The 57348-nt window shown below is 74.0% G+C and carries 55 protein-coding genes (2 of these 55 cut by a window edge); 45 read left to right on the forward strand and 10 right to left on the reverse strand.

Annotation, left to right across the window (positions count from 1 at the left end):
- From QRT03_RS05035 to QRT03_RS05045, 3 genes are all read right to left on the reverse strand, one after another.
- Positions 1–18, reverse strand: the 5' end (the start) of a protein-coding gene (locus QRT03_RS05035; RefSeq protein ID WP_286051411.1) for an HAD family hydrolase. It extends 867 nt beyond the left edge of the window; 18 of the gene's 885 nt are visible here — the first part of the coding sequence; it begins with the start codon at positions 16–18; the stop codon falls past the left edge of the window.
- Positions 19–155: 137 nt separating this feature from the next.
- Complete coding sequence (locus tag QRT03_RS05040; RefSeq protein ID WP_286051412.1) at positions 156–1325, reverse strand: DUF5667 domain-containing protein; 1170 nt, start codon at positions 1323–1325, stop codon at positions 156–158.
- 292 nt (positions 1326–1617) lie between these two features.
- A complete protein-coding gene (locus QRT03_RS05045; protein ID WP_425604798.1) occupies positions 1618–2220 on the reverse strand; it encodes a sigma-70 family RNA polymerase sigma factor in 603 nt (200 codons plus the stop codon).
- A gap of 906 nt (positions 2221–3126) precedes the next feature.
- On the opposite strand from QRT03_RS05045, the gene QRT03_RS05050 reads away from it, so the two are divergent.
- The 19 genes from QRT03_RS05050 (at position 3127) to QRT03_RS05140 (ending at position 20696) form a co-directional block, all read left to right on the forward strand.
- Positions 3127–3357: a glutaredoxin family protein gene (locus tag QRT03_RS05050; RefSeq protein ID WP_425604776.1), complete on the forward strand. Its 231-nt coding sequence runs from the start codon at positions 3127–3129 to the stop codon at positions 3355–3357.
- On the forward strand, positions 3354–3956 hold the full coding sequence (locus QRT03_RS05055; protein ID WP_286051413.1) for a hypothetical protein: 603 nt from the start codon (positions 3354–3356) through the stop codon (positions 3954–3956). Before QRT03_RS05050 ends, QRT03_RS05055 begins: the two co-directional genes overlap by 4 nt.
- Before the next feature lie 2 nt (positions 3957–3958).
- Positions 3959–4621, forward strand: coding sequence for a ferritin-like domain-containing protein (locus tag QRT03_RS05060; protein ID WP_286051414.1), 663 nt, complete (start codon positions 3959–3961; stop codon positions 4619–4621).
- A 32-nt stretch (positions 4622–4653) separates the two neighbouring features.
- A complete protein-coding gene (locus tag QRT03_RS05065; RefSeq protein WP_286051415.1) occupies positions 4654–6174 on the forward strand; it encodes a molybdopterin-dependent oxidoreductase in 1521 nt (506 codons plus the stop codon).
- A gap of 63 nt (positions 6175–6237) precedes the next feature.
- Positions 6238–7005: a redox-sensing transcriptional repressor Rex gene (locus tag QRT03_RS05070; protein ID WP_286051416.1), complete on the forward strand. Its 768-nt coding sequence runs from the start codon at positions 6238–6240 to the stop codon at positions 7003–7005.
- Entirely contained in the window at positions 7002–8438 is a 1437-nt protein-coding gene (locus tag QRT03_RS05075; protein ID WP_286051418.1) for a glutamyl-tRNA reductase, read from the forward strand. The genes QRT03_RS05070 and QRT03_RS05075 overlap by 4 nt, the downstream gene beginning before the upstream one ends.
- The gene (gene hemC, locus QRT03_RS05080; protein ID WP_286051419.1) at positions 8435–9391 is read left to right on the forward strand and encodes a hydroxymethylbilane synthase; all 957 of its coding nucleotides are present in this window, start codon (positions 8435–8437) and stop codon (positions 9389–9391) included. Before QRT03_RS05075 ends, hemC begins: the two co-directional genes overlap by 4 nt.
- A 42-nt stretch (positions 9392–9433) precedes the next feature.
- A complete protein-coding gene (locus QRT03_RS05085; RefSeq protein WP_286051420.1) occupies positions 9434–11053 on the forward strand; it encodes a bifunctional uroporphyrinogen-III C-methyltransferase/uroporphyrinogen-III synthase in 1620 nt (539 codons plus the stop codon).
- Positions 11054–11055: 2 nt separating this feature from the next.
- Positions 11056–12030 (forward strand): porphobilinogen synthase, encoded by a 975-nt coding sequence (gene hemB / locus QRT03_RS05090; RefSeq protein ID WP_286051421.1) that lies wholly within the window; start codon positions 11056–11058, stop codon positions 12028–12030.
- 7 nt (positions 12031–12037) lie between these two features.
- Positions 12038–12451, forward strand: a complete 414-nt coding sequence (locus QRT03_RS05095; protein ID WP_286051422.1) for a hypothetical protein — start codon at positions 12038–12040, stop codon at positions 12449–12451.
- Entirely contained in the window at positions 12451–12909 is a 459-nt protein-coding gene (locus QRT03_RS05100; protein ID WP_286051423.1) for a hypothetical protein, read from the forward strand. Before QRT03_RS05095 ends, QRT03_RS05100 begins: the two co-directional genes overlap by 1 nt.
- On the forward strand, positions 12906–13154 hold the full coding sequence (locus QRT03_RS05105; RefSeq protein ID WP_286051424.1) for a hypothetical protein: 249 nt from the start codon (positions 12906–12908) through the stop codon (positions 13152–13154). Before QRT03_RS05100 ends, QRT03_RS05105 begins: the two co-directional genes overlap by 4 nt.
- Positions 13155–13279: 125 nt before the next feature.
- Complete coding sequence (gene hemL / locus QRT03_RS05110) at positions 13280–14572, forward strand: glutamate-1-semialdehyde 2,1-aminomutase (protein ID WP_286052066.1); 1293 nt, start codon at positions 13280–13282, stop codon at positions 14570–14572.
- Entirely contained in the window at positions 14572–15192 is a 621-nt protein-coding gene (locus tag QRT03_RS05115; protein WP_286051425.1) for a histidine phosphatase family protein, read from the forward strand. Before hemL ends, QRT03_RS05115 begins: the two co-directional genes overlap by 1 nt.
- Entirely contained in the window at positions 15189–15776 is a 588-nt protein-coding gene (locus QRT03_RS05120) for a TlpA family protein disulfide reductase (protein ID WP_286051426.1), read from the forward strand. Before QRT03_RS05115 ends, QRT03_RS05120 begins: the two co-directional genes overlap by 4 nt.
- A 235-nt stretch (positions 15777–16011) precedes the next feature.
- Complete coding sequence (locus QRT03_RS05125; protein ID WP_286051428.1) at positions 16012–16857, forward strand: cytochrome c biogenesis CcdA family protein; 846 nt, start codon at positions 16012–16014, stop codon at positions 16855–16857.
- The gene (locus QRT03_RS05130; protein WP_286051429.1) at positions 16854–18488 is read left to right on the forward strand and encodes a cytochrome c biogenesis protein ResB; all 1635 of its coding nucleotides are present in this window, start codon (positions 16854–16856) and stop codon (positions 18486–18488) included. The genes QRT03_RS05125 and QRT03_RS05130 overlap by 4 nt, the downstream gene beginning before the upstream one ends.
- On the forward strand, positions 18488–19462 hold the full coding sequence (gene ccsB / locus QRT03_RS05135) for a c-type cytochrome biogenesis protein CcsB (protein ID WP_286051431.1): 975 nt from the start codon (positions 18488–18490) through the stop codon (positions 19460–19462). Before QRT03_RS05130 ends, ccsB begins: the two co-directional genes overlap by 1 nt.
- Positions 19463–19556: 94 nt before the next feature.
- The gene (locus QRT03_RS05140; protein WP_286051432.1) at positions 19557–20696 is read left to right on the forward strand and encodes a MinD/ParA family ATP-binding protein; all 1140 of its coding nucleotides are present in this window, start codon (positions 19557–19559) and stop codon (positions 20694–20696) included.
- A gap of 24 nt (positions 20697–20720) precedes the next feature.
- On the opposite strand, the gene QRT03_RS05145 is transcribed toward QRT03_RS05140, so the two are convergent.
- The gene (locus QRT03_RS05145; RefSeq protein WP_286051434.1) at positions 20721–20972 is read right to left on the reverse strand and encodes a hypothetical protein; all 252 of its coding nucleotides are present in this window, start codon (positions 20970–20972) and stop codon (positions 20721–20723) included.
- A gap of 242 nt (positions 20973–21214) precedes the next feature.
- Complete coding sequence (locus QRT03_RS05150) at positions 21215–21418, reverse strand: BldC family transcriptional regulator (RefSeq protein WP_286051435.1); 204 nt, start codon at positions 21416–21418, stop codon at positions 21215–21217.
- Positions 21419–21637: 219 nt separating this feature from the next.
- Here QRT03_RS05150 and QRT03_RS05155 point away from each other — a divergent pair, with 219 nt between their 5' ends.
- Positions 21638–21937, forward strand: a complete 300-nt coding sequence (locus QRT03_RS05155) for a DUF4229 domain-containing protein (RefSeq protein WP_286051436.1) — start codon at positions 21638–21640, stop codon at positions 21935–21937.
- An 82-nt stretch (positions 21938–22019) separates the two neighbouring features.
- Here QRT03_RS05155 and QRT03_RS05160 read toward each other — a convergent pair whose 3' ends face one another.
- Positions 22020–22895: a 1,4-dihydroxy-2-naphthoate polyprenyltransferase gene (locus QRT03_RS05160; protein WP_286051437.1), complete on the reverse strand. Its 876-nt coding sequence runs from the start codon at positions 22893–22895 to the stop codon at positions 22020–22022.
- A 15-nt stretch (positions 22896–22910) separates the two neighbouring features.
- Positions 22911–24221, reverse strand: a complete 1311-nt coding sequence (locus QRT03_RS05165) for a hypothetical protein (protein ID WP_286051438.1) — start codon at positions 24219–24221, stop codon at positions 22911–22913.
- A 229-nt stretch (positions 24222–24450) separates the two neighbouring features.
- On the opposite strand from QRT03_RS05165, the gene menD reads away from it, so the two are divergent.
- From menD to QRT03_RS05290, 25 genes are all read left to right on the forward strand, one after another.
- Complete coding sequence (gene menD, locus QRT03_RS05170; RefSeq protein ID WP_286051439.1) at positions 24451–26214, forward strand: 2-succinyl-5-enolpyruvyl-6-hydroxy-3-cyclohexene-1-carboxylic-acid synthase; 1764 nt, start codon at positions 24451–24453, stop codon at positions 26212–26214.
- A gap of 26 nt (positions 26215–26240) precedes the next feature.
- A complete protein-coding gene (locus QRT03_RS05175; RefSeq protein ID WP_286051440.1) occupies positions 26241–29168 on the forward strand; it encodes a Na+/H+ antiporter subunit A in 2928 nt (975 codons plus the stop codon).
- Positions 29165–29641, forward strand: coding sequence for a Na(+)/H(+) antiporter subunit C (locus tag QRT03_RS05180; RefSeq protein WP_286051441.1), 477 nt, complete (start codon positions 29165–29167; stop codon positions 29639–29641). Before QRT03_RS05175 ends, QRT03_RS05180 begins: the two co-directional genes overlap by 4 nt.
- Positions 29638–31335, forward strand: coding sequence for a Na+/H+ antiporter subunit D (locus QRT03_RS05185; protein WP_286051442.1), 1698 nt, complete (start codon positions 29638–29640; stop codon positions 31333–31335). Before QRT03_RS05180 ends, QRT03_RS05185 begins: the two co-directional genes overlap by 4 nt.
- A complete protein-coding gene (locus tag QRT03_RS05190) occupies positions 31332–31985 on the forward strand; it encodes a Na+/H+ antiporter subunit E (RefSeq protein WP_286051443.1) in 654 nt (217 codons plus the stop codon). Before QRT03_RS05185 ends, QRT03_RS05190 begins: the two co-directional genes overlap by 4 nt.
- Positions 31982–32299, forward strand: a complete 318-nt coding sequence (locus tag QRT03_RS05195) for a monovalent cation/H+ antiporter complex subunit F (protein ID WP_286051444.1) — start codon at positions 31982–31984, stop codon at positions 32297–32299. Before QRT03_RS05190 ends, QRT03_RS05195 begins: the two co-directional genes overlap by 4 nt.
- Positions 32296–32643, forward strand: a complete 348-nt coding sequence (gene mnhG / locus QRT03_RS05200) for a monovalent cation/H(+) antiporter subunit G (protein WP_286051445.1) — start codon at positions 32296–32298, stop codon at positions 32641–32643. Before QRT03_RS05195 ends, mnhG begins: the two co-directional genes overlap by 4 nt.
- Before the next feature lie 691 nt (positions 32644–33334).
- Positions 33335–33910 carry a DUF3592 domain-containing protein gene (locus tag QRT03_RS05205; protein ID WP_286051446.1) on the forward strand — a complete coding sequence of 192 codons (576 nt, stop codon included), beginning with the start codon at positions 33335–33337 and terminating at the stop codon, positions 33908–33910.
- A complete protein-coding gene (locus QRT03_RS05210) occupies positions 33907–34602 on the forward strand; it encodes a demethylmenaquinone methyltransferase (RefSeq protein WP_286051447.1) in 696 nt (231 codons plus the stop codon). Before QRT03_RS05205 ends, QRT03_RS05210 begins: the two co-directional genes overlap by 4 nt.
- A gap of 148 nt (positions 34603–34750) precedes the next feature.
- Positions 34751–36133: a geranylgeranyl reductase family protein gene (locus QRT03_RS05215; RefSeq protein WP_286051448.1), complete on the forward strand. Its 1383-nt coding sequence runs from the start codon at positions 34751–34753 to the stop codon at positions 36131–36133.
- A gap of 183 nt (positions 36134–36316) precedes the next feature.
- Positions 36317–36697: an NADH-quinone oxidoreductase subunit A gene (locus QRT03_RS05220; protein WP_286051449.1), complete on the forward strand. Its 381-nt coding sequence runs from the start codon at positions 36317–36319 to the stop codon at positions 36695–36697.
- Positions 36698–36708: 11 nt separating this feature from the next.
- Positions 36709–37269, forward strand: a complete 561-nt coding sequence (locus QRT03_RS05225; RefSeq protein ID WP_286051450.1) for a NuoB/complex I 20 kDa subunit family protein — start codon at positions 36709–36711, stop codon at positions 37267–37269.
- Positions 37269–38081, forward strand: a complete 813-nt coding sequence (locus QRT03_RS05230; protein ID WP_286051451.1) for an NADH-quinone oxidoreductase subunit C — start codon at positions 37269–37271, stop codon at positions 38079–38081. Before QRT03_RS05225 ends, QRT03_RS05230 begins: the two co-directional genes overlap by 1 nt.
- A complete protein-coding gene (locus tag QRT03_RS05235; RefSeq protein ID WP_286051452.1) occupies positions 38078–39427 on the forward strand; it encodes an NADH-quinone oxidoreductase subunit D in 1350 nt (449 codons plus the stop codon). Before QRT03_RS05230 ends, QRT03_RS05235 begins: the two co-directional genes overlap by 4 nt.
- Positions 39424–40221 (forward strand): NADH-quinone oxidoreductase subunit NuoE, encoded by a 798-nt coding sequence (gene nuoE / locus QRT03_RS05240; RefSeq protein WP_286051453.1) that lies wholly within the window; start codon positions 39424–39426, stop codon positions 40219–40221. Before QRT03_RS05235 ends, nuoE begins: the two co-directional genes overlap by 4 nt.
- The gene (nuoF, locus tag QRT03_RS05245) at positions 40218–41576 is read left to right on the forward strand and encodes an NADH-quinone oxidoreductase subunit NuoF (protein WP_286051454.1); all 1359 of its coding nucleotides are present in this window, start codon (positions 40218–40220) and stop codon (positions 41574–41576) included. Before nuoE ends, nuoF begins: the two co-directional genes overlap by 4 nt.
- Position 41577: 1 nt before the next feature.
- Complete coding sequence (locus tag QRT03_RS05250; RefSeq protein ID WP_286051455.1) at positions 41578–44145, forward strand: NADH-quinone oxidoreductase subunit G; 2568 nt, start codon at positions 41578–41580, stop codon at positions 44143–44145.
- The gene (gene nuoH, locus QRT03_RS05255; RefSeq protein WP_286051456.1) at positions 44142–45479 is read left to right on the forward strand and encodes an NADH-quinone oxidoreductase subunit NuoH; all 1338 of its coding nucleotides are present in this window, start codon (positions 44142–44144) and stop codon (positions 45477–45479) included. The genes QRT03_RS05250 and nuoH overlap by 4 nt, the downstream gene beginning before the upstream one ends.
- Positions 45479–46096, forward strand: a complete 618-nt coding sequence (gene nuoI, locus QRT03_RS05260; RefSeq protein ID WP_286051457.1) for an NADH-quinone oxidoreductase subunit NuoI — start codon at positions 45479–45481, stop codon at positions 46094–46096. The genes nuoH and nuoI overlap by 1 nt, the downstream gene beginning before the upstream one ends.
- On the forward strand, positions 46093–46896 hold the full coding sequence (locus QRT03_RS05265; protein WP_286051458.1) for an NADH-quinone oxidoreductase subunit J: 804 nt from the start codon (positions 46093–46095) through the stop codon (positions 46894–46896). Before nuoI ends, QRT03_RS05265 begins: the two co-directional genes overlap by 4 nt.
- Positions 46893–47192, forward strand: coding sequence for an NADH-quinone oxidoreductase subunit NuoK (gene nuoK / locus QRT03_RS05270; protein WP_286051459.1), 300 nt, complete (start codon positions 46893–46895; stop codon positions 47190–47192). Before QRT03_RS05265 ends, nuoK begins: the two co-directional genes overlap by 4 nt.
- Positions 47193–47205: 13 nt before the next feature.
- The gene (nuoL, locus tag QRT03_RS05275) at positions 47206–49200 is read left to right on the forward strand and encodes an NADH-quinone oxidoreductase subunit L (protein ID WP_286051460.1); all 1995 of its coding nucleotides are present in this window, start codon (positions 47206–47208) and stop codon (positions 49198–49200) included.
- Complete coding sequence (locus QRT03_RS05280) at positions 49197–50843, forward strand: NADH-quinone oxidoreductase subunit M (RefSeq protein ID WP_286051461.1); 1647 nt, start codon at positions 49197–49199, stop codon at positions 50841–50843. Before nuoL ends, QRT03_RS05280 begins: the two co-directional genes overlap by 4 nt.
- Positions 50843–52483: an NADH-quinone oxidoreductase subunit NuoN gene (nuoN, locus tag QRT03_RS05285; RefSeq protein WP_286051462.1), complete on the forward strand. Its 1641-nt coding sequence runs from the start codon at positions 50843–50845 to the stop codon at positions 52481–52483. The genes QRT03_RS05280 and nuoN overlap by 1 nt, the downstream gene beginning before the upstream one ends.
- Before the next feature lie 55 nt (positions 52484–52538).
- The gene (locus tag QRT03_RS05290) at positions 52539–53549 is read left to right on the forward strand and encodes a polyprenyl synthetase family protein (protein WP_286051463.1); all 1011 of its coding nucleotides are present in this window, start codon (positions 52539–52541) and stop codon (positions 53547–53549) included.
- Here the strand turns inward: QRT03_RS05290 and rarD are convergent.
- The 3 genes from rarD to QRT03_RS05305 all read right to left on the reverse strand — a co-directional run.
- Positions 53525–54466: an EamA family transporter RarD gene (gene rarD, locus QRT03_RS05295; protein ID WP_286051464.1), complete on the reverse strand. Its 942-nt coding sequence runs from the start codon at positions 54464–54466 to the stop codon at positions 53525–53527. The two genes, QRT03_RS05290 and rarD, sit on opposite strands and share 25 nt — an antisense overlap.
- Positions 54467–54657: 191 nt before the next feature.
- Complete coding sequence (locus tag QRT03_RS05300) at positions 54658–55752, reverse strand: 2-oxoacid:ferredoxin oxidoreductase subunit beta (RefSeq protein WP_286051465.1); 1095 nt, start codon at positions 55750–55752, stop codon at positions 54658–54660.
- A protein-coding gene (locus QRT03_RS05305) for a 2-oxoacid:acceptor oxidoreductase subunit alpha (protein ID WP_286051466.1) crosses the window boundary here: on the reverse strand, positions 55749–57348 show its 3' portion. Its footprint extends 320 nt past the window's final position; the window shows 1600 of its 1920 coding nt (coding positions 321–1920); the start codon falls outside the window, past its right edge; its stop codon occupies positions 55749–55751. The genes QRT03_RS05300 and QRT03_RS05305 overlap by 4 nt, the downstream gene beginning before the upstream one ends.

Consider the following 57348-nt stretch of genomic DNA (forward strand, 5'->3'; position numbering starts at 1 on the left):
CTCCGCCGGGTCCGGCACCGACGCATCGTCCACGGGCTCCGCGTCCGAGGCCCTCGGCGTCTCCCGCCGTCGTCCCACCGCCCGTATCCCTCCCGCTCGCACACCGGCCGTTCCCGCCAACCCTAGTGGCCCGCGGGAGTGGGGGCCGCGTGCCGTCAGCCCAGGGAGAGGCCCGGCAGGCCGGGCAGCAGCGGCGGCAGCTCGACCTTCGGCAGACCGGGCACCGGCACCGGCACCTTGACCGGGTCGGGCGTGCTGGTCGGCGTGCGCTCCGAGGAGTCGGACCCGGTGCTGGTGGTGCTCGACGTGTCCGAGTCGGAGGTGGTCGTGGTCGGCTCGGTCGAGGTCGTCGTCTTCGTGGTCGACGACGGCGTCGAGGACGAGGCCTCCGGGGTGGCCGTCGAGGCCGACGAGCCCTCCCGGGCGCTGCGGCACGACGCCGACGGCAGCGGGCCGAGCTCGTCGGAGGAGGAGCCACCGCAGGTGGGGTCGGACTCGAACGTCCGGGCCCGGTCCTGCAGCTGCGTGAGCAGGCGCTGCGACGACGCGGCCTGCTGGCGACCGGAGTCGGACAGCGACGGCGACAGGCTGTCGAACATCTTCTGCTGGGTGCCCGCCCACTGCGTCAGCGTGCTCGGCGACGGCCCGGCCGGGCGGTTGACCAGACCGAGCAGCAGCTTCGAGCCGCTGCGGGCCTGCTGGTCGAACGCGCGGAGGTTGTCCGCGACGAGCGCGGCGTCGGCCTCGTCGAGGCCGGCGGCGGTCGGGCGCGGGCCGGCGGCCGTGCTCGAGTCGCGCTGGATCATCTGCTGGATCTCGTCCAGCCGGAGCGCGGCGATGTCGAGGTGCTTCTGACCCTTCGCCTCCTGGCCGGAGGTGAGCCCGACCTCGGCGGACTCCGAGGCCCGCTTGAGGCCGTAGAGCATGTCGCCGGGCAGCGAGCCCCGGGAGAGCAGCACCGTCAGCGCGCCGAGCGCGAGGATGCAGGCGACGCCCGCCACCGTCGTGGACATGAGGCGGCGCACCGCCGAGCGGCGGGGCCCGGACGAGCCGGCCGGGGCCGGGCGGCGGTCGCCGGGCCGGGTGCCGCCGCGGCGGTCCGCGCGCCGGCGGCCGTGCGAGGACCGGGTCGGGGCGTCGGCCGGCGACGTGACGAGGGTCCGGGAGGTCGACGACTCCTCGGCCGGGGCCGCCTGCTCGGTGATCGCGGCCATGACCGAGGCGCGCATCCGGGCAGAGGCGGCGGGGTCGGGGCCGGGTGTGGCGGCCGCGACGTCACGCAGGAGATCGGCGATCCGGAGATCGTCGGCGAGGTCGGTGTCCACACCACGCTCTCGTGCGGTGGACCCTGAATCGTTACCGCCGCCGAGAGGGAATCCTCGTTCGGTGAACGGCGGTGTGGTCTGCGCCGGACGGCCGGACACGCGCGTGCGTTCCTGCTCGTCCCAGGCAGCGGCGAACCGCTCGTCTGCCCCGCCGCGACCGCTCGACATGTCGTCCGTCCTCATCGTGCGCCCGTGCCCTCCGGCACGTGCCGTACCCGTCGTCTATCGGAACGACCGGATAGGCGACCGGTTACGTCCTCCACGCCGACGGGTGGAACTACATGGCTGTCACTCACCGCAAACCCTCGGGCAGCAGTTGAGCGAGCCGGCGCACCGCCCGGTGCTGGAGGGCCTTCACCGCGCCCTCGTTGCGTCCCATGATGTGCGCGGTCTCGGACACCGAGAGGCCCTGGAGGAACCGCAGGGTGATGCACTCCTGCTGGTCGTCCCCCAGCTTGGCGACGCAGCGCAGGAGCTCCTCGTGCGTGGCGCCCGCGATGACCTCGCTCTCCGGGCCGGGACGGTGCGAGTCCGGGGCGACGTCGGTGATCTCCGGGGTCGCCTGCTCGAGCCGGTAGCGGCTGGACTTCACGTGGTCGAGGACCAGGTTCCGCGCGATCGTCACGAACCAGGCGCCGATGTCCCGGCCCTGGTAGCTGACCGACGAGATCCGTCGGAAGGCCCGGACGAACGTCTCCTGCGTGAGGTCCTCGGCGACGCCGCGGTCGCCGAGCCGGTAGAAGACGAAGCGGAAGACGACGTCGTGGTACCGGTCGAACAGGGTGCCGAAGGCGTCGACGTCGCCGTCCTGGGTGGCGCGCACCAGCGCCCAGCCGTCGGCGACCGATTCGTCGGCCTCCTCCAGCCCGGCCTGCTCCAGGTCGGCGGGGTCCACCTCGTCGGCCGGGGGCTCGGGGCCGTCGCCGACGGGCGTGGGCAGCGGGGTGGTGGCGGGCGCCGCGGCGGGGACGGGCCCCGTCGGCGCACCCGGGGCCGGCGGGTGCCCGGCCGGCGGTGCGGGGGCGGGCGGTGCGCCCGGGGGCGGGAGCGGTCCGGTCCGCGGGGGCGGCGGGTGACCGGGACCCGGGCGGACCGGCCCGGGGCCCGTGGGCTGGGGGCCGGTCGGCCGGGGCGGGGCGGGCGGCGCGGGGCGTCCGGCGATGCGCGGCAGGTCGGGGTGCGAGGGGTGGTCCATCGGGTGCGGACCGGGGGCCGGTCGCCCGCCGTCGCGCCCGCGCTGCTCCGGGTAGGGCGTCGCGAAGCCCTGCTCGGGTGGGCCGGCCCCGAACGCGCCCACCGGTTCGGGCGGGGTGTCGGTCAGCGAACCGTGCCCGGACCGGCCCGATCCACCGCGGCGTGCGGGGTCGGGTTCGGGTGGGGTCCCGCCGGCGCGGGCCGTCATCGCACTCCGCCGGAGAGGAAGGGCAGCGGAGCTCGACCATCGCGGGCCGCGGGCGCGACGGCGGCCGACTCGGGCCCCGTCGTCACGCCGACGCCGACGACAGCGGACAAGGCGTTCTCCCTCGCTGGACGACCACTCGCTTCCTGCGGTGCGCGTCCGCGACTCGGCCGAGACCAACCCGTGACCACGCTGAGGACGGAGCATACGTGCGGCGCGGAGGCCCTCGTCACCGGAGCGCCACCCACCCGGGCCGGGCTCGTTGACATGCCCTTGACCTGCGGTGAGAGGTCCCGACCGCGCCGTCGGCGGTCGAACGAGGTCTGCCAGACTCCTCGGTGGGTCGAGCAGGAGGGAACCGGGTTGTCGCGAGCAGTCGGAGAGTCGTCCGACCCCGTCCGGGTGACGGTGCTCGTCCGCGCGGACTGCCGGACGTGCGACCGCATGGCGCTGGTCGTCCGCGCGGTCTGCGAGGAGGTCGGCGAGGAGTGGGCGACGGTCGACGTCGACGGCGCGGCCGATCCGGAGCTGCGCGGGGAGTACGGCGACCGGATCCCCGTGGTGCTGGTCGACGGCGAGGAGCTCGCCTCGTGGCGGGTCGAGCCGGACGCCCTGCGGCGGGCGCTCGCATGAGCCGGCCGACGGGGCTCGGGGCCCAGACGTCCACCGGCGACGTGCCCGCCCTGCGGACCGCGAGCTCGCTGGTGGTCCTCGCGCTGTCCACCTACCGGTCGCTGCAGACCCTCCCGGCCGGGGGCGGCGACAGCGGCGTCCCGGTGGTCCGGGAACTGCTGAACGCCGCGGTGGTCGAGCTGGGCGACGCGCGCAGCGTCCTGGCCACGGCGACCTCCGCGGCGGGCGGGCGGCCGCAGACCGCCCCCGACCCGTCCTACGGCCCGGTCGTCGGGACGGCGCTCCCGACGGTGCGGACGCCGGCCGACGTGGTCGGGCTGGCCCTCACGTTGGAGGACGTCCTGGCGCAGACCCTGGTGGCCGACGCCGCGGGGCTGTCGACCCCCGCGCTGCGGGCGACGGCGGTGCAGCTCGCGTCCGCGGCGGCGGCCCGGAAGGCGAACCTGCTCGTCGTCAACACCCTGCTCTCCTCCGGCCGCGCCGACCTGGTCGTCGCGCCGCCCGATCTCGCCTCGCTGCCCGCCGGGGTCGGGACCGTCGGCTTCCCGGACACCCGGTTCCCGACGTCGAAGGCGTCCCCCGTCGAGGAGGGGAACTGACCGTGTCCCGACCACTGGCCCGACGACGGGTGCTGCTCGGCTCGGCCGCGGGCGTGCTCGGGGTCGGCGCCCTCGCGGCGTGCTCCGACGCCCCGCCGGCCGGGCCCGGGCCGGCCCCGAGCGCGGCGCCGCCGCCGAGCTCGACCACACCGACCCGCGTCCCCTACGTCGGCGACCAGCGGGGCATCGCGTTGTGCGCCGCGACGTCGGCCCTCGCCGCGAGCCTGTACTCGGGGGCGGTCGTGGCCGCGGGCGACGGCCGCCTCGGCCAGGTCCCGGCCGTCGTCACCGCCTTCCTGTCCGGGGCGGGCGCCCAGCACACCGAGCACGCCGCGGCCTGGAACCAGCTGCTGACCGCCGCCGGCGTCCCGGCCGTGACCGGTGCGCCGCTGACCGTGGAGAACGACCGGCGGGCCGCGCTCGGCCGCGCCGCCGCGCCGACCGACCTGCTGTCCCTGGCCGTCGACGTCGAGGCCATGACCGGCGGCACGATCGCGGCACGGGCGGGGGAGTTCACCGACCCGGGCGCGGCCGCCCTGGCCGCCACCCTCGCGCCGGTCACCGCCATGCACGGGGCCACCGCGGCGTTCCTGCTCGGTCGGCCGACCGGCTCCGCCCCCGGATCCGCCGGCGCGCCCCTCGGGCTCGACGCCCTCACGGCCTGAACCGACGGTCACCCGGGGGCGAACCCGAGCCGGTGACGACCACCCGCCCCGTGCCCCGCAGCGGCCCGCTCGTCGTGGCGGCCCTCGTCGCGGTCGGTGCGGCGATCGGGGTCGGCGAGCTCGTCGCCGCGCTCGTGTCCCCGGCCGCGTCGCCCTTCCTCGCCGTCGGGCAGGCCGCGATCCGACTCACGCCGGAGTGGCTGAAGGAGACCGCGATCGCGTGGTTCGGCACGTTCGACAAGGTCGCGCTGCTCGTCGGGATGGTCGTGGTGATCGGCGGGCTCACGGCGCTCGCCGGCCTGGCCTCCCGCCGCGACGAGCGCCCCGGCCTGGTGCTGGTCGTCGGGATGGGGCTGCTCTCCCTGGCCGCCGTCGTCACCGCACCCACGTTCGCCCCGCTCGACCTCGTCCCGTCCGGGGTCGCGGTCGTCGTCGGCGCCGGGGTGTGGCGGTGGCTGCGCCCGGTCGCCCTGGCCCCGTCCGCGGCCGGTGGCGTGCTGTCCCGACGGCGGTTCCTGACGACGGCCGGCGGGACCGCCCTGGGGGCGGTGGCCGCGGGCACGGTGGGCCGCGTGCTCGGCGCCGGCGGCGCCTCGCCGGCCGGTGTCGACCTGCCCGCGCCCGCCACGGTGGCGGTCCCGCCCGCGGTCGGCGCGGACTTCGTGGCCGACGGCACCCCGCCGTGGCTGACCCCGGTCGCGGACTTCTACCGGATCGACACCGCCCTGTCGGTCCCGCGGATCGCCGTGGGCGACTGGTCGCTGCGCGTGCACGGGATGGTGGACCGGGAGGTGACACTGGACTTCGACCGGCTGCGCGGGATGCGGCTGATCGAGGCGCCCGTGACCCTGACCTGCGTCTCCAACGAGGTCGGCGGGTCGCTGATCTCGAACGGGATCTGGCTCGGCGTCCCGGTCGCCGACGTGCTCGCGCTCGCGGGCGTGCGGCCCGGGGCGCAGCAGATCGCGTCCACCTCGGCGGACGGCTGGACCTGCACGACCCCGCTCGGGCCGCTGACCGACGGCCGGGCCGCCATGCTCGCGATCGGGCTGGACGGGCAGGCGCTGCCGATCGAGCACGGGTTCCCGGTGCGCATGGTGGTCCCGGGGCTCTACGGCTACGTGTCGGCCTGCAAGTGGATCACCGACGTCGAGGTGACCACGTACGACGGCGTCATCTCCTACTGGGAGCAGCGGGGCTGGGGCCGGTTCGGGCCGATCAAGACGCAGTCCCGCATCGACGTGCCCCGCGACGGCGCGACGGTGCCCGCCGGGCGCGCCGTGGCCGCCGGGGTGGCGTGGGCGCAGCACACCGGCGTCGTTGCCGTGGAGCTGAGCGTGGACGGCGGCCCCTGGCGGACGGCGCAGCTCGCCGCCGAGCCGACCGTGGACGCGTGGCGGATGTGGCGCCTGCCGCTCGACCTCGCGCCGGGGCCCCACCGGCTGCAGGTGCGCGCCACGGACCGCTCGGGCGAGGTCCAGACCGCCGTCGAGGCCCTCTCCATCCCCGATGGAGCGACGGGCTGGCACACTGTCTCGGTCACCGCGGTGTGAGGACGTCCGCGCCGCCGCCGTGACCAGCGACTTTGTGCGTGCGTTCACGAGCGGTACCCTCGGATGAGGACGTTCGGTGACGATCGCGGTGAGCAGAAGCAGGGCAGGGAGGCCTCCGGCGTGACGGTGGACGGGGGCGTGTCGCGTCCTGCCGCAGGCCGCGTGGCTCCCGACCGCATCCCCCAGGCCACCGTCGCCCGCCTCGCCGTCTACCTGCGCGTGCTCACCGAGATGCTCGCCGAGGGCGTGCGCACGGTCTCGTCCGACGTGCTCGCCGCGGCGGCCGGTGTGAACGCCGCGAAGCTGCGCAAGGACCTCTCGCACATCGGCTCGTCCGGGGTGCGCGGGGTGGGGTACGACGTGTCCCGTCTCACCGAGCAGGTCGAGTCCGTGCTCGGGCTCACCCGCTCGCACGCCGTGGCCCTGGTCGGGGTGGGGAACCTCGGCCACGCGCTGGCCGGCTACGGCGGGTTCGCCCAGCGCGGCTTCGGGGTAGCGGCCCTGTTCGACGTGGATCCGGCCCTCGTCGGCACCACGATCGCCGGGGTGGAGGTGCTCGACGTGGCACGGATCCCCTCCGTGTGTGCCGCGCGAGGGGTCACCATCGGGATGGTGGCGACGCCCGCGGGTGCGGCGCAGGGAGTCTGCGACGCGCTGGTCGGCGCCGGCGTGCGCAGCATCCTGAACTTCGCGCCGGCCGTGCTGTCCGTGCCGGCGGGCGTCGAGGTGCGCAAGGTCGACCTGGCGGTGGAGATGCAGATCCTCGCGTTCCACGTCTCCCGCCGGCCCGACGGGACGGTTCCCGATGCGACGGGGAAGGTGTACGGATGAGTCTGCTGCTCGTGGGTGTGTCGCACCGCACGGCACCGGTGTCGGTGCTGGAGCGCGTCGCGATCTCCGGGGAGGACACCGCGAAGGTCCTCGACGAGCTGATCAGCGGTGAGCACGTCTCCGAGGCCGTGGTGCTCTCGACGTGCAACCGGATCGAGATCTACGCCGTCGTCGAGACGTTCCACGGGGGCCTCACCGAGGTCTCCGGGGTGCTCGCGCGGCACGCGCAGGCCGAGGTCTCGGACCTGACCGACCACCTCTACGTGCACTACGCGGGCTCGGCGGTCGAGCACCTGTTCTCCGTCGCGGCGGGCCTGGACTCGATGGTGGTCGGCGAGGCCCAGATCCTCGGCCAGCTGCGCGCCGCGTACTCGACGGCCCGCGAGCTCGGCACGGTCGGCACGGTCCTGCACGAGGTGGCCCAGCAGGCGCTGCGGGTCGGCAAGCGGGTGCAGAGCGAGACCGGCATCGACGCCGCGGGGGCCTCCGTCGTCACCGAGGCCCTCGACGACGCCGCGGCCGCCCTGGACGGGCTGGTCGGCCGCCGGGCCCTGGTCGTCGGCTCCGGGTCGATGGGCGGGCTCTCCGCCGCGGCCCTGCGTCGCCGCGGGGTCGGCGAGATCGTCGTCGCCAACCGCACGCCCGAGCGGGCCGAGCGGCTCGCGGAGATCACGGCCGCCGAGGGCACGCCCGCGCACGCCGTCGGGCTCGACGGGCTCGGCGCCGCGCTCGCGACCGCCGACGTCGTCGTGGTGTCCACCGGCGCGGTCGGCACGGTCGTCGACCTCGAGACCGTGCGGGCCGCCCGGACCCGCTCCGACCGGGTGCTCGTCGTCTGCGACCTCGGCCTGCCCCGCGACGTGGCCCCCGAGGTCGGGGAGCTGCCGGGCGTGACGCTCGTCGACCTGGCGACGCTCGGGGACCGGCTGCGCGACGCGGCCGCGGGGCACGCCGTCGACGCCACCCGCGCCCTGGTCGCCGAGGAGGTGCGCGCCTACCTGGCCGCGCAGCGCTCCGCCGAGGTCACGCCGACCGTCACCGCCCTGCGCCGGCGCGCGGCCGAGGTCGTCGACGCCGAGCTGCTCCGGCTCGACGGTCGGCTGCCGGGGCTGGAGGCCGACGTGCGCGGCGAGGTCGCGAAGACCGTGCGCCGCGTGGTCGACAAGCTGCTGCACACGCCGACGGTGCAGGTGAAGAAGCTCGCCCAGTCCCCCGGCGGGGACACCTACGCCGAGGCGCTGCGGGAGCTCTTCGAGCTGGACCCGCAGGCCCCGGCCGCCGTCGCCTCCGGGCCGGTCGGCGAGCGGGTGACCGCACCCGACGTCGTGAAGACCGAGTCCGCCGCCCACCTCGAGGGCGACGAGGTGGACCACGCGCTCGCGGCGCAGTCCGGCGACGGCGGCCCGACGATCGCGACGGGGGGCCGCCGATGACGGCCGCCGACCTGGGGACGATCCGGATCGGGACGCGCGCGAGCCTGCTCGCGCGCACCCAGACCCAGACCGTCGCCGACGCGCTGACCGCCCGGGGCGCCGAGGTCGAGATCGTGCACGTGTCCACCGACGGTGACCGCACCCAGGCCGCGAACACCCCGCTCGCGGGGTCCGGTGTGGGGGTCTTCACGTCGGCGCTGCGGGATGCGCTGCTCGACGGCCGCATCGACGTGGCCGTGCACTCCTACAAGGACCTCCCGACGGCGGGGCTCTCCGGGGTGGTGCTCGCGGCGGTGCCCGAGCGCGCCGACCCCCGGGACGTGCTCGTCGCGCGGGACCAGATGGTGCTGGGCGAACTGCCCCCCGGGTCGGTCATCGGCACCGGGTCGCCGCGGCGGGCGGCGCAGTTGAACGCACTCGGGCTCGGGCTCGAGGTGGTCGGGATCCGCGGCAACGTCGAGACCCGGATCCGCAAGGTCACCGACGGCGAGGTCGACGGCGTGGTCCTCGCCAGGGCCGGGCTCGCCCGGATCGGCCGGGCGGGGGAGGCCACCGAGGTCCTCGACCCGCTGCAGATGCTGCCCGCCCCGTCGCAGGGCGCGCTCGCCGTGGAGTGCCGGGCGGCCGACACGGAGCTCGAGTCGTTCCTGCGGTCGACGCTGCACGACGAGTCGACGTTCCTCGCGGTGACGGCCGAACGGGCGGTCCTGCAGGAGCTCGGATCACCGTGCAGCGCCCCGATCGGTGCACTCGCCGACGTCGTCGAGGATCTGGACGACGACGGACGCATCGTGGAGAGGCTGTCCCTGCGGGCGTTCGCCACCACGGCCGAGGGGGCGCTGGTGCGCAACTCGGCCACCGGAGAGACGAAGGATGCCGAGCAGATCGGGCGGTCGCTGGCCGCCGAGCTGCTCGCCGACGGGGCGGAACCGCGCAGCGTCGAGGCGCCGTGACCCCCCGTGGGACCAGAAGAGACGGATAGGACGAGACACGAGATGACCGCACCCCCCTCCACCACTGCCGGCCGCGTCGCGTTCGTCGGCAGTGGGCCCGGTGACCCCGGCCTGCTCACCGTCCGGGCCCGTGAGGCGCTGTCCTCCGCGACCTACGTCGTGGCGGACCCGGGCGTGCCGGCCGAGATCGTCGCGACCCTCGAGGACACCGTGACGGTGCGCCGCGTCGGCGCGGACGCCGAGGTGTCCCCGCTGGGCGACGACGCGGGCGGCTCGCTCTCCGAGGGCGCCGAGATCGCCGCGCCGCTGCCGCAGGACCCGGCCGAGCTCGCCGAGCACCTGGTGACCCGAGCCCGCGACGGCGAGTCCGTCGTCCGCCTGGTCACCGGCGACCCGCTGACCCGCGAGACCGTGATCGTCGAGGTCCGGGCCGTGGCGACCGCGGGCGTGCCGATCGACGTCGTGCCGGGCATGCCCGCGAGCACCGCCGTCCCCGCCTACGCGGGGGTGGCCCTCGGGTCCGCGCACACCGCGGCCGACGTCCGCGGCGGGCTGGACTGGACCACGCTCGCCGTCGCGCCCGGCCCGCTGGTGCTGACCGCGACCGCCGCCGACCTCGCCTCGACGTCAGCCTCGCTGGTGGAGAACGGGTGGAAGCCGGAGACCCCCGCGCTGGTGACCTCGCAGGGCACCGAGTCCAAGCAGCGCACCGTCACCTCGTCGCTGGAGAAGCTGGCCACCGACGGGGCCGAGCTCGAGGGGCCGCTGACCCTGACCATCGGGGACGCCGCGGGCGACCGCGCCGCGCTGTCGTGGTGGGAGTCGCGGGCGCTCTACGGCTGGCGCGTGCTCGTCCCGCGCACGAAGGACCAGGCGGGCGCGATGAGCGACCGGCTGCGCGTGCACGGGGCCGTGCCGGAGGAGGTCCCGACGATCGCGGTGGAGCCGCCGCGCTCGCCCGCGCAGATGGAGCGCGCCGTCAAGGGCCTGGTCGACGGGCGCTACCAGTGGGTGGTGTTCACCTCGCAGAACGCGGTCCGGGCGGTCTGGGAGAAGTTCCAGGAGTTCGGCCTCGACGCCCGCGCGTTCTCCGGCGTGAAGATCGCCTGCGTCGGCGAGGCCACCGCCTCGGCGATCCGCGCGTTCGGCGTGCACCCCGAGCTGGTGCCGGCCGAGCAGACCGAGCAGTCCTCCGAGGGCCTGCTCGACATCTTCCCGCCGCACGACGACGTGCTCGACCCGGTCGACCGGGTCCTGCTCCCGCGGGCCGACATCGCGACCGAGACCCTCGCCGAGGGGCTGCAGGCCCGGGGCTGGGAGATCGACGACGTCACGGCGTACCGCACGGTGCGCGCCGCGCCGCCGCCCGCCCCGACCCGCGAGGCCATCAAGACCGGCGGCTTCGACGCGGTGTGCTTCACCTCGTCCTCCACGGTGCGCAACCTCGTCGGGATCGCGGGCAAGCCGCACGCCCGCACGATCGTCGCCTGCATCGGCCCGAAGACGGCCGAGACCGCGGTGGAGTTCGGCCTGCGCGTCGACGTCAAGCCCGACGTCGCCGAGGTCCCGGCCCTCGTCGAGGCCCTGGCCGCGCACGCGAACAAGCTGCGTGCGGAGGGCGCCCTGCCGCCGCCGCGCAAGACCAAGGCCCGGCGGCGGTGACCATGTTCCCCACCGACCGCCCGCGGCGGCTGCGCACCACCCCGGCGCTACGTCGCCTGGTGTCCGAGACCGAGGTGCGGCCGCGGAACCTGGTGCTGCCGGTGTTCGTGGCCGAGGGGCTGGACGCCCCGAAGCCGATCTCGTCGATGCCGGGCGTCGTGCAGCACACCCGCGAGACCCTGCGCAAGGCGGCCGCCGAGGCCGCCGCCGCCGGGCTCGGCGGGATCATGCTGTTCGGCGTGCCGTCGACGCACGACGCGACCGGGTCCGGTGCGGTCGACCCCGACGGCATCCTCAACGTGGGCCTGCGCGAGGTCCGCGCGGAGGTCGGTGACGCCCTCCCGGTGATGGCCGACACCTGCCTCGACGAGTTCACCGACCACGGGCACTGCGGGGTCCTCGCGCCCGATGGCTCGGTGGACAACGACGCGACCCTCGAGGTCTACGCGGACATGGCGGTCGCCCAGGCCGACGCCGGCGCCCACGTCGTCGCCCCGAGCGGGATGATGGACGGCCAGGTCGGGCGGATCCGCGCCGCCCTGGACGCGGCCGGGCACGTCGACACCGCGATCCTCGCCTACTCCGCGAAGTACGCGAGCGCGTTCTACGGGCCGTTCCGCGAGGCCGTCGACTCCCAGCTGCGCGGCGACCGCCGGACCTACCAGCAGGACCCGGCGAACGCCCGCGAGGCGCTGCGGGAGACCACGCTGGACCTCGCCGAGGGCGCGGACATGGTGATGGTCAAGCCCGCGATGGCCTACCTCGACGTGCTGCGCTCGGTGGCCGAGCTCTCCGACGTCCCGGTCGCCGCCTACCAGGTGTCCGGGGAGTACGCGATGATCTCGGCCGCCGCCGAGCGGGGCTGGATCGACCTCGAGCGCACGGTCCTCGAGACGGTGACCGGCATCCGTCGCGCGGGCGCCGACATCATCCTCACCTACTGGGCGACCGAACTGGCCACCCGGCTCGATCGTTGAGTGCGTCATGAGCGAGCACGTGCGTGAGGTGACACCGCCGCGCGAGGAGCCGGGCCGCCCCACGATCGTGACGGTGGCGGTGGTGCTCTGGGCGGTCCTCGGCGTGCTGCTGATCGGTACCGCCGTGCTCTTCCTGATCGCCCTCGTCGTCGGGAACGCCGATCCCGCCACCGGGGTCGCGTCCCTCGTGGTGACGGCCGTGGTGCTCGCGGCGCTCGGGGCGGGGACGCTCTGGGCCACCCGCGGCCTGGCGGCCGGCTCCCGGCCCGCCCGCTCGACGCTCACCGCGGTCGGCGTCGTCCTCGCCGTGGCGGGGCTCGTGCAGCTGACCTTCCTCGGCGTCGGCGGCGTGTACTTCGTGGCGTTCGCGGCGGGCGCGCTGCTGCTCCACCTGCCGGCGGCGCGGGCCTGGTTCGCCTGATGGGTTCTGGTGAGGTCCACTTCGCCGAGCCGGGCGCGCCGTGGTGGCCCGTGCTGCTCGGCCCGGTGCTCGCCCTCGGCGGGATGCTCGTCGACCGCCTCGCGCCGGGCGGCGCGAACCCGCTCGCCTGGGTCGTCATCGGCCTGGTGCTGTTCGCCCCGATCACGTTGATCGTGGTCGCGCGCCGCCGGATGCTGAAGGTGCGGGTCACCGACGCCGAGCTGGTGCAGGGCGACGAGACGGTCCCCCTCGCCCGGATCGCCGGCGCCCGGGAACCGGACGGGAGCGGCCGGTACGGCATCAAGCCGTTCGGCGACCACCCGTCCGTGCTGCGCCACCTGGGCGTCGTCGTGGTGACCCTCGACGACGGGTCCCGCCGTGCGGCCTGGGCGCGGGACGCGGACGGGCTGTACGCGACGCTGGCGGCGCGGCTCGCCGCGCGCGAGCCGTCGTCGTGAACGGTCGGGCCCTGCTCACGGCCGTCGTCGCCGTGCTGCTGCTCGCCGGCGCCGGGGTGTGCCTGTCGCTGGGCGTCGACACCTCCCCGTCGACGGGCGGACTGCTCGTCACGCCCGTCCCCCTGACCCGGATCCTCGGGGGCTGGGTGGCGGCCGGGGTCGCGCTGGTCACCGCGGCGCTGCTGTGCGTGGTGGACGTCGTCGCGCGGGTCCGGCGGGAACGAACGGCACGTTCGCGCCCGTAGAGGCCGCGACGGTGCCGTTCGCTCGTCGGGTGGGTGCCGCGAGGACCCCCGGCGGACGGCGGCCCCACCCCCGCGCCTGGGAGGATGGCCCCGTGAGCAGCGCACCTGCGACAGCGACCGGACCGGTGACCCGTTCGGCCGAGCTCTTCGCCCGCGCCGAGGCGGTCGTCCCCGGCGGCGTCAACTCCCCGGTCCGCGCGTTCCGGTCCGTCGGGGGCACGCCGCGGTTCATGTCCTCCGCCGCCGGTGCCTGGCTGACCGACGCCGACGGGAACCGCTACGTCGACCTGGTCTCCTCCTGGGGACCGATGATCCTGGGGCATGCCCACCCCGCCGTCGTGGACGCCGTCCGCGAGGCGGCGATCCGCGGGCTGAGCTTCGGCACACCCACCGCGGGCGAGGTCGACCTCGCCGAGGAGCTCGTGCGGCGGGTCGAGCCGGTGGAGCAGGTGCGCCTGGTCAACTCCGGCACCGAGGCGACGATGAGCGCGATCCGGCTGGCCCGCGGCTTCACCGGGCGCAGCGTCGTCGTGAAGTTCGCCGGCTGCTACCACGGCCACGTCGACGCGCTGCTGGCCGAGGCCGGCAGCGGGCTCGCCACCTTCGGTCTGCCCTCGACGCCGGGGGTGACGGGCGCGCAGGCCACGGACACCGTCGTGCTGCCCTACAACGACCTCGACGCGGTCGCCGCGGTCTTCGCCGAGCGCGGGCCGGAGATCGCGTGCGTCATCACCGAGGCCGCCGCCGGGAACATGGGCGCGGTCGCGCCCGACGACGGGTTCAACGCCGGGCTCAAGCGCCTGTGCGCCGCGCACGGCGCGCTGCTGGTGATGGACGAGGTGATGACGGGGTTCCGGGTGTCCGCCGCCGGCTGGTACGGCGTCGAGGGCGTCGCCGGGGACCTCTACTGCTTCGGCAAGGTGATGTCCGGCGGGCTGCCCGCCGCCGCCTTCGGGGGCCGCGCCGACGTCATGGCGCACCTCGCGCCCGCCGGCCCCGTCTACCAGGCCGGGACGCTGGCCGGGAACCCCGTCGCGGTCGCGGCGGGCCTCGCGACGCTGCGCCACGCGACCGAGGACGTCTACACCGCCCTCGATGTCGGGGCCGACCGGTTGACCTCGCTGATCGACGACGCGCTGACCGAGGCCGGCGTCGAGCACACGATGCAGCGCGCGGGGTCGCTGGTCTCGGTCCGCTTCGCGGGGGAGCCCGGCCGGAACTACGACGACATGAAGGCCCAGGAGACCTGGCGCTTCCCGCCGTTCTTCCACGCGCTGCTCGACCGCGGGGTGTACTTCCCGCCCAGTGTGTTCGAGGCGTGCTTCATCTCCGCGGCCCTCGACGACGAGGCGTTCGGCGTCATCGCGGACGCCCTCCCGCACGCCGCGCGCGCGGCAGCGGCCGCGACGGAGTCCTGATGCGCACGCTGGTCCACCTCGTCCGGCACGGCGAGGTCCACAACCCGGACGGTATCCTCTACGGCCGCCTGCCCGGCTACGGGCTCTCCGAGCGCGGGCGGGAGCAGGCCCTGCGGGTCGCGGAGCATCTCTCCGGCGCCGACGCGACCGCCCTGCTCGTGTCGCCGATGCAGCGCGCGCAGGAGACCGCGGTGCCGATCGCGGAGAAACTCGGGCTGGAGGTCGTCACCGACGACCGGCTGATCGAGGCGGCGAACGCCTTCGAGGGGCGCCGCGTCGCGGTCGGCGACGGCGCCCTGCGGAAGCCGGAGTTCTGGCCGCTGCTGCGCAACCCGTTCCGGCCGTCGTGGGGCGAGCCGTACATCGAGATCGCGCACCGGATGCTCGGGGCGGCGCACCGGGCCCGGGCGCTGGCCGAGGGGCACGAGGCGGTGTGCGTGTCCCACCAGCTCCCGATCTGGACGCTGCGGCGCTACCTCGCCGGCGACCGGCTCTGGCACAACCCGTCGAAGCGCCAGTGCGCGCTGGGGTCGGTGACCTCGCTGGTGTTCGACGACGAGTCGCTCGTCGACATCGCCTACGCCGAACCGAGCGGCACGTCGACCGGGACCGGTGCATGAGACGGGCCTTCCTGACGGTGCTGGTGGCGGCGCTCGTCGTCCTGGCCGGCTGCTCGGCCGGGGAGAACCGGGACGACGGCGGGTTCACCTTCGTCGCGCCGGGCGGGCAGACGCAGATCTCCTACCCGGAGGCCGAGCGCCGGCCGCTGTCGCCGGTGGCCGGGGACTCGCTGACCGCGCCGGGCACGCCACTGTCGACCGCGCAGTTCCGCGGGCAGGTCGTGGTGCTGAACATCTGGGGTTCGTGGTGCGGGCCGTGCCGGGCGGAGGCGGGCGCCCTGGAGCAGGTCGCGGAGGCGTCGCGGCCGCGGGGCGTGCAGTTCATCGGGGTCGACGTGCGCGACGACCGGGCGGCGGCGTCGGACTTCGTCCGCGACCGCGGCGTCAGCTACCCGTCGATCTTCGACCCGCCCGGCCGCTCGTTGCTGGCGCTGCGCGGCTACCCCCGCAACGCGGTGCCGTCGACGATCGTGCTGGACCGGCAGCAGCGCGTGGCCGCCGTGTTCCTCACGGCCGTGCTGGCGAGCGACCTGCAGCCCGTCGTCGACCGGGTCGCCGCAGAGCCGGCGCCCGCGCCGGCCTGACCCGGATCGAGCGAAGGGCCCCTTCGCTCGATCTATCCGACCGATGGGGCCCATCGCTCAGCACGGCGGCGGAGGGCGGCGGATGGCGATGGGCGCCCACGGCCCGTCTACTCGACCGAAGGTGCCCTTCGCTCGAGTCGGCGCCGGGGGGCCGGGTGACCTACGACATCCGGTAGGACCGCCTCACGCAGGACGGATGCGCCCGCCCTACGCTGGGGCGCGCGATGGAGTGCACATGGACCTGACCCAGGTGGTGACGTCGGGTCCCGTCCTGCTCGCGATCGCGCTCTCGCTCGTGGCGGGCTTCGTCAGCTTCGCCTCCCCGTGCGTGGTGCCGCTCGTGCCGGGCTACCTCGCATACCTGGCCGGCCTGGTCGGGGCGAGCGCCCCCGCGGTGCACGCCGACGAGGTCGCCGCGCAGGTCGCGGAGCGCCGGGCCGCGGTCACCGGGTCGCTGCCGGTGCAGACGGTCACCCGCCGCGCCGAGACCCACCGGCTCCGCCTCGCCGGGGCCGCCGCGCTGTTCGTCGCCGGGTTCACGGTCGTGTTCGTGCTCGGCCTGGGCGCGATCGTCTGGGCCGCCGACGCGCTGATCACCAACGAACTGCTGCTCCAGCGGCTCGGCGGGGTGGTCACGGTGGCCATGGGCCTGGTGTTCGTCGGGCTGGTGCCGGCCCTGCAGCGCGACACCCGCCCGCACTGGGTGCCGCGGATGGGCCTGGCCGGGGCCCCGCTGCTCGGCGCCACGTTCGGGCTCGGCTGGACCCCGTGCCTCGGGCCCACACTCACCGGCGTCATCGCGCTCGCCTCGGGCACCGGCGCCGACGGCAGCGCGGCCCTGCGCGGCGGCGTCCTCGTCCTGGCCTACTGCCTCGGGCTCGGCGTCCCGTTCGTCGTGATCGCCCTCGGCGCCGGCCGTGCCGTGCGGGCCCAGGCGTGGTTGCGGGCGCACGTGCGGGGCATCCAGCTCGCGGGCGGTGTGCTCCTCGTCCTCGTCGGTCTCGCCCTGGCCACGGGCCTGTGGGCGGAGATCGTCACCCTGCTCCGCGGCCCGATCGCAGGATTCTCCACCCCGCTATGACGCAGACCCTCGAGAAGCGCTCCGACCCGCCGTCGGGACCCCGCTCGCCCGGACGCGACCTGCTCGCGCTGGCGCGCAACACCTGGCGCGGGCTGACGAGCATGCGCACCGCGCTGATCCTGCTGTTCCTGCTGGCGCTCGCGGCCCTGCCCGGTGCGTTCCTCCCGCAGCGCGCGCCCAGCCCGCAGGCCGTGCGGGACTTCTTCACCGAGCACCCGACGCTCGCGCCGCTGCTCGACGGCGTCGGCCTGTTCGACATCTTCGCGACGCCGTGGTTCTCGGCGATCTACCTGCTGCTGTTCGTGTCGCTCGTCGGGTGCCTCGTGCCGCGCACGTGGGAGCAGATCCGCGGGCTGCGGGCGCCCACGGTCGCCGTCCCGCGCAACCTCTCGCGCCTCCCGCACCACGCCTCCGGCGCCGACGACCGCACGCCCGACGAGGTGGTCGAGGCCGCCCGCACCCGCCTGCGTGGCTGGCAGGTCGACGTCCGTGAGGAGCCCGGCGGCACGCGCACGGTGTCGGCCGAGAAGGGCGCGCTGCGCGAGGTCGGCAACGTGGTGTTCCACATGAGCCTGCTGGCGCTGCTCGTGGGCATCGCGGTCGGCAAGCTGTTCGGATACGAGGGCAACGTCATCGTCATGGCCGACGGCTCGGAGTTCTGCAACTCCGGGATCCTCGCCTACGACACGTTCCGGCCCGGGGTGCGCGTGGACGGCACCGAGCTCGCCCCGTTCTGCCTCGACGTCGACCGCTTCACCGCCCAGTACCGGCCCGACGGCGCGGCCGACTCGTTCGCCGCCGACGTCCGGTACTCCGACTCGGACGCCCTCGCGGACGGGACCCCGCCGGTGCCGACGACGATCGCGGTCAACGACCCGCTCCGGCTCGACGGCGAGCGGGTCTACCTGCTCGGCCACGGCTACGCCCCGCAGTTCACCGTGACCTTCCCCGGCGGCGAGCAGCGGACGTTGGCCACGCAGTGGGAGCCGGTCGACCAGCGCACGTTCCTGTCCCAGGGCGCGACGAAGTTCGACCGGCCCGGGGTCACCGACGAGGTCGAGCGCCGCCGCACCCAGGTGGCGATCACCGGTCTGTTCGCGCCCACCTCGAGCGGCGGGTCGATCGTGACCTCGACCTACCCCGCGCTGACGAACCCCGAGGTGGCCGCCGACGTCTACCAGGGCGACCTCGGCCTCGACTCGGGCCGCGGGCAGTCGATCTTCGCGATCGACCAGACGATGGTCGACCAGGGCCGCCTGACCCGGATCGCCCGGGAGAACCTGGTCCCCGGGCAGACGATCGCGCTGCCCGACGGCACCCAGGTGCGCTTCGACTCGGTCAAGGAGTGGGTGAACCTGCAGGTCTCCCACGACCCGGCCCAGGACGCGGTGCTCGTCGCGGCCGTCGCCCTGCTCGTCGGCATCACGCTCTCGCTGACGATCAAGCGGCGACGGTTCTGGGTGCGGGTGCGCCCGCTCGGTGACGATCCGGGCCCCGCGTCGCCCTCTACGACGGACCGTCGTAGCCTCGTGGAGATCGGTGGGCTCGCGCGCACCGACCAGGCCGGGTACGGCGAGGAGTTCGAGCGGCTCCGCGACGACCTGCTGCGACCCCCCAACGGAGGTTCCTGATGGGCGTCGACGCCCCCCTCGGCGACTTCGGCGACGTGCTGTACTACTCGGCGCTCGCGGTCTACATCCTCGCGATGGTGCTGCACGCCGTGGAGCACGGCCTGCTGCGCCGCGCGGAGCCCGCCGCCGTCGAGGCGCCGGTCCCGGCCGCCGTCGGCGCCGGCTCCGACACGATCCCGACGACGGGTGCCGGCTCCGGGCCCCCGGCCCGAGCGCCCCGGTCGTCCTCCGAGCGCTTCGGGCGCATGGGCGTCTCGCTGACGGTGCTCGGCTTCGCGCTGCACGCCGCGATGCTGATCGTCCGCGGCGTGGCGGCGGGCCGCGCGCCGTGGGGCAACATGTACGAGTTCACGGCCGCCGTGTGCCTCGTCGGCGTCGGGGCGTGGCTGGTGGTGCTCTACCGCCGCCCCGAGCTCCGCCGGCTCGGCGTCTTCGTGCTGCTGCCGGTGATCCTGCTGATGTTCCTCGGCGGAACGGTGCTCTACACCCAGACCGCGCCGGTCGTGCCCGCGCTGCGCTCCTACTGGCTCGCGATCCACGTGACCGCGGCCGTGATCTCCTCGGGGATCCTGCTCTTCGCCGGCGTCGCGAGCGTGCTCTACCTGCTGCGCTCGGCGTACGACTCGAGCGGCCGGATGGCGTGGACCGCGAAGCTCCCCGCCGCGGCGGTGCTGGACCGGGTCGCGTACCGCGCCACCGCGGTCGCGTTCCCGATCTGGACCTTCGCCGTCATCACCGGCGCGATCTGGGCCGAGGCCGCGTGGGGCCGCTACTGGGGCTGGGACCCCAAGGAGACCACCGCGTTCATCGCGTGGGTCGTCTACGCCTGCTACCTGCACGCCCGCTCGACGGCGGGGTGGCGGGGCCGGCGTGCGGCCACCATCAACGTGGTCGGGTTCGCGGTGATGGTGTTCAACCTGTTCTTCGTCAACCTCGTCGTCACGGGCCTGCACTCGTACGCCGGCGTCGGCTGAGATCTTCCCTCGTTCGGGGTGTCCGGATCGTCCCGGGCGGATACGGTCGTGCGCCGGTACGGCCCGTGATCGCCCGGAGGGACTCGAGACGACGATGGACGCCCGACCCGACGAGAACGAGGCGGCCGGAGAGGGCCCGGCGGAGGGGGCGCCCGCCGCGGGCGAGCCCTCCGCGGAGACCACGCACCAGGTCGACACCGCGGGCGCCGCGCGGGCGGACGTGCGTCGTCCCGGTGAGCCCGAGGCCGCCCCGCCGCCGCGCCCGTCGGCCCTCGCACCCCTGCAGCCCGGCCCGACGGACCTGTCGTCCGCGCAGCTGCTGCGCCCCACCCGGCCCGCCCCGCAGACCGGGTGGCGCCGGGCCGTCTACGTCGCGAGCGGCGGCCTGGTCAACCCGGGGGAGAGCGAGGCCGACGTGGCCCGCCGGGAGCTCGTCGGGCGGGTGAACCAGCCGCTCGCGGGCTGCTACAAGATCGCGATGCTGAGCCTCAAGGGCGGCGTCGGGAAGACCACGACGACGGCGTCGCTCGGCTCCACCTTCGCCTCGCTGCGCGGCGACCGGGTGGTCGCCGTCGACGCGAACCCCGACCGCGGCACGCTCGCGGAGAAGGTGCCCGTGGAGACGACGGCCACGGTGCGGCACCTGCTGCGCGACGCCGCGCTCGTCCGGCGTTACTCCGACGTCCGGGCGTACACCTCGCAGGGACCCTCGCGGCTCGAGGTGCTCGCCAGCGACCAGGACCCGGCGGTCTCCGAGGCCTTCAGCGAGCTGGACTACCGGCGCACCGTCGACCTGCTCGAGCACTTCTACAACATCGTGCTCACCGACTGCGGCACCGGACTGATGCACTCGGCGATGCGCGGGGTGCTGGACGTGGCCGACTCGCTGGTGGTGGTCTCGTCGTCCTCGATCGACGGGGCGCTGTCCGCCTCGGCGACGCTGGACTGGCTGGACGCGCACGGCTACGGCGACCTGGTGGCCCGCTCCGTCGCGGTCATCAACTACGTGCGCCGCTCGTCCGGCGGGGTCGACCTCGACCGCGTGGCCGAGCACTTCGCCGGCCGCTGCCGGGCGGTCGCCCGGCTGCCGTTCGACCCGCACCTCGACGAGGGCGCCCAGATCCACCTCGAGCAGCTCGCGCCCCGGACGCGTACCGCCATGCTCGAGCTCGCGGCCCTCGTGGCCGACGACTTCCCGCGCGCCGGCTCCCGCATCCGCATCGGCCCGCGCTGAGGCTGCCGCGCGGGCGACGGGCGGTCAGGAGGTGCTGGGCGGGTCCTCGCGGCCGCGCCGGACCTGCTCGTCGAGGCTGCGGAGGAACTCGGGGTCGTCGTCCGGGGCGACCGGGCGCGTGCGCCGGGGCGGACCGCCGGCGGGCCGGGTCGGCCCGGTGGGCGCGTCCTCGTCGGTGGCACCGGGCCCCGTGGCGAGCGCCTGAGCGGACACGGCCTTCCAGAGCAGGACCCCGACCGCCACCAGCACCATCACCGCGACGACGAACAGCACCACGTCACGCACCTCCTCCGCGCCCCCCGACCCCGAGGGGTCGATCGATCGACGGCGACCCGTCGCGCGCAACGCTACCCGTCGTCCGGGATGTCCGGGGGTCGAGCGGACCGGGACCGTCGGGTGGACGGCTCGTGACGACGAGCGGGGTCCGGGTCACGGCGCGGTCACGCCCCCGGCACGACGAAGGCCCGGACCCACGGCCGCAGCCGTGGACCCGGGCCCTCGTCCCGACGTCGGTCGGGTCAGGCGTGCGCCTCGCTGGTGAGGCCGTCGAGCAGCGTGCGGACCTCGGACTCGCGGAAGCGGCGGTGGCCACCCGGCGTGCGGATGGAGCCGATCCGGCCGGCCGCGGCCCAGCGCGTGACGGTCTTGGGGTCGACGCGGAACATCGCGGCGACCTCGCCGGGGGTCATCAGACGCTCGGTCGCCTCGGGTGCGATGGTCATGCTGCACCTCCTCGGGCCCGCGGGCCCGACTTCCCAGGGTTCTGACGCCCGGTGCGGCCCGGAGGTGGGTCGCGGGGCGGAGCAGACGAACTGGAGCGATCGTGACATCGCACCCCCCACGTACTCGAACGCTAGTGCCGAGGTAAAAGGTTCACAAAGGCAGGAATCGGACGATCGGGCCGCGCGCTCCGTCCGGGCCGCGCGCCTACCCTGGGTCCCGTGGGAAGTGCAGAACCCGGTCGCGACGGCCGCACCGGCGCGCTCGTGCTCGCCGTCGTCGCCTACGTGGGTGCCCGGCTCGTGCTGGTGGCGGTGATCGCCGGCGTGCTGGTCCTGGTCGGCCTGCCGCTGCTCGTCGCCCTGCTGATCGCCCTGGTCCTGGCCCTGCCGCTCTCGCTCGTGCTGTTCCGGCCGCTGCGCGCCCGGCTCACCACCGAGATCGCCGCGGCCACCGCCACCCGTCGTGAGCAGCGCGAACGCCTCCGGGCGGAGCTGCGGGGCGACGCCTCGCCGGAGTAGCGGGCGCCGAGCACCCACGAACGGGCCGTTCGTCACGGAAGAAGGTGACGAACGGCCCGTTCGTACGTTCGAGAGGTGGGCGTCAGGGCACCAGCGCGAGCCCGATCGCCGTCCCGACCGCCCACACGAGCAGCGCGATCCCGGTGCTCTGCAGGACCGGGATCAGGGCCGGGCCGCGCGCCCCACCGAGCACCCGGCGCAGCGCGGGCACCAGGACGGCGAGGGCCAGCAGGCCCAGCAACGCCCACGGCGCGCGCAGGCTCAGCACGAGGCTCATGCCCAGCGGGACCACGACGAGAGCGGCGTACATCACACGCGTGTCCCGCTCACCGAGCAGCACGGCCAAGGTCCGTTTACCCGCGACGGTGTCCGACGGGACGTCGCGCAGGTTGTTCGCGACGAGCACCGCGCAGGAGAGCAGCCCGACCCCGACCGCGGTACCGATCCCGAGCCCGCTCACCCGGCCGGACTGCGTGTACTCGGTGCCCAGCACCGCCACCGGCCCGAAGAACAGGAAGACCGCGACCTCGCCGAGCCCGCGGTAGCCGTAGGGCGACGAGCCGCCGGTGTAGAACCACGCCCCCGCGATACAGATCGCCCCGATGATCAGCAGCCACCACGCCCCGCTGACCGCGAGCAGCGCGAGGCCCGCCAGCGCCCCGACACCGAGGCACACGAACGCGGCCCGGCGGACGGCGTCGGGCGACGCCGCCCGCGAGCCGACCAGGCGCATCGGGCCGACCCGGTCGTCGTCGGTCCCGCGGATGCCGTCGGAGTAGTCGTTCGCGAAGTTGACGCCGATGACCATCGCCATCGCGACGACGAGCGCGAGGACGGCCGCGACCGGACTGAACGCGCCGGCACTCGCCGCCGCGCCGCTGCCCGCCACGACGGGGGCGATCGCGTTCGGCAGCGTGCGGGGACGCGCGCCCTCCACCCATTCGACGACGGTTGCCATGGAGCAGCAGGTTAGTCAGCAGGCCGGCGGCGCGGCGTCCGTGGCCATCCAGGCCGCCGGCACCCAGCCCACGCCCGCGGGCGCCTCCGGCGTCGCCGGGACGGTGTCGATGCGCAGCCAGTCCGCGCTGTCGCCGCGTCGCCCACTCACCGTCTCCCCGGACGCGCGGCACTGCACGTCCAGCCGGGCGGCGTTCCCGACGACGGCCGTCTGCGCGGCCGCGGCGCTCGGCGACGCGCGGACCGCCACGGGGGCGTCCGGGCTGTCGGCGGTGGCGAGGTGCACGTCGGCCGGGTCCTCGCCGGCCTGGCCGGTCCAGAGGTAGTCGACGGTCACCCAGCCGTTGTCCGACAGGCCGACCGCCTCGAACACCCCGTCGGCGAGGTCGATCCCGGCCGGGTTGGCCACCTCGCGACCGAAGCCGTCCTCGCCGTCGTGGTACCCGTCGTCGTGCGCGGCCTGCGCCTGCGGGGTCCCCTGCGGCAGGTCGCCCCACTGCTCGCGCGGCGGTGCGGCGTTCCAGTAGTCGTCGCCCACGTTCCACGGGCCGACGTCCCAGACGGGCGCGATCGCGCACTTCCCGCCCGGCCCGCAGACCCGGACGCTGTAGTCGCCGGTGCGGTCCGCGTCGAGGGCCCGGCGCGAGGGCAGGGCGACGAACATGTCGTGCTCGGTGATGACGTGGCCGTTCGCGGTCGTACCTCCAACGAGGCCTTCGCGGGTGGCGAACACCCGGTAGGACGCCCGCGGGGTGACCGTCCGGGAGGTCGACTCGTCGCGATCGGCGTGCACCGTGACCGATCGCACGGTGGGACCACTGCTCGGGGACGGCCCCGCCGGCGCCACGAGCGTCAGCCGCAGCGCCACGGTCCGGGCCGGGGCGTCGAGCACGGCGGGCTCGCCCGGTGCGGCCGGTGTCCACTCCGACCAGCGACCCGCGTCGTCCCGCCCCCGCACGTCCACCGTCACCGCGCTCCCGGCCGGGACGTCCGCCACGACCGGGACCGCCAGGCGGTTCACCGGGCGGGCGAACGTGTGCGTGCCGAGGTCGAGGAGACCGCGGCGCTGCGCTCCGCGCAGACTGCCCGGCCGCTCGCCGTCGCGCGGGGACGCCAGGCGCGCTGCACCCGCTGCGACCTGCACGTTCACCGCGTCGCCCGCCAGCTCCGGCCGCCAGGTCTGGGCGTCCACCCCGGGGGAGACGACGCCGGGGGTGGACGGCGGGGCACCGACCGCCGCCATCGCGCCGCCGAGCAGCAGGACCGCGGTGGCGATCAGGGCGGGGAGCAGGACGCGCCGTCGCCGCGCCGGCCGGGGGGTGCGCATGCCCGGCAGACAACCCCCGACGGCGACCGCCGTCGGGCAGGACGCGCCGGGCTCCACCCCGTCGGGGGTCGCCCGTCCGGGCCGTCCGCCACGCACCGGACCGGTCCGGACCAGTCGTCGGGACGGGCGGGGCGGATGTGGGTGTCGGGCCGGCCCGGACGGGGTCGCGATGGTGATGCCCGCGTCCTCGGGCGGCCGGGAGCGGCGGCGCTGGATACCGTGGAGCGTCGTGACCCCGTCGACCCTGCAGGCCCGCGTGGTCGTCGACGAGTGGGTCCGGGGCGGGATCCGCGAGGTCGTCGCCTGCCCGGGCTCGCGCAACGCCCCGCTGCTGCTGGCCGTGCACGACGCCGAGGCCGCCGGACGGCTGCGCCTGCACGTCCGGATCGACGAGCGCTCGGCCGGCTTCCTCGCCGTCGGGCTGGCCGCGCGCTCGGCCCGTCCGGTGCCCGTGGTGGTGACCTCCGGGACCGCGGTCGCGAACCTGCACCCGGCGGTGCTGGAGGCCTCGCACGCCGGCGTCCCGCTCGTCGTGGCGAGCGCGGACCGGCCGCTCGAGCTCGTCGGCACCGGCGCCAACCAGACGGTCGACCAGGCCGACCTGTTCGGTGGCGCGGTCCGCGCCGCGATCACGCTGCCGCTGGCCGAGGAGCGCCCGCGCGCCGCGGCGGGCTGGCGCGCGGCGGTCTGCCGGGCGCTGGATCGCGCCCGCGGCACCACCACGGCCGACCCCGGCCCGGTCCAGCTCGACCTGCCGCTGCGCGAGCCCCTCGTCTCGGACACCGAGGAGCCGTTCCCCGCCTGGGCGGAGGGCCGCCCGGGCGGGGGTCCGTGGACCGCGGTGGCCCCGCGGACCTCGTGGGTCGAGGCGCTCGACCTCTCCGATTCGGTCCCGACGATGGTCGTGGCCGGGCACGGCGCCGAGGCGCCCGACGGCCTGCCGGACGCCGTGCCGGTCCTGGCCGAACCGACCTCCCCGCTGTGGGGCCGGTCGCTGCGCGCGGGTCCCCGCCTCGTCGAGGCCGCCCTGGACGGCACTGCGCCGGACCTGCTGCCCGGGCGCGTCGTGGTCGTCGGCCGCCCGACCCTGCACCGGTCGATCTCCCGCCTGCTCTCCGACCCGCGCGTCGAGGTGCTCGTCGTCCCGTCCTCGGGTCCCGACGGTGCCCGTCCCGGGTGGACCGACGTGGCCGCGACCGCGACCCGGGTCGGCGCCCTGCCCGCGCCGGCCGCCTGGGGGCTCGACCTCGCCTTCGACGCCCGGGTCCGCGAGGCCGACGCCCTGGTGGCGGACGCGGTCGGGCCCGACCCCGGGTCCGGTCCCGCCCTCGCGGCCGCGACCGCCCGCGCGCTGCCGCCGGGCGCGCTGTTCGTCGTCGGTTCGTCGAGCCCGGTGCGGGACGTCGCGCTCGCCGCGGCGCCCCGCGACGACCTCGCCGTGCTCTCCGCCCGCGGGGTCTCCGGCATCGACGGCGCCGTCTCGTTCGCCACCGGGGCCGCCCTCGCGCACGGTGGCCCGACGTACGCCCTGCTCGGCGACCTGACGTTCCTCCACGACGCCGGCGGCCTGCTCGTCGCCGCCGGCGAGCCGCGGCCCGAGCTCGTGGTCGTCGTCGCGAACGACGACGGCGGGAGCGTCTTCAGCACCCTCGAGCAGGGGGCTCCCGCCCACGCCGCGGCGTTCGAGCGGATGTTCGCCACGCCGCACGGCGCCGACCTGGCGTCCCTGTGCCGCGCCTACGGGGTGGGGCACACCCTGCTGCGCGACACCGACGACGGCTCCCTGGCGGAGGCCCTCGCCCCGACCGGTCGGCCCGGTGTCCGGGTCGTCGAGGTGCCCGTGGACCGTCACACCCGCCGTGACCAGGCCGATCGTTCGCGTGACGCCGCTCGCGCCGCGGTGGCCGAACGGGACATCCCGGGTACTGCGGGGGAGCGCGATCACCGGGAGGGCACCAACCCGATCGGTAGCATCGTCGGTGACGGCGGATGACGGGTGCGGGAGCGGGAGGCCGATAGGTGCTGGTGCTGCTGGCGGTGCACGCGGCCGCCGCGCTGCTCGCACCCGTCCTGGTCCGGTCGCTCGGCCGGAGTGCCTTCCTGGGTCTGGCCCTCGTCCCGGCCGCGGGATTCGCCTACGTCCTGACGCGTCTGCCCGTCGTGCTCGACGGCGGTGAGGTGACCGACGGCTTCACCTGGATCCCGGCGCTCGGGGTCGACGTGGCGGTGCGCCTGGACGCCCTGTCCGCGGTCCTCTCGCTGCTGGTGACCGGGGTCGGGGCTCTCGTCGTCCTCTACTGCGCCCGGTACTTCACGCCATCGTCGGGCGGGCTCCCGCGCTTCGCCGGGGTGCTGCTCGCCTTCGCCGGGGCGATGCTCGCGCTGGTCTGGGCCGACGACGTGGTCGTGCTCTACGTCAGCTGGGAGCTGACGACGATCTTCTCGTTCCTGCTCGTGGGGCAGGACGCCCACAAGCGGGCGAGCCGCGCCGCGGCGATGCAGGCGTTGACGATCACCGCGGCGGGCGGGCTGACGATGCTCGTCGGCCTCGTCGTCCTCGCCGAGGCCGCGGGCACCTACCGGCTCTCCGGGATCGTGGCCGTCGGCCCCTCGCTGGGCGGCGCCGCGGTCACCGCCGGCGTGATCTGCGTCCTGGTCGGGGCCCTGTCGAAGTCCGCGCTGATCCCGTTCCACTTCTGGCTGCCCTCGGCGATGGCCGCGCCCACGCCGGTGAGCGCCTTCCTGCACGCCGCCGCCATGGTCAAGGCCGGCGTCTACCTCGTGCTGCGGCTCGCCCCCGGATTCGCCGACGACCCGGGCTGGCGGCCGGTCGTCGCGATCGCGGCCGGGGCGACGATGCTGCTGGGCGGGATCGTCGCCGCCCGCCAGACCGACCTCAAGCTGCTGCTCGCGCACGGCACCGTCTCCCAGCTCGGGTTCATGATCCTGCTCGCCGGGGCGGGGACGCGGGACGCGGCCCTGGCGGCGATCGGCCTCGTCGTCGCCCACGCCCTGTTCAAGTCCGCCCTGTTCCTCTCGGTGGGCGTGATCGACCGCTGCGCCGGGACCCGTGACCTGCGCGAGCTCTCCGGGCTCGGCCGCCGGGCGCCGGCCCTCGCCATCGCCGCGACGCTGGCGGCCGCCTCGATGGCCGGCATCCCGCCGTTGCTCGGCTTCGTGACGAAGGAGGGCGCCTTCGAGGCGTTCCTGCACCGCGCCTACGGCCCGTTCGCGGAGGTGCTGCTCGCCGTCGTCGTGCTGGGGTCGGTGCTCACCGTGGCCTACAGCGCCCGCTTCGTCCTCGGGGCCTTCACCGACGTGTTCACCACCGACGCCCGCACCGAGTGGATCCGGCCGGGCGCCCTGTTCCTGGGCGCACCGGTGCTGCTGGGTCTGGCCTCCCTGGTGGCCGGCCCGGCGATCCCCGGGATCGCGCCGCTGCTCACCCGCTACGCCGACACACTCGCCGCGAGCTATCCGACGCCCCTGGAGCTGAAGCTCTGGCCCGGACTCACGGTCGCGTTCGGCCTGTCCGTGCTCGCGATCGTGCTCGGCCTGGTGCTCGCGTGGCCCCGCGTCGCGGCCCGCGCCGCCGCGGTGCGCCCGCTGCACGCGGTGCGCTCCGAGGTGACCTGGCGGGCGCTGGTGCACGCCGTGGAGAACGGTGCCCTGCGGGTCACCGCGCAGACCCAGCGCGGTTCGCTCGCGGTCGTGCTCTGCACGATCCTCGGCGTCCTGGTCGCCGGACCCGGCGTGGTGCTAATCGCGAGCGGGGCGCTCGGCGAGGTGCGCGTCGACCGCGTCGCGGACTCCCCGGCCCAGGTCGTCGCGGCGGTGCTCGCGGTCGCCTCCACGGTCGCCGCCGCCCGGGCGAAGCGACGGCTCGCGGCCGTGCTGCTGGTCGGCGGGCTCGGCTACGCGGTCGCGGTGATCTTCGCGCTCGCCGGTGCCCCGGACGTCGCCCTGACGCAGGCCCTCGTCGAGACGATGACCCTGGTCGTCGTCGTGCTGGTGCTCCGCCGGCTGCCCGCCGACATCACCGAACACCACTCGCCGCGGCGGCGGCTCGCACGGCTGCTGATCGCCGCGCCGATCGGCGTGCTCGTCGCGCTGCTCGGTGCCACCGCGCTGGGGGCGCGGACCGCCGAGCCGGTCTCGCAGGCGTTCCCCTCGCAGGCCTACGGCTTCGGCGCGGGGCAGAACGTCGTGAACGTGACCCTGGTCGACATCCGGGCCTGGGACACGATCGGCGAGCTCTCGGTGCTGCTGGCCGCCGCGACCGGGGTCGCGAGCCTGGTGTTCCTCGACCGCCGGACGGGCACGCCGCCGGGCGGCACGCGCCGCCGTCGGCGGGCGCCGGTCGGGCCGGGCCCGGTGGCCGGCTCGGGCTGGCTGCGCGGTCCGACCCTCGAGCGCCTCGCCCGGCAGCTGCGGCCGGGGCCGCGGGTCACCGAGCGCACGCTGCTGCTCGAGGTCGTCACGCGCCTGGTGTTCCCGACGATCATGGTGCTCTCGATCTACTTCCTGTTCGCCGGGCACAACGCCCCGGGCGGGGGCTTCGCGGGCGGCCTGCTCGCGGGCCTCGCGCTGGTGGTGCGGTACGTGGCGGGCGGCCGGTACGAGCTCGGCGAGGCCGCGCCCGTGGAGGCGGGCACGCTGCTGGGGACGGGCCTGCTGCTCGCCGGGCTCTCCGGGGCCGCCGGCCTGCTGTTCGGCGGCGAGGTGCTCCAGACCTGGGTGCTCGAGGGCGAGGTCCCGGTGCTCGGGCACGTCAAGTTCGTGTCCTCGCTGATCTTCGACGTCGGCGTCTACCTGATCGTCGTCGGCCTCGTCCTGGACGTGCTGCGCAGCCTCGGTGCGGAGCTGGACCGCCTGGGCGACACCCCCGGGCCGTCGAACGCGCCCACCCGGCAGCCCGTCGGGGCGGAGAAGGAGGCCCGCGCGTGAGCTCGTCGTTCCTGCTGCTGGCGCTGATCGCGATCCTCTACACCTGCGGCGTCTACCTCCTGCTCGACCGCAGCCTGACGCGCGTCCTGCTCGGCGTGCTGGTGCTCGGCAACGCCACGAACCTGCTGGTGATCTCGGCCGGCGGTCCGTTCGGGGCGGCCGCGCTGGTGGGGCGGGCGCCGGAGTCGGCGATGAGCGACGCGCTCGTGCAGGCCCTGGTGCTCACGGCCATCGTCATCACCCTGGGCGTGGCGGCGTTCCTGCTGTCGATCATCCACCGCACCTGGTCGCTGGACCGCGAGGACGACCTCACCGTCGACACCGAGGACCGCTCGGTGCGGCGTCGGCTCGCGCGCGACGAGCAGATCGACGAGGACGAGTTCGACACCACCGGCTGCGAGCAGACCTCGGACACCGACGACGAGCACACCGACCGGGCCTCCCGCGCCGACGCCGCCGGGGCGCAGGCGTGAACCCCGCCGGCTCGCTCGTGGAGAGCCTGCTCCCGCTGCCCGTCCTGCTGCCGTTGCTCGGCGCGGGGGCCGCCCTCGTGCTGGCCGGGCGCCCCCGGGTGCAGCGGTGGGTGTCGGTCGGGGTGCTGGTGGCGGTGGTCGCGATCTCGGCCGTCCTCGTGGCCGGTGCCGCGGACCGTCCCCACGTGCTGACCGTGGGGTCCTGGCCGGCGCCGATCGGCATCACGCTGGTGGCCGACCAGCTCTCGACGATCATGTTGCTGACGTCGATGACGGTCACCCTGCTGGTGCTGCTCTACGCGATCGGACAGGGCACCTCCGACGACGAGACCCGCACGCCGGTGTCGATCTTCCACCCGACCTACCTGGTCCTCGCGGCCGGCGTCGCGAACGCGTTCCTCTCCGGGGACCTGTTCAACCTCTACGTCGGGTTCGAGGTCCTGCTCATGGCCAGCTACGTGCTGCTGACCCTGGGCGGGACCCGCTCGCGGGTGCGGGCCGGGCTGACCTACGTCGTCGTCAACGTCGTCTCCTCGTTGATCTTCCTGATCGGCATCGCGCTGGTCTACGCGGCGGTCGGCACGCTCAACCTCGCCCAGATCTCCGAGCGGATGGCCGCGGTCGACCCGGGGACCCAGCTGGCGATCCACCTCGTGCTGCTGACCGCGTTCGGCATCAAGGCCGCGGTGTTCCCGCTCTCGGCGTGGCTCCCGGACTCCTATCCGACCGCCGCCGCCCCGGTGACCGCGGTGTTCGCCGGCCTGCTGACCAAGGTCGGCGTGTACTCGATCATCCGCACCCAGACGTTGCTCTTCCCGGACGACCCGGTGGCCGAGGACATCCTCATGATCGCCGCGCTGGCGACGATGGTGATCGGCGCCCTCGGTGCGATCGCGCAGGACGACGTCAAGCGCGTGCTGTCCTTCACGCTGGTCAGCCACATCGGCTACATGATCTTCGGGGTGGCGCTGGCGACGCCGGCCGGCGTGGGCGCCGCGATCTTCTACGTCGTCCACCACATCACCGTGCAGGCGACGCTGTTCTGCGTGGCCGGCCTCGTCGAACGGGTCGGGGGGTCGACGTCGACGACCCGCCTCGCCGGGCTGGCGGCCGCGTCCCCGCTGCTCGCGGTGCTGTACTTCGTGCCGGCGATCAACCTCGGCGGCATCCCGCCGCTGTCCGGGTTCATCGGCAAGCTCGGGCTCGTCGAGGCCGGCGTGCAGGACGGGTCCGTGCTCGCCTGGTTCCTCGTCGGCGGCGCGGTGCTCACGAGCCTGCTCACGCTGTACGCGATGGCGAAAGTGTGGGTGCTCGCGTTCTGGCGCCCGCGCGACCAGCTGCCCGTCGAGCACCCCGAGGACGCCGAATTCAACGACCTGGATCACGAGGACGACCCGGACCGCCGCTTCCCGGTGATGATCGGCGCGGGCCGGGCGGGCTCCGGCGAGGAGTCCTACTCGGGGGCCTTCCTCGGTGCCGCCCGGACGGCGTCGGACGACGAGCGGGTCCCGGTCGCGCTGCCACGGGGGATGACCGTGGCGACGGGGACCCTCGTCGCGGTGGGCCTGGCGCTCACCCTCGTCGCGGGACCGCTGTACTCGCTGACCGACCGGGCCGCCGCGGACCTCACCGCGCGGACGCCCTACGTCACGGCGGTGTTCGGGCAGACGGTGGACGAGCGGGTGACCCGGTGAGCGCCGAGGTGCAGCGGGGCTGGTTCACCCGCCGGCCCCGGGTGCTGCGGGTGCTGTGGCTGACCCTCGTGTGGGTGCTGCTGTGGGGCACGTTCTCGTGGGCCAACCTGCTCGGCGGGCTCGCCGTCGCGATCGTGGTGCTCGCGCTCTTCCCGCTGCCGGCGGTGTCCACCGGCGGGCGGCTGCGACCGCTGGCCCTGGTCCGGGTGTTCCTCGACGTCGCCCGGGACCTCGTCGTCTCGAGCGTCCAGGTCGCGTGGCAGTCGGTCCGGCCGGGCCCACCCATCCGCAGCTCGATCGTCGCCGTCGAGGTCTCCGAGGACTCCGAGCTGCTCATGGCGATGTTGGTCGAGTGCCTGTCGCTGGTGCCGGGCAGCGTGGTCGTCGAGGCCTCCGCCGAGGAACGGATGCTCTGGGCGCACGTGCTCGGTGCCGACGACGACGCCGCGGTGGAGCGCTTCCGGGCCCAGGTGGCGCGGCTGGAGGCCGACCTGCTCGCCGTCGGGCTGGCGCAGGTGCGCGTCGAGCCGACGAGCTCCGGGCGCACCGAGGCCGGCACCGACCCGCTCGACGACCCCGAGGAACTCCTCGAGGACGACGAGCCCGACCGCCTCGACGGCGCCGTCCGCACCCGGGAGGCCGACCGGTGAGCTTCGTGACCGCCCTGATCACCGTCGCCCTCGTGCTGCTCGGCGTGAGCCTGATGCTCGTGCTGGTGCGCTTCCTGCGCGGCCCGGCGGCGCTCGACCGGCTGGTGGCGCTCGACGCGCTCGTCGCCGTGATCATGTGCGGCCTGATGGCGCAGGTCGCCCTGACCCGCGACTCCGCGATCGTCCCGACGATCGTCGCGGTCTCGCTGGTCGGGTTCCTCGGGTCGTCGACCGTCGCGCGCTTCGTCGGACGACGGCGGGTGGCGCGCACGGAGGACGGGACGGCCGGCCCGTCGTCGGGAGATGGCTCGTGAGCGACGTCCTGGACCTCGTCGGTGCGGTGTTCCTCCTGCTCGGTGCGCTGCTCGCGCTGGCCGCCGCGATCGGCCTCCTGCGCCTGCCCGACGTGCTCTCGCGGATGCACGCCGCGACCAAGCCGCAGACCGCCGGGCTGGTGCTCGTCGTCATCGGCGCCGCGTTGTTGCTGCGGACCAGCGTGGACACCTGGATGCTCGTGCTCGTCGGGGCGTTCCAGCTGATCACCGCGCCCGTCACCGCGCACCTCGTCGGACGCCTCGCCTACCGCTCCGGGGGAGTGCGCCCGGACCTGCTGCACCGTGACGACCTCGCCGACCGCGAGGAGGACCCGGCGCGCTGAGGTGGTGCCGACTCTGGTCGCCCTGTCGCGGGTTCTCGGCGCTCGGTCGACACCTTGTCGTGGGGATTCACAGCGACAAGGTGCCGTGGCGAGGGCCGGCGTGGCGGCGAGTGCGACGCCACGCAGGTTCGGCGCGGGTGGGACCTGCCTGGTGTCGCACTCGGCCTCGTGGGGCGCCCTGTCGCGGGTTCTCGGCGCTGGTCGACACCTTGTCGCTGTGATTCACAGCGACAAGGTGAGCGCTGGCCGGTGGTGGGCCGCGACAAGGTGCGGGGCGTCGCTCGCGAGTGCGACGTGACGCAGGTTCGGCGCGGGTGGGACCTGCCTAGTGTCGCCCTCGTGGGGCGCCCTGTCGCGGGTTCCCGACGGCGGGTGGCTGCCTTGTCGTGATGATTCCCAGCGACAAGGTGCGGGCGGGCTGTGGGTGGGCCGCGACAAGGTGCGGCCGAGGCCCGGCCGCCCGCCGCGAGTGCGACGTTGGGGCAGCTTCCGAGGCGGCCGAACCTGCGTGGTGTCGCACTCACACGTGCGGCCGTCCCGACGGCGGGTGGTCGGGCTGCCGCGGCGGGCGTACGGGCGGCGTGTGGCCGGGGTGACCCGGGTATCCGCTCGCCCCGCGACGTCCCCCGGACGGCGCACGGAGGCCGCTCGGACCCGTCGTCGGGAAGGTAAGGTCACTACTCTGGACGGGGTGATCGGAGTGCGTGCGGAGCTGGTGAGGCGTGCCCGCACGGTGCTCGCCGCCCTCCGGACGGCGTGGGACGTCACCCGCACCGTGCTGGCGCCGGTGGGTCGGCGTGCGCCGGAGATCATCGTCGGCCTCGGGATCGTGCTGAGCGTGCTCGCCGTCCTCGTGCTCGTCGGCGCCGCCCGCAACGACGCGTCGATCACCGCCGACGAGGGCACCGCGGTCGCCGAGGTCCTCGACGGGGCCGACGCCGGACACACCTTCGTGCGCTTCACCGCCTCCGACGGCGCGGTGCTGACACCCGACTCCGGCGTGCTCTACCCGCGGGGTCTCGAGCCGGGGAACTACGTGCTCGTGGAGTACGACCGGTCGAAGCCCGAGCTGGTGCGCGTGGCCGGGCGGTCGTGGACGACGGGCCTGGTGCCGGTCGCGCTGGGGATCGCGGGCCTGTGGGTCGTCCTCGGGCCGACGGCGTGGGCCCTCGCGCGGCGCCGTCGCCGGCAGGACGAGGTCGAGCCCCGCCCCGCCCCCGACGACGTCCCGACCCCGGATCGCGAGCCGGTCGGGGCCGCGCCGTGACCTCGCGCGCCGGACTGGACCGCGACCCGGGCGCCGTCGCGCGGATGTTCGACGGGGTCGCGGCCCGCTACGACGTGACCAACACCGTGCTCTCCTTCGGCCGCGACCGCGCCTGGCGCACCGCCACCCGGGAGGCGCTCGCGGTCGGGCCGGGCGACGTGGTCCTCGACATCGCCGCGGGCACCGGGGTCTCCACGGTCGAGCTCGCGCGCACCGGCGCGACCTGCCTCGCCGCCGACTTCTCGCTCGGGATGCTGCAGGCCGGCCGGGCGAAGCACCCGGGCGCGGTGCCCTACCTGGCGGCCGACGCGATGGCCCTGCCGCTGCCGGACGCGTCGGTGGACGCCGTGGTGATGTCGTTCGGGCTGCGCAACGTCGTCGACCCGGACGCCGCGCTCGCCGAGTTCGCCCGCGTGACCCGGCCGGGCGGGACCCTGGCGATCTGCGAGTTCTCCACCCCGACCTGGCGTCCGTTCCGGCGCGTCTACACCGACTACCTGATGCGGGCACTGCCCCGCGTCGCGCGCGCGGTCAGCTCGAACCCGGACGCGTACGTCTACCTCGCGGAGTCGATCCGCTCGTGGCCGGACCAGCCGGCCCTCGCCCGCCGCATCACCGCCGCCGGCTGGCACGCGGTCAGCTGGCGGGATCTCACGGGCGGGATCGTGGCGCTGCACAGCGCCGTCCGCTGACCCGTCACCGGACGTCCTCGTCCGCGAAGCCCGACATGTTCCCGGATTCGGGACGATCGAATCGCCATCCCACCGGGCGTGTCGCACGCAACATGCCTACACTCGTGGCCGCCCGAGCTAGTGAACGAATTCACAAGGGGACTGAACGGTGTCCGCTCACCACCACGAGCGCACCCGGCGACGTGTCGGGGGTGACGACTGCGCGGCCGACGTCCTCGTCGTCGGCGCCGGTCCGGCCGGTGCCACGGCCGCCACCCACCTCGCGCGCGCCGGCCTGGACGTCCTCGTGCTGGAGAAGGCGACCTTCCCGCGGGAGAAGGTGTGCGGCGACGGGCTGACCCCCCGCGCGGTCAAGCAGCTCATCGATCTCGGCGTCGACACCCGCCCGGAGGCGGGCTGGCTGCACAACAGGGGCCTGCGGGTCTACGGCGCCGGGATGTCGGTGGACCTCGACTGGCCCGACCTCACGAGCTTCCCGCCCTACGGCATGGTCCGGCCCCGCCGCGACTTCGACCAGCTGCTGGCCGACCACGCCCGCGCCGCGGGTGCCCGCGTGCAGGAGCAGACCTCGGTCGGCGGCGCGCTGACCGACGAGCGCACCGGCCGGGTCGTCGGGGTCGAGGCCCGGCGCGGGCCGGAGCGCGAGCCGGTCACCTACCGCGCGCCGCTGGTGATCGCGTGCGACGGCGTGGGGGCGCGGACGGCGCTCTCCCGCGGGATCGCGAAGCGCGACGACCGCCCGCTCGGCGTCGCGGTCCGCCGCTACTACACCAGCCCGAAGAGCACCGACGACTACCTCGAGACCCACCTCGAGCTGACCGACGGGCACGGCGGCCTGCTGCCCGGCTACGGGTGGGTGTTCGGGATGGGCGACGGCACGGCCAACGTCGGGCTCGGCATCCTCGACCGGACGAACGCGGCGTCGGGCGCGAACTACCGCGCCACCCTGCGCGCCTGGTGCGACTCGCTGCCCGCCGAGTGGGGCCTGCGCGAGGAGAACGCGGTGAACGAGATCGGCGGCGCCGCGCTGCCGATGGGGTTCAACCGCACCCCGGTCTACGCCGACGGTCTGCTGCTCGTCGGCGACGCGGGCGGCATGGTCAACTCGTTCAACGGCGAGGGCATCGCCTACGCCATGCAGTCCGCCGCGCTCGCCGCGGAGGCCGCGATCCAGGCGCTCGCCCGGCCCGAGGGACCGTCGCGGGAGCGGGCGCTCGCGGGCTACCCCGAGGCCGTGCGTGCGGAGCTCGCGAGCTACTACCGGCTCGGCAACCGCTTCGCGCACGCGTTGCGGCACCCGTGGCTGGTGCAGGCCACGGCCCGGCACGGTCTGCCCCGACGACGGGTCATGGCCTTCCTGCTCAAGCTGCTCGCCAACCTGCACGACCGCCGCGACGGCGACGCGTCCGACCGGCTGCTCGAGGTGCTGCTGCGGCTCACGCCCGCGCTGCCCGAGGCGCCGCCGTCGGCGTCGCGGCTCCGGCCCGCCGCACCGGCCCGATCCACCGTCGGGAAAGGGAGGGCCGCATGAGCGGCGACACCCCGTGACCAGCCACTGACCAGCCACTGACGAGCGATCGACTAAGGCCACCCTCAGCCGGTCCCGGATCCGCCGCCCTCCGTAGGGTCGGCGTCCGTCCGCCGGGGGTGACGCCGGACACCGACGACGCGGTGTCCCAGACCACCGAGGCACGAGAGCAGGAGGTTCCCCCCGATGCAGGGCAGCGCGGGACTCACCGCATACGTCCCCCTCATCGCCATGTTCGTGCTCGCGGCCGGGTTCGCCCTGTTCTCCGTCACCGCGGCGCCCTACATCGGCCCGCGCCGCTACAACCGCGCCAAGCTCGACACCTACGAGTGCGGGATCGAGCCGTCCCCGCAGCCCGTGGTCGGCGGCGGCCGCGTGCCGGTCGCGTACTACCTCACGGCGATGCTGTTCATCCTCTTCGACATCGAGATGGTGTTCCTCTACCCGTTCGTGATCAACATCGACGCCCTCGGCCTGTTCGGGCTGGTCGAGGTCGTGCTCTTCATCGGGACCGTCGCCTTCGCCTACGCCTACGTGTGGCGCCGCGGCGGCCTGGACTGGACCTAGGGGAGGCCCGCATGGGACTCGAGGAGAAGCTGCCGAACGGCATCCTGCTCGCGACCGTCGAGGGACTGGTCAACTGGACCCGCAAGGCCTCGCTGTGGCCGGCGACGTTCGGTCTGGCCTGCTGCGCGATCGAGATGATGACGTCGGGTGCGCCGCGCTACGACCTCGGCCGGTTCGGCATGGAGGTGTTCCGCCCCAGCCCGCGCCAGGCCGACCTGATGATCGTGGCGGGCCGGGTGACCAACAAGATGGCCCCGGTCCTGCGCCAGATCTACGACCAGATGGCCGAGCCGCGCTGGGTGCTCGCCATGGGCGTGTGCGCGTCGTCCGGCGGGATGTTCAACAACTACGCCGTGGTCCAGGGCGTCGACCACGTCGTGCCGGTCGACATGTACCTGCCGGGCTGCCCGCCCCGGCCGGAGATGCTGATCGACGCGATCCTCAAGCTGCACCAGAAGATCCAGCACGAGCCGCTCGGTCCGGTCCGCGCGGAGCTCGCCGCCGAGCGCCGCGCGCAGGGCGAGACGCTCGAGCTGCTGCCCTCGTCGGTGAAGTACGGGCGGGAGTCCTGATGCCGGACGACGAGAAGCAGCCCGGCGTCCCCCCGACCGGGACTGGCGGGGCCAGCGGTCCGACCGGCGCCTCGGCGGGGGCCTCCGAGCACTCGGAGCGCGGCGCGGTCGCGTTCTCCCCGGTCGAGCAGCACCGCCCGCACGCGCCGACGGTGACCGGCCGGTCCCGCGAGGGCATGTTCGGCATCTCGGGCTCCGGTGACACCTCCGGGTTCGGCGGTCTGCGCCTGCCGGCCTACGCGCCGGCTCCGGCCGAGCGGCCCTACGGGGGCTGGTTCGACGAGGTCGTGGACGAGACCGCGGCGGCCCTGGAGGAGGGCGGTCTCGTGGCGTTCGACGAGGCCGTGCCGCAGGTGACCGTGGACCGCGGCGAGATGACCTGGTACGTCGCCCGCGAGCACCTGCCGGCGCTCGCGACGACCCTGCGCGACGACCCGGCGCTGCGCTTCGAGTTCTGCTCCGGGGTCTCCGGGGTGGACTACGGCGAGGGCATCCCGCAGCAGCTCCACTCGGTGACGCAGCTGCTCTCGATGACCTACCGCCGGCGGCTGCGCCTCGAGGTCTGCCTCGACGTCGACGACGCGCACTGCCCGTCGCTGGTGTCGATCTACCCGACGGCGGACTGGCACGAGCGCGAGACCTGGGACATGTTCGGGATCGTCTACGACGGCCACCCGAGCCTGACCCGGATCCTCATGCCGGACGACTGGAACGGCCACCCGCAGCTCAAGAGCTATCCGCTGGGCGGCATCCCGGTCGAGTACAAGGGCGCCGAGATCCCGCCGCCCGACCAGCGGAGGGCCTACACATGAGCACCGACGTGCCCACCACCGACGCCACCGAGGCCGCCGACCCGTACGCGGCCAGCTCCCGCGAGACCACCGAGGGCACCGTCTACACGGTCACCGGTGGCGACTGGGACGAGCTGGTCGACGAATCGACCGGCGACGAGCGCATCGTCATCAACATGGGGCCGCAGCACCCCTCCACGCACGGCGTGCTCCGGCTCGTCCTGGAGATCTCCGGCGAGACGGTCACCGACGTGCGGCTGGTCATCGGCTACCTGCACACCGGGATCGAGAAGAACTGCGAGTACCGCACCTGGACCCAGGGCGTCACGTTCGTGACGCGCGCGGACTACCTCGCGCCGCTGTTCACCGAGACCGCGTACTGCATGTCCACCGAGCGCCTGCTCGGCATCGAGGTGCCGACGCGCGCGCAGGTGATCCGCGTGCTGCTCATGGAGATCAACCGGATCGGCTCGCACCTCGTCGCGCTGGCCACCGGCGGCATGGAGCTCGGCGCGCTGACCGGCATGACGAACGGCTTCCGGGAGCGCGAGGAGGTCCTGCACCTGCTCGAGTTCCTCACCGGCCTGCGCATGAACCACGCGTTCATCCGCCCGGGCGGCGTCGTGCAGGACCTCCCGGAGGGCGCCGAGAAGCGCATCCTCGAGTTCTGCGACGTCATGGACTCGCGCCTGCCCGGGTTCCACCAGCTGCTGACCGGCAACGCGATCTGGCAGCAGCGCCTCGTCGGGATCGGCTACCTGCCGCTGGACGGCTGTCTCTCGCTCGGCGTGACCGGGCCGATCCTGCGGTCCGCCGGCCTGGCGTGGGACCTGCGCAAGATCGACCCGTACCTGGGCTACGACCAGTACGACTTCGAGGTCCCGACCGACAATGCCGCCGACTCCTTCGCCCGCTACAAGCTGCGGGTCGAGGAGATGCACCAGTCCCTGCGGATCGTCCGGCAGTGCGTCGAGGCGCTCGAGCCGGGTCCGGTGATGGTGCAGGACGCCAAGATCGCGTGGCCGGCCAAGCTCTCCATCGGTGCCGACGGGATGGGCAACTCCCTCGAGCACGTCCGGCAGATCATGGGTCAGTCGATGGAGTCCCTGATCCACCACTTCAAGCTGGTCACCGAGGGCTTCAAGGTGCCGCCGGGGCAGGCCTACGTGCCGATCGAGTCGCCGCGCGGCGAGCTCGGCGCGCACCTGGTCTCCGACGGCGGGACGCGCCCGCTGCGCGTGCACCTGCGCGAGCCCAGCTTCGTGAACCTGCAGGCGGCGCCGGCGATGTGCGAGGGCGGGATGGTCTCGGACGTCATCGCCGCGCTGGCCAGCCTCGACCCCGTGATGGGTGGGTGTGACCGATGACCCGCTACCTCAGTCCCACCGACGCCGAGCGTCCGCGGGTGCGCCCCGACTCCGAGGTCGACCTGTCGGTGTTCGACGGCCAGCGCGAGCGCGCGGGCGCGATCGTGGCGCGCTACCCGGAGCCGCGCTCGGCCCTGCTGCCGCTGCTGCACCTGGTGCAGTACGTCGAGGGCCACGTCAGCCGGGCCGGCGTCGCGTTCTGCGCCGACGTCCTGGACATCACGCCCGCCGAGGTGTCGGCGGTCGCGACGTTCTACACGATGTACAAGCGCGAGCCGGTCGGCGAGCACCTGGTCAGCGTCTGCACGAACACGCTGTGCGCGGCGCTGGGTGGCGACGACATCTACGCGGCGGTGCGCGAGCGCCTCGGCGGCATCGGGCACGAGCAGACGGCGGGCGAGCCCGGGACCCCGGGCAGCCTGACCATCGAGCACGCCGAGTGCCTCGCGGCCTGCGACCTCGCTCCGGTGCTGACGGTGAACTACGAGTTCTTCGACCGGCAGACGGTCGACTCCGCGCTCGAGATCATCGGGAAGCTGCAGGCCGGCGAGAAGCCGCACCCCACCCGCGGGGCCCCGCTGACCGACTTTCGCCGGATCGAGCTGCTGCTGGCCGGCTTCTTCGACGACCCCGAGGTCGGGGGCGCGGCGGCGAACGCCGGTCCCAGCGCGGACGAGGCCACCCTCGCCGGCGCCCGGCTCGCCGAGGAGCGCGGCTGGACCGCGCCACCGATGCCCGACGGCGGACCCGACCGTCCGACCGAAGCGCCCGACCTGCCCGGAGGTGCGTCGTGAGCGACCAGCCCGAGGAGTACCGCCCGGACCCGCTGACGCCGGTGCTGACGCGCCGCTGGCTGCTGCCGGAGTCGTGGACGCTGCGCCACTACACCGAGCTGGGCGGCTACTCCGCGCTCGACACCGCCCTGGCCACGGACCCGGCCGACCTGGTCACGCTGGTCAAGGACTCGGGGCTGCGCGGCCGCGGCGGCGCGGGCTTCCCGACGGGCATGAAGTGGAGCTTCATCCCGCAGCCCAAGCCCGGCGAGGAGCCCACCGAGGCCACGAAGGACGCCCCGCAGTTCAAGCCGAAGTACCTCGTGGTCAACGCCGACGAGGGCGAGCCGGGGACCTGCAAGGACACCCCGCTGATGATGGCGGACCCGCACAGCCTCATCGAGGGCTGCATCATCACCAGCTGGGCGATCCGCGCGAACTTCTGCGCGATCTACATCCGCGGCGAGATCGTCCACGCCATCCGGCGGCTGCACTACGCCGTCAAGGAGGCCTACGAGGCCGGTCACCTCGGCCAGGACATCCACGGCACCGGGTTCGACCTGGACATCGTGGTGCACGCCGGCGCGGGCGCGTACATCTGCGGCGAGGAGACCGCGCTGCTGGACTCGCTCGAGGGCCGGCGCGGCCAGCCGCGGCTCAAGCCGCCGTTCCCCGCGACGGCCGGTCTGTACGCGGCCCCGACGGTCGTCAACAACGTCGAGACGATCGCGACGGTCCCGTCGATCGTCGCGGGCGGCAAGGAGTGGTTCCGGACGATGGGCCGCGAGCGCTCGCCCGGGCCGAAGATCTACTCGTTGTCCGGCCACGTCGAGCGGCCCGGCCAGTACGAGGCCCCGCTGGGCACGACGCTGCGCGAGCTGCTCGAGATGGCCGGCGGCATGAAGGACGGCATCCCGCTCAAGTTCTGGACGCCGGGCGGCTCGTCCACGCCGCTGTTCACCGACGAGCACCTCGACGTCCCGCTGGACTTCGAGGGCGCCGCCGAGGCCGGCTCGATGCTCGGCACCACCGCGCTGATGATCTTCAACGAGACCGTCAGCGTGCCGTGGGCGGTGATGAAGTGGACCGAGTTCTACGAGCACGAGTCCTGCGGCAAGTGCACCCCGTGCCGCGAGGGCAACTACTGGCTCGCCGGGATCCTGCAGCGGATGAACGCCGGGCAGGGCACCGAGGAGGACATCGACACCCTCCTCGACGTGTGCTCGAACGTCCTCGGTCGCTCGTTCTGCGCCCTCGGGGACGGCGCCGTCTCGCCGATCACCAGCGGGATCAAGTACTTCCGCCAGGAGTTCCTGGACCTGTGCAGCCAGCAGCAGAGCCCAGCACCCGAACGCGTTCTCGCCGGAGCCCACTGACATGACCCAGGCACCAGAGCAGGAAGCGCCCCCGGTCCCCGAGGGTCACGTCAGGCTGACGATCGACGGCGAGACCGTCGACGCGCCGAAGGGCGAGATCCTCATCCGGACCTGCGAGCGCCTCGGCATCGTCGTCCCGCGGTTCTGCGACCACCCCCTCCTCGAGCCGGCCGGCGCCTGCCGCCAGTGCCTGGTCGAGGTGGAGATGGGCGGACGGCCGATGCCCAAGCCGCAGGCCAGCTGCACCATGACCGTCGCCGACGGCATGGTGGTGAAGACCCAGCGCACCAGCGCCGTCGCCGACAAGGCGCAGCAGGGCGTGATGGAGCTGCTGCTCATCAACCACCCGCTGGACTGCCCGATCTGCGACAAGGGCGGCGAGTGCCCGCTGCAGAACCAGGCGATGTCCTCCGGCCGGGCGGAGTCGCGGTTCCACGAGCACAAGCGCACGTTCGAGAAGCCCCTCGCGATCTCCGACGAGGTCCTGCTCGACCGCGAGCGCTGCGTGCTCTGCCAGCGCTGCACCCGGTTCTCCGAGCAGATCGCCGGCGACCCCTTCATCGAGCTGCTCGAGCGGGGCGCCCACCAGCAGATCGGCACGGAGGAGACCGCCTGGGGCGACGGTGAGGACTTCCAGTCCTACTTCTCCGGGAACACCATCCAGATCTGCCCGGTCGGCGCGCTGACCTCGGCGTCCTACCGCTTCCGCAGCCGTCCCTTCGACCTGGTCTCGACGCCGGGGAAGTGCGAGCACTGCGCCTCGGGCTGCTCGACCCGCCGGGACTGGCGTCGCGGCGGGGTGACCCGCGTGCTCGCCGGTGAGGACCCGAACGTCAACGAGGAGTGGCTCTGCGACAAGGGCCGCTTCGCCTTCCGCTACCCGACCTCGGTGCAGCGGGTGCTGCAGCCCATGGTCCGCGAGGACGGCGTGCTCACCCCCGTCTCCTGGGTCGAGGCGCTGGAGCGGGCGGCCACGCTGCTCGCCTCCGCGCGTGACGGCGGCGGCGCTCCGCGGGTCGACGACGAGGGCACCGAGCTCGGGCCCAAGCGCGGGGTCGGGGTGCTGCCCGGCGGCCGGCTGACGATCGAGGACGCCTACGCGTACGGGAAGTTCGCCCGCCTCGCGCTGCGGACCAACGACGTCGACCACCGCGCGCGGGCGCACTCCGACGAGGAGCTGGACTTCCTCGCCGGACACGCCGCGGGCGTCGCCCCCACCCATGTCTCCTTCGCCCACCTCGAGGCCGCCCGCACCGTGCTGTGCGTGGCGTTCGAGCCCGAGGAGGAGGCGGCGATCGTCTTCCTGCGCCTGCGCAAGGCGGCCCGCCACGGCACCCGCGTGGTCCACCTGTCGTCCTGGACGACGCCGGCCGTGGTGAAGACCGGCGGCCACCTCGTCCGGGTCGCCCCCGGCGACGAGCCCGCGGCCCTGGCCGACCTGCCCGACGACCTCGCGGCCGCCCTGGCCGAGCCGGGCGCCGTCGTGCTGGTCGGGGAGCGGGCCGCGGAGGTCCCGGGGTTGCTCACCGCGGTCTCCGACCTCGGTGCGCGCACCGGCGCCCGGATCGCCTGGGTGCCGCGCCGCGCCGGCGAGCGGGGCGGGGTGGACGCCGGCACGCTGCCGACCCTGCTGCCGGGGTCGCGGACCGTCACCGACGCCGACCACCGCGAGGCGGTCGCCGAGGTGTGGGGCGTGCCGACGCTGCCCGAGACGCCCGGGCGCGACCTCACCGCGATGCTGACCGCGGCCCGCGACGGCGAGCTCGCCGGCCTCGTCCTGGGCGGTGTGGAGCTCCGCGACCTGCCCGACCCGGAGCTCGCCCGCGCCGCGCTCGCCGAGGCGGACGTGGTCATCTCGCTGGAGCAGGTGCTCTCCGAGGTCAGCGAGCACGCCGACGTCGTGCTGCCGGTGGCGCCCGCGGTCAACCGCAGCGGCACCTACCGCAACTGGGAAGGCCGCGACCGCCCGTTCGGGACGACGATCGACCCCGGCCAGGGCGGTTCCGGCCGCGTCGGCGGCACGGCCGCGGTGACGCTGCCGGACTGCCGGGTGCTGGACTCGCTCGCCGTCGAGATGGACGTCGACCTGTTCACCCAGACCCCGCAGGCGGCCGCCGCCGAGCTCGCGGAGCTGGGCGCCGTGGCGGTCACGCCGTCCACCCCGGCGACCCGTCCCGCGGCCCCGCACGCGGATGACCCCTCCCGGACACCCGACGTCGGTGAGGCGCCACTCGCACGTCCGGTCCGCCTCGCCACGTGGCGCCAGCTGATCGACGGCGGCGCGCTGCTGGCCGAGGAGCACGACCTGCCCGGCACCGCCCGCCCGGTGCGCCTGCGCGCCGCCGTGGGCACCGCCGAGCGGCTCGGCCTGGTGCCCGGACAGACCGCCCGGATCGCGGATGCCCTCGACCTCGTCGTCGAGATCGCGGACCTGCCCGAGGACGTGGTGTGGGCGCCGTCCCACGTGCCGGTCGCGGGCGGGGTCGTCACGCTCGCCGGGCTCGGCCTGCGCCACGGGGACCTCGTCGAGGTGACCGGCTCCACCGTCGGGAACGGAGGAGAGCAGTGAACCCGCTCCCGCCGCCCGGGACCCCCGGGTACACCCAGGCGCTCATCGCGGACGACCCGATCTGGCTGACGATCATCAAGGTCGTCGCCGTCTTCGGGCTGCTGGTGTTCATGACGCTGTTCATGATCTGGCTGGAGCGCCGGGTCGTGGGGCGCATGCAGCAGCGGCCCGGGCCGAACTGGAACGGCCCGTTCGGGCTGCTCCAGTCGCTGGCCGACGGGCTGAAGCTGGCGTTCAAGGAGGACATCCGCCCGGTCCTCGCGGACAAGGCGGTCTTCTTCATCGCCCCGGTGATCTCGACGATCCCGGCGTTCGTCGCGTTCGCGGTGATCCCGCTCGGACCCGAGGTGTCGATCTTCGGGTACCACACCGCGCTGCAGGTGGCCGACCTGCCGGTGGGCATCCTCGTCGTCCTCGCCTGCTCGTCGGTGGGCGTCTACGGCATCGTGCTGGCCGGCTGGGCGTCCGGGTCGCCGTACCCGCTGCTCGGCAGCCTGCGCAGTGCCGCCCAGGTGATCTCCTACGAGCTGGCGCTCGGCCTCTCGATCATCGGCGTGGTGCTCTACGCGGGCTCGCTGTCCACCGCGGACATCGTCAGCGCCCAGCAGAACGGCTGGTACATCTGGCTGCTGCCGGTCAGCTTCATCGTGTTCGCGGTGTCGATGGTCGGCGAGACGAACCGGGCGCCGTTCGACCTGCCCGAGGCCGAGTCGGAGCTCGTCGGCGGGTTCCACACGGAGTACTCGTCGCTGAAGTTCGCGCTCTTCTTCCTCGCCGAGTACGTCAACATGGTCACCCTCTCCGCGGTGGCGACGACGCTGTTCCTCGGCGGCTGGATGGCGCCGTGGCCGCTCTCCCTGATCCCCGGGGTCAACGAGGGCTGGCTGCCGCTCGTCTGGTTCATCACCAAGATGTTCGTGTTCCTGTTCGTCTACATCTGGCTGCGCGGCACGCTGCCCCGCCAGCGCTACGACCAGTTCATGCGCCTCGGCTGGAAGATCCTCATCCCGGTCAGCCTGGTGTGGGTCGTCGCGGTGGCCGCGCTGCGGGTGCTGCGCACCGAGTACGGCACGATCTCGGCGCCGGTGGTGCTGATGATCGGCGCGGTCGTGCTGGTGGTGGCGATCGTGGTCGCGCTGATGCTGCCCGACCGGGCGGCCGAGGACGACGAGGCGACCGCCGAGCCACCCGTCGTCGGGAACTATCCCGTGCCGCCGCTGGACCTCACCGTCCCGACGAGCCCGCCGCGGCGCCGCCGGTCCGTGTCGGGCACGGCGAAGGAGACGGCGGCGGTGGGCTCCGGTCGGAAGTCCGATCAGAAGGAGGACGCCTGATGGGCATGTTCGACGGCATCGCCGGCTTCGGCGTCACCTTCTCGACGATGTTCAAGAAGGTCGTCACCGAGGAGTACCCGCTGGTCAAGAAGGTGACCGCGCCGCGCTACCACGGCCGCCACCAGCTCAACCGGCACCCGGACGGGCTGGAGAAGTGCGTGGGCTGCGAGCTGTGCGCCTGGGCCTGCCCGGCCGACGCGATCTACGTCGAGGGCGGGGACAACACCCCGGAGGCGCGGTACTCGCCCGGTGAGCGCTACGGCGCGATCTACCAGATCAACTACCTGCGCTGCATCGGCTGCGGGCTCTGCATCGAGGCGTGCCCGACGCGGTCGCTCACGATGACGAACGAGTACGAGCTCGCCGACGACGACCGGCAGGACCTGATCTACACCAAGGACATGCTGCTCGCGCCGCTGCTGCCGGGCATGGAGCAGCCGCCGCACCCGATGCGGCTCGGCGAGGACGAGCAGGACTACTACGTGCAGGGCCCGGAGATGGCGCGCCGCGGCAGGGAGCAGGCCGGGGACACCGACCTGGACACCGACAACCGCGCCGGCGCCAACGCGCTGCCGGGCGCCGCGCTGGTCGGGAAGGCGTCGGAGGACAAGCGATGACCACCTCGATCGGCGAGGCCGTCGGGTTCTGGATCCTCGGGCCGGTCGCGCTCGCCGGCGGGCTCGGGATGGTCTTCTCCCGCAACGCCGTGCACTCGGCGCTGTGGCTGGTGCTGACGATGCTCTCGCTCGGGCTGCTCTACATGACGCAGTCCGCGCCGTTCCTGGGGTTCACCCAGATCATCGTCTACACCGGCGCGATCATGATGCTGTTCGTCTTCGTGCTGATGATGGTCGGCCGGGACGCCTCGGACTCCGTCGTGGAGGTGCTGCGCGGGCAACGCGTGGCGGCGGCGGTCCTGGGCATCGGGCTCGCGGGGCTGATGATCGGCGCGGTCGCGCAGTCGGTCACGGTGCCGCTGAGCACCGGGGCGACGCCCGGGTCGAACGTCGGCGGGCTCGGCCTGCTGATCTTCCAGCGCTACCTGCTGGCCTTCGAGCTGACCTCGGCGCTGATCATCACCGGCGCGGTGGGGGCGATGGTCTACACCTTCGCCGGCCGGGCCCGGTCGAAGGCGATCACGCAGAAGGAGCGGGTCGTCGAGCGGCTGCGCGGCCCGCTGGAGAAGTTCGGGTCCCGCTCCGGTCCCGGCGTCTTCGCGACGGCGGACTCGGTCGCCACCCCGGCGCTGCTGCCCGACGGGTCCGTGGCCCCGGAGTCGCTCTCCGAGATCATCGAGGCCACCGCCCGCGAGCGGCTCGGCCACCAGTCCGAGCTGGCCCACCCGGGCGACGAGCACGACGCCGGGGCCCACTCCCACCACACCGGGCGCGAAGAGATCACGGGGAGCCAGACGTGAGCCCCACGAACTACCTGCTGCTCTCGGCGCTCCTGTTCGCGATCGGCACCGTCGGCGTGCTGGTGCGGCGCAACGCGATCGTCGTGTTCATGTGCGTCGAGCTCATGCTCAACGCGGTGAACCTGTCGCTGGTGACCTTCGCGCGCATCAACGGCTCGCTCGACGGCCAGGTCATGGCCTTCTTCGTCATGGTCGTCGCCGCGGCGGAGGTCGTCGTCGGCCTCTCGATCATCATGGCCATCTTCCGCACGCGCCGGACCGCCTCGGTCGACGACGCGAACCTCCTCAAGTACTGACGGGAGCCTCTCGATGCTCACCGAGTTGCCCCCCGTGGCCCCCGCGACGGGAGCCGGCACCGCCGCCTGGCTCCTGGTCGCGCTGCCGGCCCTGGGTGCCGCGGTGCTCTTCCTCGGCGGTCGGCGGACCGACCGCTGGGGCCACCTGCTCGGCACCGCGACGGTGCTGGCGTCGTTCGTCTACGGCGCGGTCCTGTTCGTCTCCACGCTCGCGCTGCCGGGCGAGGAGCGGGTGCGCGACCTGCCGCTCTACGAGTGGTTCGCCTCCGGGTCGCTCTCGGTGGAGTTCGGGCTGCGCCTGGACCCGCTGTCGCTGACGTTCGTCCTGCTCATCACCGGCGTCGGGTCGCTGATCCACATCTACTCGGTGGGCTACATGGCCCACGACGAGAACCGGCGCAAGTTCTTCGCGATGCTCAACCTGTTCGTCGCGTCGATGCTCGTGCTGGTCCTCGGCAACGGCTTCCTCACCCTGTACCTCGGGTGGGAGGGCGTCGGCCTCGCGTCGTACCTGCTGATCGGCTTCTACGTGCAGCGCCCGCTCGCCGCGTCCGCGGCGAAGAAGGCGTTCCTCATGAACCGCGTCGGCGACGTCGGCCTCGCGCTCGCGATCTTCATCCTGTTCGCGCAGCTCGGCACCACCCAGTACACCGAGGTCTTCGCGCGGATCGGGGAGCTCTCGCCGGGCGCGATCACGGCGGTGGCGCTGCTCCTCCTGCTCGGCGCGTGCGGCAAATCCGGCCAGTTCCCGCTGCAGGCCTGGCTCCCCGACGCCATGGAGGGCCCGACCCCGGTCTCGGCGCTCATCCACGCCGCCACCATGGTCACGGCAGGGGTCTACCTGGTCGCCCGGACGCACCCGATCTACGACCTGACGCCCACCGGTCAGCTCGTCGTGACGATCGTCGGCGCGGTCACGCTGCTCATCGGCGCGATCGTGGGCTGCGCGTACGACGACATCAAGAAGGTCCTGGCCTACTCCACGGTGAGCCAGATCGGCTACATGATGCTGGCCGTCGGCCTCGGCCCGATCGGCTACGCGGCGGGCCTCGCCCACCTGCTCACCCACGGCTTCTTCAAGGCCGGGCTCTTCCTCGGGGCCGGCTCGGTGATGCACGGGATGGCCGACGAGACCGACATGCGCCGGTTCGGCGGGCTGTGGCGGCACATGCCGATCACGTTCGCCACGTTCACCCTGGGCTATCTCGCCCTCATCGGCTTCCCGTTCCTGTCCGGCTTCTACTCGAAGGACCTCATCATCGAGGCCGCCCTCGGGGGCCCGCCGGTCCGCGGGTGGCTGCTGGGCGGGGCGGCGCTGCTCGCCGCCGGGCTCACCGCCTTCTACATGACGCGGCTGATGCTGATGACGTTCTTCGGACCGGAGCGGTGGCGCTCGCTCACCCCGCGCTCGACCCCGTGGGACCCGGCGTTCGAGGCCTCCACGCCCTCGGAGCACGGCGAGCACTACCACCCGCACGAGTCGCCCGCCTCGATGACGGTGCCGATGATCGTGCTCGCGATCGGCTCGGTGGGGGCCGGTGCGTTCCTCGTGATCGGGGAGCGGCTCGGCGGGTGGCTCGAGCCCGCGATCGGCCCGGTGCGCGAGGTGGAGGAGGCCGTCATCCCGACGGGGCTCGTCCCCGGCATCGCGTCCGTGCTCATGCTCCTCGGCGCCGGGATCGCCTACCTGACGGTGGGCCGCAAGCCGGTCCCGGTGGAGCGCCCGGCGCGGGTGGCGCTGCCGGTGCGGGCCGCGCGGGCCGACCTGTACGCCAACGCGATCAACGAGGGGCTGATCGCGCGGCCGGGCCTCTGGCTCTCCCGCGCGCTGGTGTACCTCGACAACCGCGGGGTCGACGGCGCCGTCAACGGCACCGCCGCCCTGCTCGGCGGTGCGTCGGGGCGGGCCCGACGCACCCAGACCGGGTTCGTGCGCTCCTACGCGCTGACGATGCTGGGAGGCTCGATCGTGCTGGTCGCGGCGCTGCTGGCGGTGGCGCTGCCGTGAGCGCCCTGCTGATCGTCCTCGTCCTGCTGCCCCTGCTCGGGGCGGCCGTCGTCGGTGGCCTGGTCAAGGCCGGGCGGGACGCGGCGGCGACGTCGTCGGGCTTCGTCGTCGCCCTCGTCGAGCTCGTGCTGACCGGCGTCGCCTGGGGGCTGTTCGACCCCGCCGCGCCGACCCGGTTCCAGGGCGAGTCCTCCGTGCCGTGGATCCCGGCGTTCGGGGTGTCGTTCTCGCTGGGCGTCGACGGCATCGCGCTCGCGATGATCGCGCTGCTCGCGGTGCTGACGCCGATCGTCATCGCCTACACGTCGTTCACGCGGGCGGCCGAGAAGTTCCCGGACGACCGCGGGGCCGGTGGCTTCGTCGCGCTGATGCTCGCCCTGCAGGGCGTGCTGGTCGCGCTGTTCGCCGCGACCGACGTCTTCGTCTTCTACGTGGCGTTCGAGGTCATGCTCGTCCCGATGTACTTCATCATCGGGCGCTTCGGCGGGGCCCGGCGGCAGTACGCCGCGGTGAAGTTCTTCCTGTACTCGTTCCTGGGCGGGCTGATCATGCTCGGCTCGGTGATCGGGATCTACGTCGCGAGCGGCACGCGACTCGGGCAGGCCACGTTCGACTGGGCGGAGCTGCAGCGCCTCGCGGCGTCGCTGCCGGAGTCCACGCAGATCCTCCTGTTCCTCGGGTTCTTCGCCGCGTTCGCGATCAAGGCGCCGCTGGTACCGCTGCACACGTGGCTGCCCGACGCCGGTGCGCAGGCCCCGATCGGCGGTGGCGTGATCCTGGTCGGCGTCCTGGACAAGGTCGGCGTCTTCGGGTTCCTGCGCTACTGCCTCCCGCTGTTCCCGCTGGCCTCGCAGACCCTCGCGCCGCTGGTGCTCGTGCTCTCGGTGATCGGCGTGCTCTACGGCGCGCTGCTCGCCGCCATGCAGACCGACATGAAGCGCTTCGTCTCCTACACCTCGATCGCCCACTTCGGGTTCATCGGGCTGGGGATCTTCGCGTTCTCGCAGCAGGCCGTCGCGGGCTCGGCGCTGTACATGGTCAACCACGGCATCTCGACCGCGATGCTCTTCCTCGTCGTCGGGATGCTCGCCGCCCGGGGCGGGTCGACGCAGATCGCCGACTACGGCGGCGTCGGGAAGATCGCGCCGGTGCTCTCGGGGCTCTTCCTGGTCGCGGGCCTGACGACGCTGTCGCTGCCCGGGACGAACTCGTTCGTGTCCGAGTTCCTGGTGCTGATCGGCTCCTGGCCGCGCGAGCCCGTCTACACGGTGATCGCCACGGTCGGGATCATCTTCGCGGCCCTCTACGTGCTCTGGGTCTACCAGCGCACGATGACCGGCCCGCTGCGCGGCGAGGCCGTCGTCGGCGGCGGACCGGGCGCCGCGTCCGCACGGGCGCTCGCCGGCGGGCCCGGGTTCGCCGACCCGGTCGACACCGACCCGCCGTCGGGTACGGGCACGAAGGCCCGGTTCGGTGACCTGACCGGCCGGGAGATCGGGGTGCTCGCCCCGCTGGTCCTGCTGATCTTCCTGCTCGGGTTCTTCCCGCAGCCGGTGCTCGACGTCATCAACCCGGCGGTCTCCGCCACGATGAGCGAGGTCGGCGTGCCCGACCCGGTCGGTCCGAACGGGGTGGCCCGCTGATGGGAACGCAGTCCTTCTCCGATGCCCTCGGCGTCGACTACGGCGCCCTGGCGCCCCTGCTGATCGTCCTCGGCGGCGCGTGCGTCTCGGTGCTGATCGAGGCGGTCCTCCCGCTCGCGCGCCGCGCGCGCGTGCAGCTGGTGTTCAGCCTCGCGGTGGTCGTGGTCGCGCTCGTCACCGTGATCGTGCGCGCCACCGGTGGGGCCGCGGACGTCGTGGTCCTCGCCGGTGCGCTGTCCGTGGACGCGCCGAGCCTGTTCCTGTGGGGCACGCTGCTCGCCCTCGCGGTGCCGTCGCTGTTGCTGCTCGCCGACCGCTCGATCGAGCCCGGCGGGACGTTCGTGGCCGACCCCGAGGCGCTCGCCGAGGCCCAGGAGAAGGTGCTGGCCGGGAGCCGGTCCCCGTCGGGCTCGGGGATCGACTCCCACGGCGTGGTGGCCCGCCGCGGGGGGTCGGGCCCGGGCTCGGGTGACGCCGGGGGCGCGGAGCCGCCGCTCATGCACACCGAGGTCTTCCCGTTCTTGCTCTTCGCGCTCGGCGGGATGCTCGCGTTCTGCGCGTCGAACGACCTGCTGACGATGTTCGTGGCGCTCGAGGTGCTGAGCCTGCCGCTGTACCTGCTGTGCGGGCTGGCCCGCCGTCGTCGTCTCCTCTCGCAGGAGGCGGCCGTGAAGTACTTCCTGCTGGGCGCGTTCGCGTCCGCGTTCTTCCTCTACGGCGTCGCGCTGCTCTACGGCTACGCCGGGTCGGTCCGGCTCTCCGACATCGCGTCGGCCGCCGCGGGTCCGCTGCGCTCGGACACACTGCTGTTCGCCGGGCTGGCGCTGCTCGTCGTCGGCCTGATGTTCAAGGCCTCCGTCGGGCCGTTCCACACCTGGACCCCGGACGTCTACCAGGGCGCTCCCACCCCGGTGACGGCGTTCATGGCCGCGTGCACGAAGGTCGCCGCCTTCGGCGCGATCCTCCGGGTGTTCACCGTGGCGTTCGGCACCACGGCGCTGGAGTGGCGCGGGGTGCTGTGGGCGGTCGCGATCGCGTCCATGGTGATCGGCACCGTGCTCGGGCTCACCCAGACCGACCTCAAGCGCATGGTCGCCTACTCCTCGGTGGCGCACGCGGGCTTCATCCTGATCGGCTGCCTCGCCATCACCCCGGCCGGCCTGTCCGGGACGCTGTTCTACCTGCTGGCGTACGGGTTCACGACGATCGCGATCCTCGGCCTGGTCTCGCTGGTGCGCTCCGGGGACGGCGAGGCCGGGCACCTGTCCGGGTACGCGGGCCTGGCCACGCGCTCCCCGGTGGTGGCCGCGGCCCTGTCCTTCTGCCTGCTCGCCCTGGCCGGGGTGCCGCTGACCAGCGGGTTCACCGCGAAGTTCGCGGTGTTCTCCGCGGGCCTGGCCGACGGGATGGCGCCGCTGGTGATCGTCGGACTGGTGTGCAGCGCGATCGCCGCGTTCTTCTACCTGCGGGTGATCGTGATGATGTACTTCTCCGAGCCGGCGCCCGATGGGCCGACCGTGAGCCTGCCCGGCCCGATGACCACGATCGCCATCACGCTCGGCGTCGTCGTGACCCTGCTCCTGGGAGTCGTGCCGACGGCCGCCCTCCAGTGGGCCGGGGCCGGACCTTTCCTAGGCTGAGGGGGTGAGTACGCAGCGGCCCGCGCCAGGAGACGAATCGGAGCGGAGCTCGACCATGAGATCGGTGAGCCTGACCCAGGTCGCCGGTCTCCCCCTCGGCGACGAGGCCCTGGCGACGGAGGTGTCCTCGGGGCTGGACCAGGTGGAGGATCTGCTCCGCCGCGAGGTGCACAGCGACTATCGCTTCGTGGCGGACACGTCGCTGCACCTCATCGAGGCCGGCGGGAAGCGGTTCCGGCCGCTGCTCACCCTGCTCGCCGCCCAGCTGGCGGGCGGTACCAGCGAGGACGTGGTGGTCGCGGCCACCTCGGTGGAACTGGTCCACCTCGCCACGCTGTACCACGACGACGTCATGGACGAGGCCGTGATGCGGCGCGGGGCGCAGAGCGCGAACGCGCGGTGGGACAACACCGTGGCCATCCTCACCGGCGACTACCTGTTCGCCCACGCCTCGCGGCTCGTGTCGCAGCTCGGACCGGACGCGGTCCGCATCATCGCCGAGACCTTCGCCGAGCTCGTGACGGGCCAGATGCGCGAGACCCGGGGTGCGCGCGGCGACGACCCCGTCGAGCACTACATGGCGGTCGTCGCGGAGAAGACCGGGTCGCTCATCGCGACGGCGGGCCGGTTCGGCGCGATGTTCGCCGGTGCGGCGCCGGAGCACGTGGAGGCACTGCGACGGTTCGGCGAGATCATCGGGACCGCCTTCCAGGTCGCCGACGACATCATCGACATCGCCTCGCCGTCCGGCGACTCGGGCAAGACGCCGGGGACGGACCTGCGGGAGGGCGTCGCCACGCTGCCGGTGCTCTACGCGCTGGCCGACGACGGGCCGGACGCGGAGCGGCTGCGCGCACTCGGAGTGGGCGAGAAGGAGATCGCCGACGACGCCGTGGTCGACGAGGCCCTCGGCATCCTGCGGTCCTCCGCGGGCCTCGCCCGGGCCCGGGCGGCGCTCGACGAGCAGGCCGAGGCGGCCCGGACCGAGCTGGCCGGGCTGCCCGGCGGACCGGCCCGCGACGCCCTGGCGGCGCTGCTGGACTACACCGTGGAGCGCGTCGGCTGAGCCGACCGCCGCCCGACCCGCCGTCGGGACGCGGTCACGCTGTCGGCGGCGAAGACCAGCAGCGCGACCCACACCAGCACGAAGCCGACCCACCGGGCGGGTGGCATCGGCTCGTGGTCCACGAGGACGCCCCAGGCGAACTGCAACGTCGGGTTGACGTACTGCAGCAGCCCGAGCGTGGCGAGCGGGAGCCGCTTCGCGCCGAACGCGAACAGCAGGAGCGGCAGCGCGGTCACCGGGCCGGCGGCGATCAGCAGCAGGGTGTGCCCGGTGCCCTGTCCGAAGGTCCCGACCCCGACGGCCTGCAGCCACACCAGGTAGCCGATCGCGATCGGCCCGAGCAGGAAGCCCTCGGCGGTCAGGCCCGCGACGGGCGCCAGCGGGACGCGCTTCTTCAGCAGGCCGTAGAAGCCGAAGCTGCACGCCAGCACGAGGGCCACCCACGGCAGGGCGCCGGTCCCGACCCAGAGGACGGCCACGGCCACCGTCGCGATGCCGACCGCCACCCACTGCACCCGCCGGAGCCGCTCGCCCAGCACGAGCACGGCGAGCACGACGGACACCAGCGGGTTCACGTAGTAGCCCAGCGCGCTCTCCACGACCCGGCCGTGCGTGACGCCCCAGATGTAGACGCCCCAGTTGATCGTGATCAGCACGCTGGCGGCGGTGATCGTGAGCCACGTGCGGGCGGACTGCCCACGCAGCTGCGACCACCCGCGGACCGCGGTGAGCACGACGAGCATCCCGACCAGCGTCCACGCGATCCGATGGGCGAGGATCTCCACAGGCTCCGCAGGCGCGAGCAGCGGCCAGAACGCGGGGAAGGCGCCCCACAGGACGTAGGCGCCGAGGGCGGCGGCGAGCCCGGAACGGGGAGGGCGGGCCGTCGGGTCGGTCGTCGACGGCGTCGTGGTCACGGCTCCGACCCCATCACGGGATGTGTGCGCCACGCACCTGTCTTTCCGTGCAGAGTGGCAGGTCCGGTGGGAACGAACGGCACTCTCGCGTCCATAGAAGCTGTGAGGGTGCCGCTCGCTCACTCCGGAACGGGCCCGGACGACGACGAGGCCGGCCCCGTCGTGCGGGACCGGCCTCGTCGTCGTGGGGTCTACGCCTCCTGCTCCGGGGTGGGCATGACGGCCCAGGTGTCCTTGCCGGTGAGCAGGGCCTGCAGGTTGTCGCCGCGCTGCTGGGCCTGCTCGGTCGCGGCGGTGACCTGCGCGCGGGCGCCGTCGTCGTAGGTGGGGCGGTCGACCTTGCGGAAGATGCCCGTGACGGTGTGCGTCAGGTCCTGGTCGGACAGCCGCGAGAGCGCGAACGCCTGGGTGGGGTCCTGCTCGCCGGCACGGTGGGTGACCAGCGCGTCCTCGCCGACCTCGGCGACCGGGCGGACCTCGAGGCCGCCGGAGTCCGCGCGGACCACGCCGTACTCGCCGTCGTTGCCGAAGCGGATCGGCTCGCCGTCGACCAGCGGGATCAGCCGCTGCGCGACGTCGTCGCCCTTGCGCAGGACGTCGAAGGAGCCGTCGTTGAAGATCGGGCAGTCCTGGAAGATCTCGACCAGCGAGGCGCCGCGGTGGGCGGCGGCCTGGCGCAGGACCTCGGTGAGGCCCTTGCGGTCGGAGTCCAGGGCGCGCCCGACGAACGTGGCCTCGGCGCCGAGGGCGAGCGAGACCGGGTTGAAGGGAGCGTCGACCGAGCCCATCGGGGTGGACTTGGTGACCTTCCCGACCTCGGAGGTCGGCGAGTACTGCCCCTTGGTCAGGCCGTAGATCCGGTTGTTGAACAGCAGGATCGTGATGTTCATGTTGCGGCGCAGCGCGTGGATCAGGTGGTTGCCACCGATCGAGAGCGCGTCGCCGTCACCGGTGACGACCCACACCGACAGGTCCGGGCGCGTGACCGCCAGCCCGGTCGCGATCGCCGGCGCGCGGCCGTGGATCGAGTGCATCCCGTAGGTGTCGAGGTAGTACGGGAACCGGCTCGAGCAGCCGATCCCGGAGACGAACACGATGTTCTCGCGCCTGAGGCCGAGCTCGGGCAGGAACGAGCGGACCGAGGCGAGCACGGCGTAGTCACCGCAGCCCGGGCACCAGCGCACCTCCTGGTCGGAGGTGAAGTCCTTGGCCTTCTGCGTCTCGTCCGTGGTCGGGACGAGGTCCAGTCCGCCCCGCTGCGGGGTGGGCAGGTCCACGGCGGTCATGCGGGCAGGTCCCCCTTCACGGCGTCGGTCAGGACGCCGGCGAGCTCTTCGGCGCCGAACGGGAGTCCGGCCACCTTCGTGTAGGAGCGGACGTCGACCAGGTAGCGCGCACGCAGCATCATCGCGAACTGGCCGAGGTTCATCTCGGGCACGACGACGCGGCGGTAGCGGTGCAGCACGTCGCCGAGGTTGCCCGGCAGCGGGTTCATGGAGCGCACGTGCGCCTGCGCCACCGACATCCCGGCCGCTCGCACGCGGCGGCAGGCCGCGCCGATCGGGCCGAACGTGGAGCCCCAGCCGAGCACGAGCACCTCGGCGGCACCGTCGGGGTCGTCGACCTCGACGTCGGCGACGGTGATCCCGTCGATCTTGGCCTGGCGCAGCCGGACCATGCGGTCGTGGTTGTCCGGGTCGTAGGAGATCGACCCGCGACCGTCGGCCTTCTCCAGCCCGCCGATGCGGTGCTCGAGCCCGGCGGTGCCCGGCACGGCCCACGGGCGCGCGAGGGTGTCGTCGTCGCGCAGGTAGGGCCAGAACTCGGTGCCGTCGGGGGAGTTCGGCGCCGTCGCGAACTCGACCGACAGGTCGGGCAGGTCGTTCACGTCCGGCACGTTCCACGGCTCGGAGCCGTTCGCGATCGCGCCGTCGGAGAGCAGGAACACCGGCGTCCGGTACGTGATGGCGATCTTCGCGGCCTCGATCGCCGCGGCGAAGCACTCGCTCGGCGAGGCCGGGGCGATGATCGGCACGGGCGCCTCGCCGTTGCGGCCGTACATCGCCTGCAGCAGGTCGGCCTGCTCGGTCTTGGTCGGCAGACCCGTGGACGGGCCACCGCGCTGCACGTCGAGGATCAGCAGCGGCAGCTCCAGGGCCACCGCCAGCCCGATCGTCTCCGACTTCAGCGCCACACCCGGCCCCGAGGTCGACGTGACGCCCAGCGCGCCACCGAATGAGGCGCCCAGCGCCGCGCCGATGCCCGCGATCTCGTCCTCGGCCTGGAACGTCGTCACGCCCATGCCCTTGTGCTTGGACAGCTCGTGCAGCACGTCCGAGGCCGGGGTGATCGGGTAGGTGCCCAGGAACACCGGGAGCTTCGAGAGCTGCCCGGCGGCGACGACGCCGTAGGCCAGCGCGAGGTTGCCGGTGATCTGGCGGTAGGTGCCCGTCGGCAGCGCCGCCGGGGCGACCTCGTAGGTGACCGCGAACGACTCGGTGGTCTCGCCGTAGTTCCAGCCGGTGCGGAACGCCAGGATGTTCGCCTCGGCGAGCTCCGGCTTCTTCGCGAACTTCTCGCGCAGGAACGCCTCGGTGCCCTCGGTGCCGCGGTGGTACATCCACGACAGCAGCCCGAGCGCGAACATGTTCTTCGCCCGCTCGGCGTCCTTCTTGGACATGCCGGTCGGCTCGAGCGCGGTACGCGTGATCGTCGCCATCGCGACCCGGTGCACCTGGTACGGCGCGAGCGAGTCGTCCTCGAGCGGGTTCGCCTCGTAGCCGACCTTCGTCAGGTTCCGCTTGGTGAACTCGTCGGTGTTGACGATCAGGACCCCGCCGTGCGGCAGGTCGGACAGGTTCGACTTCAGCGCGGCCGGGTTC

The sequence above is a fragment of the Actinomycetospora termitidis genome (assembly GCF_030286555.1).
GTDB lineage: Bacteria > Actinomycetota > Actinomycetes > Mycobacteriales > Pseudonocardiaceae > Actinomycetospora > Actinomycetospora termitidis.

Excerpts from the sequence above, each read along its gene's own strand:
- hemC (WP_286051419.1), top strand. The coding sequence starts at position 8,435 with ATGACGGCCGCCGACCTGGGGACGATCCGGATCGGGACGCGCGCGAGC.
- QRT03_RS05055 (WP_286051413.1), top strand. The coding sequence starts at position 3,354 with ATGAGCCGGCCGACGGGGCTCGGGGCCCAGACGTCCACCGGCGACGTG.
- ccsB (WP_286051431.1), top strand. The coding sequence starts at position 18,488 with ATGGGCGTCGACGCCCCCCTCGGCGACTTCGGCGACGTGCTGTACTAC.
- QRT03_RS05115 (WP_286051425.1), top strand. The coding sequence starts at position 14,572 with ATGCGCACGCTGGTCCACCTCGTCCGGCACGGCGAGGTCCACAACCCG.
- hemB (WP_286051421.1), top strand. The coding sequence starts at position 11,056 with ATGTTCCCCACCGACCGCCCGCGGCGGCTGCGCACCACCCCGGCGCTA.
- QRT03_RS05230 (WP_286051451.1), top strand. The coding sequence starts at position 37,269 with ATGCCGGACGACGAGAAGCAGCCCGGCGTCCCCCCGACCGGGACTGGC.
- QRT03_RS05235 (WP_286051452.1), top strand. The coding sequence starts at position 38,078 with ATGAGCACCGACGTGCCCACCACCGACGCCACCGAGGCCGCCGACCCG.
- QRT03_RS05120 (WP_286051426.1), top strand. The coding sequence starts at position 15,189 with ATGAGACGGGCCTTCCTGACGGTGCTGGTGGCGGCGCTCGTCGTCCTG.
- QRT03_RS05125 (WP_286051428.1), top strand. The coding sequence starts at position 16,012 with ATGGACCTGACCCAGGTGGTGACGTCGGGTCCCGTCCTGCTCGCGATC.
- QRT03_RS05300 (WP_286051465.1), bottom strand. The coding sequence starts at position 55,752 with ATGACCGCCGTGGACCTGCCCACCCCGCAGCGGGGCGGACTGGACCTC.
- QRT03_RS05100 (WP_286051423.1), top strand. The coding sequence starts at position 12,451 with ATGGGTTCTGGTGAGGTCCACTTCGCCGAGCCGGGCGCGCCGTGGTGG.
- QRT03_RS05085 (WP_286051420.1), top strand. The coding sequence starts at position 9,434 with ATGACCGCACCCCCCTCCACCACTGCCGGCCGCGTCGCGTTCGTCGGC.
- QRT03_RS05140 (WP_286051432.1), top strand. The coding sequence starts at position 19,557 with ATGGACGCCCGACCCGACGAGAACGAGGCGGCCGGAGAGGGCCCGGCG.
- QRT03_RS05265 (WP_286051458.1), top strand. The coding sequence starts at position 46,093 with ATGACCACCTCGATCGGCGAGGCCGTCGGGTTCTGGATCCTCGGGCCG.
- QRT03_RS05095 (WP_286051422.1), top strand. The coding sequence starts at position 12,038 with ATGAGCGAGCACGTGCGTGAGGTGACACCGCCGCGCGAGGAGCCGGGC.
- nuoL (WP_286051460.1), top strand. The coding sequence starts at position 47,206 with ATGCTCACCGAGTTGCCCCCCGTGGCCCCCGCGACGGGAGCCGGCACC.
- QRT03_RS05250 (WP_286051455.1), top strand. The coding sequence starts at position 41,578 with ATGACCCAGGCACCAGAGCAGGAAGCGCCCCCGGTCCCCGAGGGTCAC.
- QRT03_RS05160 (WP_286051437.1), bottom strand. The coding sequence starts at position 22,895 with ATGGCAACCGTCGTCGAATGGGTGGAGGGCGCGCGTCCCCGCACGCTG.
- QRT03_RS05150 (WP_286051435.1), bottom strand. The coding sequence starts at position 21,418 with ATGACCATCGCACCCGAGGCGACCGAGCGTCTGATGACCCCCGGCGAG.
- QRT03_RS05225 (WP_286051450.1), top strand. The coding sequence starts at position 36,709 with ATGGGACTCGAGGAGAAGCTGCCGAACGGCATCCTGCTCGCGACCGTC.
- nuoN (WP_286051462.1), top strand. The coding sequence starts at position 50,843 with ATGGGAACGCAGTCCTTCTCCGATGCCCTCGGCGTCGACTACGGCGCC.
- nuoE (WP_286051453.1), top strand. The coding sequence starts at position 39,424 with ATGACCCGCTACCTCAGTCCCACCGACGCCGAGCGTCCGCGGGTGCGC.
- nuoI (WP_286051457.1), top strand. The coding sequence starts at position 45,479 with ATGGGCATGTTCGACGGCATCGCCGGCTTCGGCGTCACCTTCTCGACG.
- QRT03_RS05290 (WP_286051463.1), top strand. The coding sequence starts at position 52,539 with ATGAGATCGGTGAGCCTGACCCAGGTCGCCGGTCTCCCCCTCGGCGAC.
- QRT03_RS05070 (WP_286051416.1), top strand. The coding sequence starts at position 6,238 with ATGAGGACGTTCGGTGACGATCGCGGTGAGCAGAAGCAGGGCAGGGAG.
- QRT03_RS05075 (WP_286051418.1), top strand. The coding sequence starts at position 7,002 with ATGAGTCTGCTGCTCGTGGGTGTGTCGCACCGCACGGCACCGGTGTCG.
- QRT03_RS05165 (WP_286051438.1), bottom strand. The coding sequence starts at position 24,221 with ATGCGCACCCCCCGGCCGGCGCGGCGACGGCGCGTCCTGCTCCCCGCC.
- QRT03_RS05130 (WP_286051429.1), top strand. The coding sequence starts at position 16,854 with ATGACGCAGACCCTCGAGAAGCGCTCCGACCCGCCGTCGGGACCCCGC.
- QRT03_RS05220 (WP_286051449.1), top strand. The coding sequence starts at position 36,317 with ATGCAGGGCAGCGCGGGACTCACCGCATACGTCCCCCTCATCGCCATG.